Origin of the sequence: Vibrio sp. MOR3, assembly GCF_001557775.1 — a bacterium.
In the GTDB taxonomy this organism is placed as follows: domain Bacteria; phylum Pseudomonadota; class Gammaproteobacteria; order Enterobacterales; family Vibrionaceae; genus Vibrio; species Vibrio jasicida.
On the sequence record NZ_LNRD01000002.1, the window covers coordinates 288357 to 346027 of the forward strand.

Consider the following 57671-nt stretch of genomic DNA (forward strand, 5'->3'; position numbering starts at 1 on the left):
TGAACGTTCTGCCTCTGCCTTTCTTGTTTTCTCTTCCTTTCTTCTCCCTCAAAAGCACTAACACTACTGTGTGCTATCACGAAAAAGCACTGTATAAACCGGTTAAAACCACTGTGTAGCTAAGCCGAAATTACTGTATATACAGTAGTAACCACCTGTATATACAGCTCCGGAATGCAGGTGACCTCACATTTCACCATGTTTATCAAACATATCAAAAACCGAACTTTACACATTAATTTCAATAGCTTAGATAAAAACCAACTCATAAGTAAGGGAAAGTTTTTCAACTCAATTCATAAAAATCGGTTGATCAGGCATCAAAAACAAACTACTGTATAGACATACAGCATGTATAAAGGAACAGTAAGATGCAGTTACAAACTCAATCTCATACATACTCTCGCTACAACGTATTGGCACAAGCAACACAACCTATGGATGTGTCGGACCAACTTCTTTCTAAGTTGGCAGTCTTGTCTCAACAACAGCAATGGATTCTGTTTACCGCCGAGTGCCCTCGTCCTGATTTTGAGCAACTTGCTGCTTCCCACATTCGCTGTCAAAACATCATTCAGATGAAGCCGTCTCAACAGCTTTCTGAAGTGGAAATCGTGATTAAAGCTATTCAGTCTGGTAACGCTAGCGCTGTCGTCGCATCAAACAAGATTGCCCTAATGAATCAATCAATGCTTCGCGATATTGCTCAACGTTATCAGTGTGAAGTCTTTTTCGTCGAAGGCAGAGTGAACAAGTACCACTAACAAGATCGACGTTATCCATCCTGCATCTCGCCTCCTTTTAAGGAGGCTTTTTTTGTGCTTTAACAAATTAAGGCAAACGTTTGCTTTTTCTCTGGCGAGTTAAAATAGTTCTGGTATGATGCCCTCATTCGATTTATTCAGCGTGCTCTTTTCGTTGGATATCTTCTCTTTATGACGTTTGATTAAGATGATAGGAATGTCGCAATGAGCCTTGCTAATCAAGTACTTGCCGTCAATGACGACCTGCCAATTCGCACCCACAAGCCTGTTCACAGCGGAAAAGTTCGCTCTGTTTACTGGTTAACTGAAGAAGACAGCGCACGACTGATCAAAGAAAAAGGATACGATGTCGCTACTGATGCCCCATTGGCCATCATGGTGATCAGTGACCGTATCTCTGCATTCGATTGTATCTGGCACGGCGAAGGTGGACTCAAAGGCGTTCCGGGTAAAGGCGCGGCACTCAACGCGATCTCTAACCACTGGTTCAAATTGTTCAAAGACAACGGCCTTGCTGATAGTCATATCTTGGACATCCCTCACCCATTCGTTTGGATCGTACAAAAAGCGAAGCCAGTGAAGATTGAAGCAATCTGCCGTAAGTACATCACGGGTTCTATGTGGCGTGCCTACGCAAATGGCGAGCGTGAATTCTGTGGTATTGAGCTTCCTGAAGGTCTTGAGAAAGATAAAGCCCTACCTGAATTACTAATGACACCTTCAACTAAAGGTATCTTGAAAGGTATTCCAGGCGTTCCTGAAGCGGATGACGTGAACATCACTCGCCAAAACATCGTGGAGAACTATGAAGCTTTCAACTTCTCAAGTGCAGAAGACATTGCGCAATACGAAAAGCTATTGAAAGAAGGCTTTAATGTGATCAGCGATGCGCTTGAAGCCGTTGACCAAACGTTCGTAGATACTAAGTTTGAATTTGGCTATGTGCACGACGCTGCCGGTAACGAAAAGCTAATTTACATGGATGAAGTCGGTACGCCTGATTCGTCACGTATTTGGGATACAAAAGAATACCAAGCCGGAAACATCGTTGAAAACTCGAAAGAAGGTTTCCGTCAGTTCTTATTAAACCACTTCCCTGATCCTGATATTCTGCTTAACAAAGAGCGCATGCCCGAGCGTGACGCCCTTGCTCGTGATAACGATCTGCCAGTAGAGTCTTTGATGGACATCTCTCGCACGTATATCGGCATCGCAGAAAAAATTACAGGGCAGCCAATCAAGTTGAGCAATAATCCGAAAGCAGAGATCATCGAAATCTTGAGCAAAGAATACGGTTTGATTGATTAAGCTTTACTCGCTCAACGCTGAGTAAAAAACGAATACAAAAAGGAGCTAAGCTAAAACACAGCATTGGTTCTCAGGTTTACAACAGGTAATAAAAAAGCGACCGAATACTCGATCGCTTTTTTGATTGGGGGAAGGTATAGCTTTAGTGTTAGAACTTCAAATTAAGGACATCTTGCTCTGTGGTATCTACTTTTAGTTTACTTCTAGATTCAATGTACTCGATTTGTTTTAAGTCTAACGAATAAGGCATAACTACACGTAATTCATGGATTCCTTCATGTTTTGCAAGCTTTGCCAACATCACTAAATTGGATTCATCGCTCTGACGTGAAGACATCGATTTTAATGCAGCGTCCCAAAGGCGATCCTCTGGTTGGCTCAATTCCGCGATGTTCTGTTTCCACATCATGCCAAAAATGGGCGCGATGGTGGCGAACGCTTCCAGAAAGGTCCACTTCTTACTTCCCGTTGCCCCTAGGAAGCTGGTGTAGTCGAATTCAATGCATGTCTTTCCTTGTTGCTCCATCCTATGCCTCGACACTCTGAAATGAGATATACAAAATATCGTTCAATTACTTTGATATAGCAATAGGATATAAAACAATGGTCTTTTATGCCCTTATTTAACCTCAAAAGGAAATATTAAAACCAGCTTTGTAACAAATGATGTACAGCTTCGCCATATATAAGCATCCAATTGATTAATATTTTCAACGCTTAACTAAAAACGTTGCTAAGCACACCAAGCAAATAAAAGACCTTTATAAATTCACCAATCGAATACCAAGCCCCACGCGAGTTTGAGAGTGATCATAGTCGATGAGCGTTTCGCCATAACCATGGTATCCCTGAACATACAGACCAAGGATGTCGTTAAAGTACAAGGTATAACCTAACTCGATGCCACCTTTATCATCAGCAAAGTTGTAAAAGCCTCGAGTATTGAACACACCAGCGCCAGTGTAGACCTTTGCCCAAAGTTCATAAGGCGCATAGTAGTCTTCCATTTCATCATTTTCAGTGGTGATTACCCACCAAGCGTGTGCACCGTATTCCACAGGGCCTGAAAAACGTTCGGCGGCGATATATAACCTATCCCAACTGCGAGAAAGCTTACTTGATTGACCATTTGATTCATGCTTATAGCCCGCTTCTAAGTGGTTGAATAAAAACATGTTGGATTGGTGCGCGAGAAATACTTGAGGTTTGTAATTGGTCTCTCTGAACGGAGAAGATATGTCAGAGTTAGCAAGTTGCCAGAGAGATTTTTGTGTGTATGCACCCATCAGCGCAGTACCAGAGTTAAATCGATAAAATGGAATCGAAGCGGAGATTTGAAACTTCACTTCAAAATGCTGTAATGAGTCCATTTCAGAACCGAGTTCATTGTAAGCATCTTGATTAATGTCTGAGGTGTATGTACCGAGGACATAGTTATCTTCGTAAGTGGAGATGTGATTAATACTTTTTCCGTAAGCCAATACGGGGCATAACAATAGTGGAATTGCTTTATACTTCATCGTTTTCCTTCACGCCGCTCAACAAGAGCGGCAAATTCATTCCTTATCGCCTAAAAACAGGCCATAAACTTCAAGGGAAACGAGGTCAAGCAAATACTGTTCCGGATTGTGTTACTTCACATCTAATACTCTGCTGGCTTTCTTGTATTGCACTTTCCAACCAGACCAACGTGGCAACTCCCAGCGTTTAGGATCCCCTTTTCGACCTCCTTCGGCGTAGATAACCTGCACGAGCTTGCGTGATACAAAATACTCAACATCCAGTTTTAGCTCTGCAAGTACAAGTTTAAGTGGATAGCGTTCAACAAAGTCATCGTATTCCCACTCAGGGATGCCCTCGAACGGGATGTCATCGGCTGCAAACAGCTCGATATCTTCCACACTTTCTACACCAAGCGTTTCCAGTTGCTCGACTAACCAAGTAACGAAAGACAAACTGTTGAGTTCCGTTTTTTCAATAGGCTCAGGATTTAACCCAAGCGCGTTATAGATCTTCCAGTGCTGAATTTGCTGTTTTCTCAATGGAGCAAAACCGGGCAATAGCGTTTCGTCTTCAATCATCTCAACGATAGATTGGACGGCAACTTCGCCTTCAAGCGCTTGATATTCCGTACAAATGGTTCGTCCTGCATAGACCAAATGCATGGTCGCTCGTGGGGCTTCTTCCTCATAATTGGTTTCGCCCTGTTGCCACTCACCAAGCTCTAATTCGCGCAGCAGATTGAGGGACACAGGTAGCATTACGGAGGCAAGATTGAGCGTCTGTTTTACGCCTCTTCCGGGTACACTGTGGCTACCTAGCACCAAAGCTGCCTCACTTTTTTCGGGGAAACGGCTATTGCGCCCAACCATCATTTCCAACAAACCATTGCCTAGCGCGTCACGACGTCGTTCTCGGCGAACAAATACAAGTTCTGGATGCAACGTAGCAATGGCTTTGGTCAACTCTTCGCGTTTGTATCGCGATGCGACTTCAAGATCAGGCAATTCAAACACTTCTCGCATTTGCTTTGCTAACCCTTGCGCTTCTTCAAGCACGCTTGCATCAAGATTAATGCCGGGAAGTTGTTCCCCTCGCACCAAGCGAATCATCAACGAGGCATCGCAGCCAAATGGCTCTTCTTGCGCTAATGCTTCGGCTGACTCACCACCTTGCAATTGATACAACTGAGCGGGCACAGAAAGCGCTGCCGCTAAATCGATCATCGCTTCTCGTTCTGATTTAGTTTGGATACGAGTCACTAAGTCTGCAAATAAGGCATCAATTGGTAGAGGGTACACTTTTTTACCGTGCTCGGTGATGTCACCTTGCTCGTCTATCGCTGCCATCCTCTGCAGGGTTTGGAGTGCTGAGTTAAGTGACTTTTCAGGTACAGAATCGAGGAAGGAAAGTTCGGAAAGTCTGTATCCACAACAAGCCGCAGCGAGCATTGGTTCTACGAGTTCTTCACGATGCAATTCAGGCGGCGTCACCAGCTCCAACGGTGCATGCTCACCAAACAAGCGAATACACGCCCCTTCAGCAACACGGCCTGCTCGACCCATTCGCTGCGCCGCGCTGGCTTTGGAAATGTTACTTAACGTCAGAGCTGTTCGTCCATTTCGTTGTAAGGTTCTGCGTTCCAAACCACTATCGATGACCACGCGGATGTTTGGAATGGTCAGAGAGGTTTCTGCAACGTTGGTTGCCAACACCACTTTACGTTGCTTTTGTACCGTCAACGCACGATAGCGCTCTTCATCACTCACCGATGCATGCAGCTTCACGACCATCACATCATCAATACTTTGCAGCATTTGCGCACATTGAGTGATCTCTTTTCGACCCGGTAAGAAAACGAGAATATCGCCCTCTTCGTCTTCGAGTGCTTCTTTTACTGTGCGCACAACATCATTCTCACAACCTTTCTTGTTCGGCAAGTAACGACTGTCCATTGAGCGATGAGTCAAGGTGACAGGAAAACAACGACCTTCTGATCGTAGGCGCTTGGCATCCAAGTAGTTCGCTAGCTTTTCGCCTTCTAAAGTGGCTGATGTGACAATCAGACGGTGCTGTTTTTCTTGCTTTAAAATCGCGGTAAGGAGATCAATGTCCCAGCGGCGTTCATGAAATTCGTCCACCATCACGATATCGAAGCTAGCCAGTTTGTCTTCCGCGAACCAACGCAGCGCAACACCGGGCGTCACGAACACAACTTTAGTCTTTTCATCATAGTGAGCGTGAAGCTTTATCGCGTAACCAATCTGTTTACCCAAAGGTTGACCAGATTGCTCGGCAAGAAATTCAGCTAACGAGGTACAAGCGATTCGGCGTGGCTCAATCACCAATACTCGACCGTGATTGGCAGCCCAAAGTGGCAATCGCGTGGATTTACCTGAGCCAGTTTCGGCCTCAACCACCAAATGATGGTGATTCACGAGTTGGTCAAATTCCGCTTGTAAGCTATCGATAGGTAATTGAGACATAAAAGATAAGAACGTGATAATGGATTGCGAGGCATTATACCTGAGTGAGAAATTCCTGCTTTAGGAATCGTTTCTGGCCATTTAATGACAATATTAATGTTTCAGTGACGATATTTTCGTCGGGAATTGGATTTTTTTGCGACATTACGTTGATGTGCATCAACGAATGTTTACAACTAAATAGTGAACCCGTTAGAATTTTGCACGCATCCTTCAACCCTACATTTAAGGCACCCAATGAACAACGACAAGCGCCCACTCTATATCCCATATGCGGGTCCGGCTCTTTTAGCGACCCCTCTTTTGAACAAGGGCAGTGCGTTCTCCGGAGAAGAACGTAGTTCATTCAACTTGGAAGGTCTTCTACCAGAGACGACTGAAACCATCCAAGAGCAAGTAGAGCGTGCGTACCAACAGTACAAAAGCTTTGAAAGTGACATGGACAAGCACATTTACCTGCGCAACATCCAAGACACGAACGAAACGTTATTCTACCGCCTAGTTCAAAACCACATTTCTGAGATGATGCCGATCATCTACACACCAACCGTTGGTGCAGCGTGTGAGAACTTCTCAAACATCTACCGTCGTGGCCGTGGCCTGTTCATCTCTTACCCGAACCGTGACCGTATCGATGACCTGCTAAACAACGCAGCAAACCACAACGTTAAAGTAATCGTAGTAACTGATGGCGAACGTATCTTGGGCTTGGGTGACCAAGGTATCGGCGGCATGGGTATTCCAATCGGTAAGCTTTCTCTGTACACAGCGTGTGGTGGTATCAGCCCGGCTTACACACTACCAATCGTACTTGATGTGGGTACTAACAACCCGCAACGTCTTGCAGACCCAATGTACATGGGTTGGCGTCATCCTCGTATCACTGGCCCTGATTACGATGCGTTTGTTGAAGAGTTTATCCAAGCAGTACAACGCCGTTGGCCAGATGCCCTGATCCAGTTCGAAGACTTTGCACAGAAAAACGCAATGCCACTTCTAGAGCGCTACAAAGATCGCATCTGTTGTTTCAACGATGACATTCAAGGTACGGCGGCCGTTACAGTAGGTTCTCTACTGGCAGCATGTAAAGCGGCAGGCACTAAACTGTCTGATCAACGCATTACTTTCTTAGGTGCTGGTTCTGCTGGTTGTGGTATTGCTGAAGCGATCATCGCGCAAATGGTATCGGAAGGAATCTCTGATAAGAAAGCACGTTCGCAAGTTTACATGGTTGACCGTTGGGGTCTGTTGCAAGAAGGCATGCCTAACCTTCTTGATTTCCAACAGCGCTTGGTTCAGAAGTTCGACAACACGAAGAAGTGGGAAAATGAAGGAAATGGCTTCTCACTTCTTGATGTGATGCACAATGCGAAGCCAACCGTGCTAATTGGTGTATCTGGTGCCCCTGGTCTCTTCAGTGAAGAAGTGATCAAAGAGATGCACAAGCACTGCGCGCGTCCGATTGTATTCCCGCTTTCGAACCCAACAAGCCGCGTAGAAGCAACACCAAATGACATCATTCGTTGGACAAACGGTGAAGCGTTAGTTGCGACAGGTAGCCCATTTGAACCAGTGGTTCATGAAGGCAACACTTACCCTATCGCGCAATGTAACAACAGTTACATCTTCCCTGGTATTGGTTTAGGTGTACTTGCGGTAAACGCGAAGCGCGTAACAGACGAAATGTTGATGGAGTCAAGCCGCGCATTGGCGACATGCTCACCATTAGCGATCAATGGCAATGGTGCTTTGCTTCCACCACTAGAAGAAATTCATTTGGTATCGAAGAAGATTGCATTCGCTGTTGCGAAGAAGGCGATTGAGCAAGGTGTCGCGCTAGAAATCACTGATGAAGCGCTAAATGACGCAATTGACCAAGCATTCTGGCAACCGGTTTACCGTCGTTACAAACGCACAGCATTCTAAGCTTTAAGACGTTTTGTATAATTATTAGCCCTCGCACTCCGAGGGCTTTTGTTTTTTATGCTCTTTTTTCTCATCCTAACCATATTTTGGCATAAATGGGCTTCTCTCTTTTCATTTCTATCAGATATGATGAGGGATACACATTGAAATAAGGACATGAAACGTTTTGCTGTTTTCTCGCATAAAGTCAAAGTGGAAGCTCAAGTTCTCATGGAAGCGTCTGGCTTTGGTTTTGTCGATCTCTTTACTCGGTCTTTTCGTCACCATCATTGCGATTGACCGATGGGTCGTGCTTCAAGCTCAAGAAGAAATCTTTACCGACTACGAACAAGTGCCAAAGCACGAGGTCGCAGTTGTTCTCGGCACCAGTAAATACATCGGTAAGGTACTCAATACTTACTATACCCACCGCATCAATGCCGCCATCGACCTATACAAACAAGGTAAGGTGAAGCAGTTTCTACTTAGTGGGGATAACGCGCACCGTTCTTACAATGAACCTTGGACAATGAAGCGCGATCTGCTGCGCGCTGGTGTACCGGAAGAAGTCATTCATTTGGATTACGCAGGCTTTCGAACGTTAGATTCCATCGTTCGTGCTAAAAAGATATTCGCCTCTGAGCGCTTCTTGATTGTCACTCAACGATTCCATTGTGAACGAGCGCTGTTTATTGCTGACGCTTACAATATTGATGCGCAGTGTTTGGCCGTAGCTGGACCAACGGCAAGCAAGCAGAAGATCAACATGCGAACACGTGAACTTATGGCACGTGTGAAAGCGTTTTTGGACTTGTACATCATGAATACGCAACCACGCTTCCTTGGTCCTCAAGAGCCGATCGTTGCGGTGGAAGATACAGTAGAAGAAAAGCAAGAAACCTTCGAAAACGAACGTAATATTCCGGTTCAATAAGTCGACCAAAGTGTTACTGCTTTCAACATTCTCGCTCTGCATTACACACCGATAACAATTCATTAAAAGTAAATGGGTAGCTTTCTACCCATTTCCAATTCCCAACCTCACACTTTCTTATTCTGCCGTCGATTCAGGCAAAACACCCTTTCGCATCCGAAGTAACATTTAATCAATAAATAACTACAAGTCAGTTACTTTGCCATAAAAAACCAACACTAAGGCAATGCAAAAGGAGCACAACCATGACCGCACTCGCTGTGACACTGAAGAACTGGTTCTTCACTCGCAACAGCATGATATTGACGTCTAATGTCCTGCTGTTCGCTATTTTGTTCAACACCCTACCCTTTGAGCCTCAAGTCGTAACCGGCTTATGTATTTTGATTTTTGTTGCCGTACTTTGGTTAACGGAAGCCATTCACGTAAGCATCACTGCCCTGCTAATCCCGCTACTCGCGGTATTCTTGGGCGTATTCAATACCCAAGCAGCGCTAAACAACTTCTCTAACTCGATCATTTTCTTGTTCTTGGGTGGTTTCGCATTGGCTGCCGCGCTTCACAAACAAAAGCTCGATCAAGCGATAGCCGACAAAGTATTGCTGATTGCACGCGGTAAGATGTCTGTCGCGGTCTTCATGTTGTTTGGTGTGAGCGCTGGCCTATCAATGTGGATCTCGAACACCGCAACGACAGCGATGATGTTGCCATTGGTTCTAGGTGTTATGAGCAAACTAGACGCGAAGAATAGTCACAGAACTTACCTGTTCGTGCTACTTGGTATCGCCTACAGTGCGTCGATTGGCGGCATCGCAACGCTAGTAGGTAGCCCACCGAATGCTATCGCAGCTGCAGAAGTCGGTTTGAACTTTACAGAGTGGATGGAGCTGGGTTTACCAATTTCTTTGATTCTCATGCCTATCGCGATCTTGGTGCTATACACCATGACAAAGCCAGATTTAAGCCACACGTTCGAACTTGACCACCAGCCTGTTGAGTGGACAAACGGCAAGAAGATCACCTTAGCGATTTTCCTATTAACAGTGACATTCTGGATTTTCAGCAAACCGATCAACGCTATGCTTGGCGGTTTTGCGAAGTTCGATACCCTCGTTGCAATTGGTGCGATTCTATTACTTGGTGCATCTCGCGCAGTAGAGTGGAAAGACATTGAAAAGACAACTGACTGGGGTGTTTTGATCCTGTTTGGTGGCGGCATCTGTCTAAGTAACGTACTAAAAGCAACAGGCACAAGTGTCTTCTTGGCTAACGGTCTAGCTGGTTTCCTTGAGCAAGCTGGTGTCCTACTTACGATTCTATCTGTAGTTGCGTTTGTTGTTTTCCTAACAGAGTTTGCAAGTAACACCGCAAGTGCGGCGCTATTAGTGCCAGTATTTGCCACCATTGCAGAAGCGCTTGGTCTATCGCCAGTCATTCTATCAGCACTGATTGCTGTAGCAGCATCTTGTGCCTTCATGCTGCCAGTAGCAACGCCACCTAACGCGATTGTATTTGCGACGGGTCATATCAAACAGAAAGAGATGATGCGAATCGGTATGGTGTTAAACGTTGCATGTATCGGCGCGCTAACTCTATTCGCTTGGTTGTTCTGGTAAACATTGCTCAAATAAAAAAGAGCGGCGCCCAAACGCAGCTCTCTTATCAAAACTAGCGCTACAACTGCTGTCCTCGGTAATCAAATTGAATACCTAACTACTACCCCCTAGTCATGTTCAGCAGTTTCCCTTTTGGTGGTCAGTCGACCACCTTTTTCTTTTAGCCCAGCGTCTCTGTTTGTGGTTGTTTTTGCATACCGTAATTGACTTCAATTCGATTTCGGCCATTACGCTTCGCCATATATAACACTTCATCCGCACGAGCCATCGTTTCTGAAACACGCTCATTCTGCATTTGTGCAACACCGATACTGCACGTTAACGGCTCACCATGGACCCAAAGATGCTTTTCAACATTCCGACGCACAATTTCTGCTTTCTGTACGGCTTGCTCGATATTGGTGTTTGGACAGAACACAACAAACTCTTCACCACCCCAACGTACCAGTCGGTCATCAGTTTGAATGGAACTCGCAATCACCATAACAAACTCGCGTAAAATATCGTCCCCCATTTGATGTCCGTATTTATCATTCACGCGTTTAAACTTGTCTAAGTCCATATAGAGAATCGAAAACGAATCGTGACCCCAGCGAACTTGACGAGCTTGTTGCTCAAGCCAGTTTTGGACTGCATGTCGATTCATCGCTCCAGTTAAGGCATCACGATGTGCCAGTTCCGCAAACTCATAATTTTGTGTACGAAGCGTCGAATTCACCTTCTCTAAATGGCGGTGGCGTTTCCGTGCTTTGTTGTATGCGATTTTATTTTTGCGCATTTCTTGTAGTGAGAATGCTAAACCCAGCGCCATCCATGAGAACAACAAAGCGAACAACAGTGTCGACTGTTCTACATATGCGCCTTCAAACTCAATCTTGTCGATAACGATCTTATGTTTACCGAGTGCCGCCCCTGCTCCGGTTGCCAGATCAATGCGAGTAATGTTGGCAAACTCAGGCGCAGAGTGCTCAATCGCAACGTCGTTATCATTCAACCACCACGTCATCACCTGAAGGTTTTCAATCGGGATCTCAATAACTTCACTAAAGTCTGAAGGAGAAAACTGCATGCCATTGTATTTGATGGTGTATTCATCATTCGGGTCTGAGTAGGCCGAATTGAAGTTACGCAAGTACAGACGCAAGTTTTTGCTTGGGTTTTGACCCTCTCCAGCCATTTCATAACGAATTTTTAGACGAACGGTATGGTAGCTGGAAAGATCCAAACCTTTGGTCGCTTGCTTCACATCGGTGTAAACGGAGATGCCGCAGTAAGGCCACGCGTATTTGCTTTCCTTTAGGTCACAGTTCAGAACCAAACTGTGGTTTTGATAAGTAATATCAGATTCACTCAAACCACCAGCAATGGCATCACTTGTAACATGAATATTAAATTGATCCGGTGTAACTTCTAGCTTACGAGTATCACCAAGCAAACTGTATAACGCCACCAAACTGATGGTGCATATCGACAACGCAAAAATTAATTTATGTATCCATTTCATGGCGACTGGCCTATTTACTGACAACTGTTCTGTTTATATCGTGCAATGTACTGAAAGATTTTTCGTTTTTCAAACAAAGTTATTTATCAAGTTAAAAAGTGATTTAAAACTCACATTCTTAATTTCAATACATAGTACACACAAAGTAATTGTGAACCCGCTTCAAGATTGTAGGAATATTCTCACCAAGCGAGATTTGCGAAAGACTTCACACGCTGACTTTGTCTAGTGTTCAAAAAGCCATCAAACAGAAAGCGAAAACTAACACGTATTAGCTTTCTCCTGCCTCTGAACGTCGGTTCGGTATATACTGTGCAAAAACACAATAATGAGTAATGTCATGTCAATAATCGCTACAGGCACGCTAAATAAAATGCGTGCTTCTCTGGATGGTGCAGTAAGCTACCGTCTGCCTGTGGGTAACGAAGAAGTGGATTTGAGCCCATTTCTTGGTAAAACCCTCACCCTAACTCACACTGGCAACATCTACTGTTGTTCTTGCGGTAAGAAAACCAAGAAGAGCTACTCTCAAGGCCACTGCTTTGTGTGTATGAAGAAGTTGGCGAGTTGCGACATGTGCATCATGAAGCCAGAAACTTGTCACTACGAACAAGGCACCTGTCGCGAACCGCAATGGGGTGAAGAGAACTGCATGGTGGACCACTTCGTTTACCTATCTAACACGTCAAGTTTGAAAGTGGGCATCACGCGTCATACCCAAATTCCAACCCGTTGGATAGACCAAGGTGCGACACAAGGTCTTCCTATCTTCAAAGTAAAAACTCGTCATATTTCTGGCTTGATTGAAATAGAATTAGCGAAACACATTGCTGATAAGACAAACTGGCGAACGCTGCTGAAAGGCGATGGCGACCCAATTGAACTGCAAGATCGCTTTGCAGAACTACTGCCATTAGTGGAAGACAAAATCGCTGAGATTAAACAGCAGTATGGCGATGACGCAATTGAAGTGTTGAGCGAAAACATCACTTCTCTAAGCTACCCAGTTCAGCAGCATCCGACTAAAATCACCTCGCACAACTTCGATAAAAACCCAGTTGTTACAGGTACATTGCAAGGTATTAAAGGCCAATACCTGATCTTCGATACTGGCGTGATCAACGTGCGTAAGTTCACCTCTTATGAAGTTGAAGTGAGCGAATAAGCTCTCGGCTCATTGAATAAAAGAAACGAAAAAGCTCGAGCACCTGGCTCGAGCTTTTAGTTTGTGTCGTCTTCGATTCTTACGCGTCGAGGATATTTTCTAACACATCAAACAACATATCGATTTCTGCCGTCGTGTTGTAGTGCATACAACCGATACGCACCACGCCACTCGACTCTTCTAGGCCTAACTGACGAACGAGTCCTAGCGCATAGAAGTGTCCATTCCAAACGCAGATATTGTGCTCACCCAACGTCTTCGCGATGAACTCTGGAGAGTATTTATCAAAAGTCAGCGCAAAAGTTGGCGTTCTCAGTTGGTTACTTTCATTGTTAATACCAAACAAGTTCACGCCATCGAGCGCCCCTAAACGCTGCAAGAAATGCTCACTCAATTGCTGCTCATGTTGGCTGTATAACGCATAGCTTTGCTCTAGACGCTGACGAAGTGATGCTTCTTCATCACCAAACTGGGCTAGGTATTCAACCGCAGCTGTGACGCCTGCCAAGCCTTCAAAGCTCTGTGTTCCGGTTTCAAAGCGCCCCGGTCCAATGTTGGTCGCAGGTTCAAGTTTGTAGGGCTTAACACTGTGTAACCACTGGTCTGCTACGTACGCAATTCCTACATGTGGTCCGAAAAACTTGTACGCTGAACACGCCAAGAAATCACATCCTAATGCTTGCACATCGACTAAATGGTGTGGCGCATAATGCACGGCATCCACATAAACTTGAGCGCCGATACTGTGCGCCATTTTGACCACTTGTTTCATATCAACAATCGAGCCGGTAGTGTTCGATGCGTAAGTCACCGCCACTAAACGCGTTTTCTCATTCAACAAGCTCTGAAGATGCGCAAGATCCAGCGTGCAATCTTCTTCATTAATTCTGACTTGATGAACCATCACGCCTTTGTCTTCTGCTGCTTGTTGCCAACTCGACACGTTAGAGTAATGGTCTAGGGCTGAAACAATGATCTCATCGCCCTCTTTCCAATCTCGACTAATAGCGCGACTTAGCTGAAATGTCAGCGAGGTCATGTTCGCACCAAACACGATATTGCCAGAGGACGGTGCGTTTAGCAGAGCTTGTGCCGATTCGCGAGCCGATTGCATTACATCAACCGTCGCTTGGCTTGAGAAATAGTGCCCACCAAGATTCGAATTGAATCGTCCAAGGTAGCTCACCATGCTATCGAGTACCGACTGCGGCACTTGTGAACCACCGGGTCCATCAAAAAAGGTCACTGGGCGATCATTGTGGTATTGCGCCAGTGCGGGAAATTGTTCTCGGATCTGATTAAGATTGAAGTTCATTTCGCTTGTCCGTCGCTGTCAGTACAAATACATCCATATGACCTTCTTGGTCATTAATCACTGAGCGAATTGGCACCGCGTTGTGCCACAGTTTGCTGTCTGCCAGCATTGCCACTTCGCCATTTTCCAATACTTTACGGAAAAAAGGCGCTTGGTTGTGGCTGCTGTAAAGCATGATGTCGCCACCCATGATGTTGTGACGCCCTACGCCTACTAGCGCGATGTGGTCAAAACCATCTTGGTGTACCCCTTCCGGTGCAACTTGGGTTTCATCGTAAATCGCAGTAATTCGAATTTGATGGATCTCGATTTCCTGACCGTCTGGTAAGTGGTTTGCGTTAACGAACAACTCACACATTTCACGGAAACCTTCACTGGAAAGAATCCCTTTTTCAATCGGCTCAAACTGGCGAATCACATCACCTTGGAAACGGTTGATATCAGAAGATTGTACAAAGCTGTTCTTATTTAAATCGACCACCTGACCGTTTTCAAACCCAACCACAGAGTAACGACGAAGACGATATTGGCCGTCGGCATGTTCCGTACGAGGTAGGCCTTCGAAGGAAGGAGAAAGTTGCTCAATCGCTGCCATGCTGAGCTGAGTCAAATGTAAGGTGTTCTCTCGTGAATGTAACATCATTGGCTCCTTTAATGAGGCACATTTAGCTTTTTTGAATTAACATTTAATTTACATCTTAGGATACGCAAATATTCTGCAATTACCAGAATTTGACGTTGATAGCTTCAACAAAAAAGAAAAAACGACACTTAGCACTATAATTAACATAAACAGCAGTTTAAACATTCAAAATGGAGCTTGCGCAGTATTTGAAACTAGAACTCTCTACTATAAACAGAATTTTATTCTAGTCTGGAACGCCTCTCCATAAACATCAGCAAGTTCTAACCTATAACCAATAATTCGATCCGCTCCTTTCGTTTATGCTTTTAAAGCACTAAGAATTTCCATACAATCGGGAGAAATGTTCAGCCCTCTATGGAGCCATAATGAGCGACGTAAAACACTGTAAATTATTAATTCTTGGTTCTGGCCCAGCAGGTTACACCGCAGCAGTATACGCAGCGCGTGCTAACTTAAACCCTGTGCTAGTAACGGGAATGCAGCAAGGTGGTCAGCTAACGACCACAACTGAAGTAGAAAACTGGCCTGGTGATGCAGAAGGTCTTACTGGTCCAGGTTTGATGGAACGCATGAAAGAACACGCAGAACGATTCGAAACAGAAATCGTGTTCGATCACATCAACGAAGTGGATCTGTCTCAACGTCCATTCCGTCTGAAAGGTGACTCTGGTGAGTACACTTGTGATGCGTTGATCATCTCTACTGGCGCATCAGCGAAATACCTAGGTCTTGAATCTGAAGAAGCATTTAAAGGTCGCGGCGTTTCAGCTTGTGCAACTTGTGATGGTTTCTTCTACCGTAATCAGAAAGTGGCGGTTGTGGGCGGTGGTAACACTGCTGTTGAAGAAGCGCTTTACCTATCAAACATTGCATCAGAAGTGCATCTGATCCACCGTCGTGATTCATTCCGCGCTGAGAAGATCCTTGTAAAACGCCTGATGGATAAAGTTGAAAGCGGTAATATCGTTCTTCATACCGACCGTACTCTAGATGAAGTGCTAGGCGACGACATGGGTGTAACGGGTGTTCGCATTAAAGACGTGAACAGCGGTGCGACAGAAGATATCGATGTAATGGGTGCATTCATCGCAATCGGTCACCAACCAAACACGCAAATCTTCGAAGGCCAAGTCGATATGAAAGATGGTTACATCCTCGTTCAATCTGGTCTTGAAGGTAACGCAACGCAAACCAGCATCGAAGGTGTGTTTGCAGCAGGCGACGTGATGGATCATAACTACCGTCAAGCAATCACCTCTGCAGGTACTGGCTGTATGGCAGCTTTAGATGCAGAACGCTTCTTAGACGCACTTACTGACAAATAACTTTTCACATTTGTGTCATATCCTTAAAGCCCAGCGGTATTCCCGCTGGGTTTTCTTTTGTATACTACCGCCTCATTAAAACAATTATCATTAAGCCTTCACGATGGATAAGAAAAAGCAAAGCAGCTTGAATAAGTGGCTTAAGCAACAGAGTAAGTTGGCCAAGCGCTGGCTGATGGTTGCGATAGGCCTAGGCGTACTATCAAGCGTGTTTTTATTGGCTCAAGCAGCCCTGCTCGCCTCCATTCTCCACCAACTCATTATTGAACAAGTCGACAAATCCGAACTCGTTTGGTACTTCGTCGGACTTGGTGTCACTGTTATCGGTCGCGCAGCTTGTACTTGGGGACGCGAAATCGCGGGATATCGTTGCGGCGAACAGATCCGCGTTTACATCCGCCAACTGATTCTCGATAAAGTTCACCAACTTGGTCCTGCTTATATCAAAGGTAAGCCAGCAGGTAGTTGGGCAACGTTGATCCTAGAGCAAGTAGAAGACATGCAAGATTTCTTCTCTCGCTACCTTCCACAAATGTCGTTGTCTGTTTTGGTGCCTTTCATCATCCTAGTGGTGGTTTTCCCAATTAACTGGGCAGCTGGTTTAATTTTCCTGATTACTGCACCATTGGTTCCAATGTTTATGGCGTTGGTGGGTATGAAAGCCGCTGACGCAAACCGTAAGAACTTCAAAGCGCTGCAACGCTTATCTGGTCACTTTTATGACCGTTTGCAAGCAATGACAACCATCCGTTTGTTCGATCGTACTCAATCAGAAACCGAGACATTAAAAGGTGCATCTGAAGTTTTCCGTACTCGTACAATGGACGTATTGAAGATTGCATTCCTATCTTCAGCGGTTCTTGAGTTCTTCACCTCTATCTCAATTGCGATTACGGCGGTTTACTTTTGCTTTTGTTATATCGGAGAGCTCAACTTCGGTTACTACGGCACAGGTGTAACGCTGTTTGCTGGTCTATTTATTCTGATCCTTGCGCCTGAGTTCTATCAGCCACTGCGTGACCTTGGTACCTTCTACCATGCCAAGCAACAAGCAGTTGGCGCAGCAGAAAGCATTGTTGAATTTCTAGAGCTAGACGTAGACCAAGTAAAAGACGGTAACAAGGCCGTAGAACAAAACGCAGCGATTCATATCGAAGCTCAAGACCTTGTTATCTTCAGCCCTGAAGGTAAACAACTTGCTGGTCCCCTATCCTTCTCGCTAGAAGCGAACCAAAGCACCGCACTGGTTGGCCCAAGTGGTGCAGGTAAAACCAGCTTAGTAAATACCATCCTTGGTTTTATGCCATACAAAGGCAGCTTAAAGATTAACGGCTGTGAACTTTCCGAGTTGGATTTGGCGACATGGCGCGAAACCATCAGTTGGATTGGTCAAAACCCAATGCTTTTGCATGGCAGCATTCGTGACAACGTCACTCTAGGCAAGCAGGATATTCAAGACCAGCAAGTCCACTCTGTACTGAGTGACTCCCACGCTGCAGAATTTGTTGAAATGCACGGTCTGGATTACCAAATCTCAGATCGCTCTGGCGGTTTGTCTGTTGGTCAGGCACAGCGCCTTGCTCTTGCTCGTGCGATGTTACAAAACGGCCGTTTCTGGCTACTTGATGAACCAACTGCAAGTTTGGATGCTCGAAGCGAGAAATTGGTTATGGAAGGCATCGGTAAATACACTGAGTCCACCACTAACTTGATGATCACTCACCAACTCGCGCCGCTGCAGAATGTCTCCCAGATTCTGGTTATGCAAGAGGGTCAAATCGTTCAACGTGGCGATTACGCAACGCTGGCATCGCAAGATGGTTTATTTAAAGAAATGTTGACTGCCAACCTAGCTCAACGTGAATCAGACAAGGGGAACTTAGATGCGTGATTTACTCCCTTATCTAAAACTGTATAAAAAGCACTGGTTTGGTTTGTCACTCGGTATGCTTCTAGCATTTCTAACGCTGGCAGCTTCTGTTGGTCTATTAACGCTGTCCGGCTGGTTTATCTCTGCGGCCGCTGTAGCAGGTTTGACCATTGCTCGTGAAACCTTTAACTACATGCTGCCTGGCGCAGGTGTTCGTGGCGCTGCGATGGCTCGAACTGCGGGCCGTTGGGGCGAGCGTGTAGTTAGCCACAATGCAACATTCAAGCTACTGACGGATCTGCGTATCTTCTTCTTCAAGAAGCTTGCGCCTCTGATCCCTGGTCGCGTTTCGACTCTGCGTGATGCGGATCTGCTAAACCGTCTAGTGGCAGACGTAGACGCGATGGACCATGTGTACTTGCGTCTTGTCAGCCCTGTGATTGTTGGCATCTTCGGTATCTTGTCGCTAACCGCGGTACTTGCCTTCTTTGACTGGCACCTTGCGCTACTGCTTGGCGGTATCCTAACGGTAATGCTGTTGGTGTGGCCAGTATTGTTCTATAAACTGGGCAAACATAACGGCGAACACCTGACTCAAAACAAAGCACAACTGCGCGTAGCAACACTGGACTGGCTGCAAGGTTACAGCGAACTGAGCCTGTTTGGTGCAGAAGAGCGTTACCGTAACGTGATTCTAGAAAAGCAAAAACAGCTGCTCTCCAACCAATTTGTTAACGCAAACCTCACTGGCATGGCGTCTGGCTTGTTGATGCTCGCTAACGGCTTGACCCTTGTTGCAATGCTTTGGTTTGCTGCGGATGGCGTTGGCGGTCGTGCACCAGACCCTTGGATTGCACTGTTCGCGTTTGCAACCATGGCGAGCTTTGAAATTCTGATGCCAATTGCTGGTGCTTTCCAATATCTAGGTCAAACACTGACTTCAGCACGTCGATTAAACGAAATCACGCTAGCTGAGCCAGACGTTGTCTTCCCAGAAACATCGAAGCGTGAAGGTGATAAGCCGTTAAATATTGAGTTCGACAAGGTTGATTTCACCTACCCTGATGGCCAGCAAAAAGTGCTGAAAGACCTGACACTGTCACTGCCACAGGGCTCAAAAACGGCGATTGTTGGCCAAACCGGTTCAGGTAAATCGACGCTTATTCAATTGCTTTGTCGCTACTGGGATGTAAACCAAGGTCAAGTGAGCATTGGTGGCGCGCCTCTGCAAGATTGGAGCGAATCCGATTTGCGCGCTGCGATCACAGTAGTTAGCCAACGTGTTGATGTGCTTAATGGCACATTGCGTGACAACCTATTGCTTGCGGCTCCAGAAGCAACGGATGAACAGCTGGCTGATATTCTGACTAAAGTAGACTTGGCGAATCTGTTAGACGAACCAGGGCTGGATGCTTGGCTAGGTGACGGCGGTCGTCAGCTGTCTGGTGGTGAGAAGCGTCGTATCGGTATTGCTCGCGCGCTATTGCGTGACGCTCCTATCCTACTGCTTGATGAGCCAACTGAAGGTCTAGACAAGCGCACTGAACAAACAGTGATGGAATTGTTCAAGCAACACTTCACCAATAAAACGGTGGTATTCATTACTCACCGTTTGATTGAGTTGGAAAGCATGGACAACATCTGTTTGATGGAACAAGGCGAAATCATCGAACAAGGTAACCACCAAGCACTGCTTGCAGAAAAAGGTCGTTACCACCAGCTATTACAATCTCTGTAATACCGGGATTCAAATAGACAAAGGGCTCATCAATTGATGAGCCCTTTTCTTTTGCTCTCGCTGTTCCCATAACAAGTGCAAAATTTGTTAACGACCTGACTTGGCCAGATAAGCCGACATTTCCTCTTCCGGTACCATGCCGCCACCGGTCGCCCAAATTAAGTGAGTCGCGTTGTTTAATTTATCTTCAGTAAACTGCATTCGCGCCTGGTAAGCTTTATCGTTAGAAACATGCACCGCGCCAACCATGCCCGCTAGCGCCGATGGCTCTAAACGAATATCTTCCAGCTCACTTAACTCGCCTAGATGGTGATACATGCGTTCATCCGTGATGGTGTAGTAACCATCAAGCAGTCTTTCCATTGCTCGACCAACAAAACCTGACGCACGACCTACCGCTAAACCATCAGCAGCAGTAATGTTGTCGATGCCAAGATCTTGCACCGCGATGTCATCATGCAAGCCGGTGTGCACACCAAGCAGCATACACGGAGAGTGTGTCGGCTCCGCGAAGATACAATGCACATCGTCACCAAAAGCCATCTTCAAGCCGAACGCTACACCACCAGGACCACCGCCAACCCCACATGGTAGGTAAACAAACAGAGGGTGCTCCGCATCAACAATGATACCCATATCATCAAACTGCTGCTTCAAGCGTTCGCCAGCAACGGAATAACCTAGGAACAAGGTTTGAGAGTTTTCATCATCAATAAAAAAGCAAGTTGGATCTTTCTCCGCTTCTTTGCGTCCCTGCTCTACAGCAACACCGTAATCTTGCTCGTACTCCACCACGTTTACGCCATGAGAACGCAGCTTATTTTTCTTCCACTCTCGTGCATCCGCTGACATATGAACCGATACCGAGAAGCCAAGTTTTGCACTCATGATGCCGATAGACATACCTAGATTCCCTGTCGAACCTACGGCAATGCTGTACTGCTGAAAGAACTGACGAAACTCTTCACTGAACAATTTGCTGTAATCATCACTTTCACTTAGAAACCCAGCTTCAATCGCCAACTTCTCTGCATGTGTTAGCACTTCATAGATGCCACCACGCGCCTTTATTGATCCTGAAATAGGCAAATGACTGTCTTTTTTCAGCATCAAACGTCCAAGAATTTGAGTGCCGTATTGCGCTTCCAAGCATAACTTCATCTTGTCGATGTCAATAACGTTCGATTCAATAATTCCGTTAGAAGCCGCCGTTTCTGGGAAAGCTTTCACTAAGTATGGAGCAAAGCGTTTTAGTCGTTCACTCGCGTCTTTGATGTTGGCTGCACCTAAACCAACGTACGGCAGACCTTCTTCAAGTGTGGTGATATTTGGGTTGAACCAAACCACCTCTTCTAACCCAATGAGTCGCTCAACCAAAGGGAATTCTGCTACTAGTGCGTTTACGTTATGCGTAGTCATTATTGTTTACCTTTATTAGATCATGTACGACAGAAGGAATGTGCCTGCTAATGCAACAAAAGAGGCAATGAATGTCGCTGTCGTGTAGTACTTGAAGATTTCTGTCATCGTGGCTCCACAATATTGCTTCACCAACCAAAAGAGCGAATCGGTCACTATCGTACAACCAATTGCGCCAGAGCCTATAGCCAGAGTAATGATTTCTGGACTTACGTTCGGATAAAGTGGGAGTAGCGGAGCCACAATTGCCGTCGCGCCCATCATGGCAACGGTGGCAGAACCCACTGCCGCATGAAGAATAATCGCGACAAGCCATGCAAGAAGGATCGGATGCATGTCGAGATTAGAAAGTAACTGAGCCAATACATCCGCCAAGCCACTGCCCTTTAGTACGCCGTTGAATGCACCACCAGCGCCAATAATCAGCAAGATGTTGGCAATCGAAGAAAATGCACCTTCCGTTTTCTCAAGCAGCACACTCATGCCCATGTTCTGCTTAATACCTAACATGTAATAAGCAACAAAAGCGGCGATAAACATTGCTGTGATTGGGTTGCCGATAAACTCCAAAGTGGTGTACAGCGCACTGCCATGTTCCATATTGAGTTCTGCCGCCGTTTTTAACAGCATCAGCGCAATAGGTAACATCACGGTGAATAGCGTCGCCCTCAAAGAGGGTAATTGTGCTTCATCTTTCACTTCTAGTGAGGTGAACTCTTCAGGTACGGTTTTGAAAGGTAGACGTGCACCCATCACCTTCAAGAACAACGGACCGCCAACTAAAGATGCAACCAAACCTATGAGTAAGCCATAGAAAATTACAGAACCGATATCAGCACCAAGTTCATTGGTCACAAACAATGCGGCAGGGTGTGGAGGAACAATACAGTGCACTGCCATCAAGGCGGTACAGAGCGGAATGGCGAGATTTAACAGTGAGGTATTGGTTTTTTTCGCAATCGAAAAAGCCAGTGGAATTAGCAGTACCACGCCAACTTCTACGAATAGAGTAATTCCGCAAACAAGACCGATTAACACCATAATTACTTCAGGTGAGAGCCAGCGAATCTTTTGTAGGGTAAGGCCTATTCGTTCTGCCGCTCCAGACACTTCCATCATCTTGCCAAGTATGGTGCCTAAACCAATCACGACAGCAAGAAAACCAAGCGTTCCGCCAATGCCACTTTCGATAGCACTGACCATCTCTAAAGGTTGCATGCCCATCATCCCGCCAACGTAAAAACTGGCGAGTAACAATGCTAAAAAAGGATGGAGTTTAAACTTAACGATCGCAAAAACGATCATTAAGATACTCGTTATAAGGGTAGTAATGACCCAAAGGTTGGATTCCATGTTCAGACCTATGTTGTTGTTTTAATTGACTGCAATTAAACGAGGAATCCATAGCCCTGACAAACGATCAAAACTCACCTTTAGATGAAGTGAATTGAAACAAAAGCGTGATTTATACGACGTTTAGTGAATTTTTCGACCAATAGGTGAAGCTAACTATAACAACACCGTTATTATGTGTTTTATCAATTTCTACTCGTTGACGCACATGTACACCAGAGACAATATTTTCGCCAAGAACCAACGCATCAATAGCTTTCAACTTTCCAAGCTTCATACTTTTGAAGTGGCAGCACGACACTGTTCATTTTCTCTTGCGGCAGAAGAACTCTCCATGACGCCCAGCGCCATCTCTCACCGTATCAACAAGCTTGAAGAAGAGCTTGGCATTGCCTTGTTTACCCGCTCTCACCGCAAAATCACGCTCACAGAAGAAGGTGAACGTATTTATCTCGCCTTGAACAGAACACTCAACGAGTTAAATCAAGAGGTCATGGAAGTCAGAAATGGCGAAGTCTCCGGAGAGCTGACGATTTACTCTCGCCCTTCTTTTGCCCAATGTTGGCTTGTGCCTAGGTTGTACCTATTTAAGCAAAAACACCCTTCCATCGAGCTAAATATTCTTACTGGCAATGAGAACGTCAATTTCCAAGGCTATGGCATCGATGCTGCGATCTATTTCGATGAGCAAATGCCAGAAAAGTTGTGGTCGAAAGAATTGATGAGCGAAGAGATAATCCCAGTCTGCACTCAAACATATGCAGAACAATTTAATCTGTTTGAAAAACCGGCGAATTTGGTTAACGCCACCCTACTTCACGACAACCAAGCATGGGACTACAACTCTCATCACGATGAATGGGCGCTGTGGGCAAAGCAACAAGGCATAACAGGCATTGACGATATTCCAAGCATTTCATTCGACCGTTCCGATTTGGCCGTTAGTGCCGCAATGCACAATGCAGGCGTTGCTATCGGTCGACTGTCACTGGTGGACAAACGACTTAAATCCGGCGAACTGATCACCCCTTTTAAGAACCAAACTCTGCAATGCAAACAGAAATATTATGTCGTTACGGCTAACGAGAAGCACTCACCTAAATTAGCACTCTTCATTGGCTGGTTGAATCAACAAGTAAATGGGGAATAGCGAGCTACGCTCTTTTGAGTAACCGTTGGCTTTGTGCCAATGTGTCGAATGACAAATTGTCGTCAAGATCGCTGCGTAGTGTAGGTCGGTGTAAATAGTAACCTTGTGCATAATCCACACACAAACGTCGTACAAAATTCAAGTCGTCCGGAGTCTCTATTCCTTCTGCAACAAGGTCAAATTGGTACTTTTGCTTCCAAAGGCTTAAACACTGCCAAAATATCGCATACTGTTCTCCCCTCATGGTTAATAAGCTGCGATCCATTTTGACAATATCGGGCTCAACATAACGAATGATGGCTTCATCTCTGTGATTCGCACTACCAAAATCATCCAAGGCAATTTTGATACCCAAACGCTGGCAAACCTTTCTGTTCATTTGAAACATATGTTGATCAGCAACTTCCGTCGGATATTGGTTTTTCTCGGTAATCTCTAACCAGAGAGTCATTTTACCTCGGTTGCAAGACTGTAATAGAGGTAAAACATCTGCCAAAAATGAAACGCTCGCTAGATATGAAGGCGGAATATTGACCGAAATAAATCGGACAGAGCTCGGCAACATTTTCAATTGCTTGGTAAGTTTTTGAAATAAACGCTTGGTAAATTGGTTTGCGTACCCCTCCTCTTCGATACAACGAAATGAAGACTCAATACAACGAGGTGTATTCCATCGCGTTAACACTTCTGCTCCTAGAAGGAGATCTTGCCGCATACCATAGATCGGTTGAAAGATTGGATAGAATGCTCCCTTACTAATATCAGCAAAGACCTGCTTACATTTATCCTCCTTGGTTAAATTACTCATACATAACACCATTCAAAAGTATTTGTCAGCCCGAAAGAGTAAATCAACGAAACGCACAACTGTAGGCATCGAAAAATGGGATTGCTTGAGCTTTGCTATGCGCCTTCTATAATGACATAGCAATCAATAACCTAATATAAAAACAGAATGAGAGAGGTATTTGATGTTTGGCGGCTATTTAAAGCAAGTGCGGGAAGAGATTGGATTAACACAAAAAGAGCTTGCCACTAAGCTTAACCTTGCAAGCGCCGAGTTTGCCTCCATCGATCCAGTAACTATCAGTCGATGGGAAAGAGGAACGACCGCCCCCACGGTTATTAAAGCGATAAAGATTTTAAGAGTGCTGACGACAAACTTGATGCCTTTTTTGCGTCAGTTGCCAGCGAAAGTAGATAAAAACCTGCTTGCTGAAATAGCAGAGTATCGTTTTAAATCGCCATGGGCGACCTTAATGGCGTCATCTTACGACGTACCAACTCCGGCAGGAGAAGTCTTAGAATGCCCATTACTAGAAAGCGTTCAAGACGTTTACTTAGCGAATCTCAAACACTTTTTTAGCAATATTGACCTCGACAATAAGGCACTTTTTGATGTTGATTTATATCAATACCAATTAGACAAAAAATTGTTTGCCCGAAAATTCATCGACAAAAATACGAAGGAAATATTAGGACACAGAATTGCTTTTTTACTCGATGCCAACGAGCTAAGGCAATACTTTTCGTCCCCTTATTTTCCACTACCAGTTCAACAATCTCGCAGTTATTCTTCAAATAGAGTCATGGCCATGTGCACGGTATCTCGTTATTCATCCAACGAAGCCGTGTTTTGGGAAAACAATGCATCAGGGGCGAGATTTGTCGCCACTCATGCCAATATACATGACATCTACTTTTACGCGATTGACCAATGGTCGGTGAATTATATGGAAAGTTTAAATGCGGAAAAGGTTGCATTCGATACACCAGATGAAGATGGCATCGTCAAAATTGGAAATCAGTCATTCAAACGTTGTTTATATCGAGTGGACAGTGCCAATTGGCTATCTCGTCCAGAAGTCATCTCTCTGTTACAAAACGCATAGCAAGACGCTGCGATATCCTTTTAAAAACAGGAGTATGAAAAGGATATAACCAAACTCAGACATATTGTTGACATGGTTAACGGTAACACTACCTAACATTAAAATAACAACTACAATTTATGTAGACTCCGGTAAGAATTTAATAATATTCAATTTATTATGAGGTTTATATGTTTGGGGATTACCTGAAGCAACTTAGGGTCGAGGCGGGCCTTACGCAAAAGGAGCTTGCGGTAAAACTAAATTTGATCGACTCAGAATTTGTATCTATTGACTCTGTCACAGTGAGTCGCTGGGAGCGTAATAGCACAGCACCTAACCCGATTAGAGCAGTCAAAGTCTTACGCTCACTGACCAATGATCTTCGTCCGTACTTACTTTCATTGGAGGTTGAAGAAAACAGGACCCAAATCAACAACTATTTGAAAGATCGATACCGTTCTCCTTGGGATGTGTTAATGGGTTCCTCTTATCAGTCATCAAAAGAAACCGCAGAAGATGACGTAAAAGAGCTCCCCTTATTTGAATCGCGTTCAGAGAAATATGAAGAGGGATTGAAGAACTTTCTCAACAGCATCGGTATTGAAAACGAAGCACTATTCGACTTAGACCTATACCAACATCAGATAGAACACAAAATCTACGGGAAAAAATACATTAATGAAGATTCGGGTAAGCTACTTGGGCACTCTCTCTCTTTCTTCTTTCATGCAGAAGATCTCAATGATTACTTTTGCTCCCCTTTCTTGAAAATCCCGATAAAGAAAACGAAAGCTTATTCTCAAAACAAAAAAATGGCGATTTGCACACTCACCCACTTTTGCTCCGATGAGCCCACCTTCTGGATCGATCATCAAACAGGGATCGATTACCTTGCGAGACACGCAAATGTTCATGATCTTTATTACTACGCAGTCGATAAGCTAACAGCCGATTACATGATCAACATTGGGGCCGAAAAGGTCGCGTTCGACACACCCAATAAGCATGGCATCGTTAAAATCGGCCATGAAAAATACATGCGTTGCTTGCTCAAATTAGATAGTGCGGTATGGCTAACAAGGCCAGAATTATTACTGCTTCTGAAAAACCACTATGCTTAATGTTCAACGACCATAATGTAACGAGCAATTGTTAGTTGGTTCATTTCAATAATAAAAACAAGGTAAGTTTATGTTTGGAGATTATCTAAAGCAGTTGAGAATTCAACATGGATTAACGCAAAGGGAACTTGCCACAAAACTAAATCTATCTAGCCCAGAATTCACCTCGGTTGACTCTGTCACCATTAGCCGCTGGGAAAGAAACGCCACAACCCCAAACTCGGTAAAAGCAATCAAAGTGCTACGACAACTGACTTTGGATCTCAAGCCGTATTTGCTGACAATAGAAGCCCCATCAGAAGGAACGATATTAGATGATATTCTCTATGATCGTTTTCACTCGCAACGTGCGCTACTAATGTCTTCTGAATACGAAGAATTGAAATCTCAGAAAGACACTAAAATCATTGAAGAATCGATGTTCTCGAATGAAACCGCAGATCATGCCAGCCGATTGAAGAACTTCTTTATCAATGCCGATGCACACTACCCTGGTTTGATTGACTTAGACTTATTGAGCTTTCATAAAGAAGATAAAGTTATCGCCAACGTTTACCTAGATGAAGAAAGCCATAAAGTCAGAGGGCACTCCATCTCTTTTTTATTCAAAATAGAAGATCTCGAATCACTCTTTACTAGACCGGAACATACATTACCGTTTAGTTTAGCGAAACCTTATACTGAAAATAGAGAACTCGCACTTTGCTGCCTGAGTCGATACGCCGCAAACCAGCAAGTCTTTATGATGCTTCACCCAACCTTAGTGGATTATCTTGCTGCAAGATCCAACATTACCAGCCTCTACTATTACTCGTTTGATAATCAGTTCTCGGAATACCTTGTCAGCTTAGGGGCCGAAAAAGTGGCCTATGATAGCCCTGATAAATCAGGTTCAGTAACGATAGGTAAAACGGCCTATCGCAAATGCTTACTTAAAATAGATACATCGATATTGTTAGCACAATCTTCAATGATATACCTACTCCACCAACATCAACGTCATAGCAAACGTTGTTAACCAAAACATAAAGACTATCTAAATTAATGTCGGACGATTCATCGCCGCCATTAATTTAGAATAATGACTCTACTGGCAACCGAATAAGGCTAAGTTCGGCAAATAACCTTAAATAAATATCTAATATACCCATATGAAATATGTTATCTGATATGAACATTTCTCACTTTTAAGATAAGACCAAGAAATAATTTACAGCACGTATAATTGTAAATACATCATCAAGTTTTACTCTAAATTCTCAAAAATGCTGTAATTTCAGGGCTATCCATCCCAAATTAAGACAAAAAATGCGAGAACTAGGCATCTATTCATTGCTCAATAGCACAAATGCCTTCTCAATTTAATATCAAACATAATACGATTCTTATGATATTTATGAATAAATACGACATGAATATTAATGCATTTTCAACCTCCTATCAGCCGTATCAATTTTAGAAGGAAGGTCGCAAACCGAATATCGTTTATGACCTTAAAACTATTCGGTAGAGGAATGTCATGCACATAACTTAAACGAAGAATAACAATTAGCTATGGACATGTTTTAGATATATGGGAGAAAGTAAGGTGTTCGGGAGTTATCTAAAATCAATAAGAACCGCGTTAGGGTTAACTCAGGAGCAAGCATCGATTAGACTAAATCTATTAGGTGGTGATTTAGCAAATATAGATTGCGTCACCTTCAGTAGATGGGAAAGAGGCATCACTCAACCAAGCCTTAGTCGACGAGTAAGAGTGCTTCGTGCATTCGAGAATAATTTGCTACCGTACTTATGTAGCCTAGGGCTAGACTTATCGCTAAAAGAAGATGTCGAGCAATTCGAGCTGTCGCTAAAGCAACGGTATCAGGATGCGATGTCAATCATATCTGGCATTGATTACAACAGTGTACGCCAAGTCGAGCACGAGTACATCGAAGAGGAGGAGCTGAGTCAAAATAATGAGCAAGACTTTATTCATAGTTTGAACAACTTTCACGACCAATTAAAGTCGCTCAATATCAAACACAACCTCTCTTCAATCGATCTGGTCGAATATCAAAAGGATGGCCGCGCGATCGCTTATAAGTACTTATCAAGAGGTAAACTGGTTGGTCATAACATTGGTATGTTTTTTAGCTACCCAACGTTAGAAAACGAAATTGATAGGACAAAGCGAAATCGTCTTCCTATCGATACCATCGATCTGAGATTAACGAAACCATTGAAAGACAAAGGTACATATTCCTACTACGCGATTAGCCAACATTCGAAAAGCGAACGAGTATTTCGCAGGCAATTGCACACTGAGTTTACTTTCCTCGCTCAAAATGCGCATATTCATCACTACTATGCGAGCGTGACCTTAAAGAGCTCTGTTGATGTCATGTTAAAAATGGGATTTAGCGTTGCAGCCTATGAAAGTGAAAATCCTGTTGGTGCAATTAAAGTTGGTTCAAAACGCTATACACGTGCTGTCATGTACATCGAAACCAGTGAGCTATTTACTCAACCGGAGTTTCTTTACTTATTAACTTGCTGTGGTGTCTGTACGGAGCGCGAATGCGACACATGTCTAGAGCACCCACATTGCATTTGCTGATAATAAACATCGAATAACAAACAGCTCATCCATTTTTCGCCACGTTAAGGTCAATGTCGACAACATTTTGCGTCGTCGTTATTGGCCTTCCTCCGAATAGCAACGATCTTGAAAATTCACCAGCCTTTACGCTCGATAAAGTTTCTATTCTTGCCTTTTTGCTGCAACTTACTTCTTGCGCCGCGTTCGTTGATATCACTATTTGTCGTCATCATATTTGTGATTCAAATAAATTTATAGGCAAATACCATTTTAGCATTCATTAATATGCTTAAGGTTGATTAGAGAACTTACTATAACGTACCAGTTCAATCACTCTTACAAACAAGTGAAAAGCACAAATAGTATCTTTGTTTATTAAATAATTTTCACGTAAGTGCATGAAAATAAAATTACTTAGCAATTTAAGGTTTTTTCATTTCATAGATGCTATCCAAAGTCAGAATACAATCACTATGATCAACCTTTGACGCGCGAAACAGACTTGTTCACAGGTGAAAAGCATGAAAAAGATTCGCTATCCATTCGATTTGCACGGAACGCTATCAATTCGATACAGGGATAAAGTAAACCCGATTTTCCTCGATACCGATGACGATAATCAATCAGTCATCGACATTGATGACTTTGCGGTCAGATCATTTAGCTACGACTCTGAAGATCGCCTACTTAAAATATCTCTGCAAAAAGCCTTGAACTTAACTGAGATCGCCGATTGCGGTACCGTATTTACAGGAATTGAATTGGAGCAGAATAATATCAAACTAGACATTGTTTATTGCTTGTACAATGCAGGTATTATCAGCTCAAGTATCTCTTACCCATTAGATGATGCCTCCCCTATTCAGTCTATCGCAGTAGCAAAACCTTTGACACTTCACTTAAAGTGACAAGGCAGCCTCATTAATAACAGGCGAAAAAGAAAGCCCTCACTCCTATAAGGAGTGAGGGCTTTCTTATGTATTCATCGTATATCGAAACTACGTCTTTCTTGAATCGTCTTCAGTGCTCTCATAGAACGCTCTCTTACGCTCATACATGGCTTCATCTGCCATGGAGAACAAGTTATCAAGAGAGGTCCCCTCGCTTGATGCCCCACCAACTGAGAACTTAACTGGGTGACGCTTATGTTCTGAGAGTTCTATCCACTTGTCTTCTTGCGCAACTTCTAGAGAGAGGGTTAGTGCATCAAGCGCCGTGCTATCAATATTTTTCGCAATCACCGCAAATTCATCACCACCGATTCGGTAAAGCATGAATTCCTCTTTTAATACGGACTTAATCAATTGTGTTGATTTTGCGATTAACAAATCACCACGGTCGTGACCATAGTTATCGTTCAACATTTTTAATCCGTTAATGTCGATGATAATAATCGCTATTGACTTCCATCGCCCGTTTACCAACGACTGGCAAGCGAACTCATAATCTTCATCGAATGCTTTTCTATTTAGACAACGTGAAAGCTTGTCTCGACGAGCAAAATCTTCTAGTTCCAACCAAGAGTAGAGCTGCTTTTTGAATAGTTCGATCAGAATGCGTTCTTCTTCATTCATCTCATACTGACCATAATCGAAATAACCAAGTACGGTTCCTGTGGATGAGCGCATCGTTTTGATCTGCCCTCCCTTTGGATGGCTAAAACTAAACCGCATATCTGAACTTGTTATCAGACGATTCAACCCAGAGTTAATCACTCCTGGGATAGCATGATAACCAATACCTGCATGACTCGTGGTAAAGTTAATTAAAGTCATTAACTTCTCTTGGTGGGCTTCTTCTCGCGTTAAGTTGACACGCAATTCCGCTGTTTGCTCTTCAACTCGGAGCTCCAACTCTTGGTTAAAATTGGCGAGCTGAGCATTGGTGTCCTGCACTTGCTGATTAGCTTTCCGTAAATCTTGGTTACGAATCTCCAGTTCATCCATGTGGTTGGTCAATTGTAACCACAACGAATCTAACAAGTTCATCAGTTGGCGGAACTCTTTAAATTGAAAACGTTTTGGTCGTAAGTCTGGGCGAGTGTTGTTTTTAAAACTGCGTACGACGATTTCCATCTCTCGAATTGGACGCGTAAGCCAGCGACTCGCGACCACGGCGATACATAACGTCACCACTAAAGTTGCGATTATGATATTGAGTAGCTGTTGCTTAGACTGCATCAACTCCTGATTACGTGCTACGTTAGACACAGAGTGAATCATCGAAACTTCTAATGGTTCAACAAAGTTGTTGTTCAGCACTTCAATATTGGTTAGATGTCGAGAGGCATCACCCTTCGTTTGACTGACAGAGCCATAATGAAAGTTGACACTTTCTTGTGCGTAAAGGAACGGTTGCGATATCTGAATCAAGTCCTGATACGACACTAATACAACAAGATAACCTTGGGGTTCATATTCGGAATCAGGCAGCAAAGTATATGGCAGCAATGGACTCACAAAAACAAGACCACTTTGACCACCTTTGAGTACCAAGCCTTCATCAAAATAGGTGGTATGAAACATTTTCCCTTGTTTGTATACCGCATCTGCTGCGCGTATTTTTTCTAATAACTTACTGTTTTCCAGATGGTAAACTGACCCGTTGCTCTCATACATCGGCTGCCAGTTTTTGTCTATGATGTACGTAGTACTGACGTTGGTCGCCAACTCTTCAAAGGTTTCAATCATTTGCCAAATGATGCTCGAGTAAAGAACGTTATCCATCCCCTGAACTAACAGGCGATCTTTCGAGTACCAACGCGTTAAATTGGCAATGAAGGTAAGGTCTTCTTTGACGGTTTTCTGAATACCTTGATTGGTATTCTCTAGCTTGATTTCTTTTTGCACCAACAAATCTGCTTGGTGTTTATCAATCATGCTAGTACCTACCCAATAAGCAGGTAGCAACGATCCGAGCACCACGATCAACGTTAAGATATTACGCAAACTGATCATGATGAAGACTTCCTGCTTTTATGGATATGCTCGGAATGCTTTTGGATAAATTCAACCACAAACTCAGCGGCGCTTTCTGCTGGCATTCCAGCTTTAAAACGCTTGTAGCCACGAATCAATGCCTCCCATGTGACCGCCATTTCCACCGTACTCGGCATAGCATAAGCGGGCGTTAGCTCTTCATACAAGTCACTGTAATAGGTGGTGTCAGAGTCATACCACTTGCGATTGATAGAACGATTAGTAGAAATCAAGTTTTGGTTGATGATCACATCTTCAATAAACTCTGGTTTTTGTACAATCATCGCCAAGGTTCGCATGGCTTTCTGCTTGGCAGGGTTGGCCATCGCCTCCTCGTTAAACGCCAACACTTTACCACCACTTAAAGAATGCATGTGATGATTGTTGTAGGTAGGCAAACTGCTGATTTTCAGTTCTTTAGAAAAATGTTGTTTTAGCTCGCCCAGAGCCCAATCACCATCGATAAGATAGGCAACTTCCCCTTCAATAAACTGCTGGCGAGCTTGCTCTTGAGAGTAGTTATCTTTGACGACTCCTTCTTGGGGCAACTCACCATAAAATCTAAGCGCCGCCGCTAGCGCACCAACATCAATATCGGTCACCGGTTTTGAGCGATGCTCCGAAAACATAGGTACAAACGACATTAAAAAGTACATGTTTGGATATTGCATCGCGAGTGAGGATTGCCCCTTCTTAGCCTCTTCCAACAATTTTTCCCACGTAGGTTGTAGCTCTTGGGTCAATTTAGTGTTTACGTACAACACAAGATGGTTACCCAAACCTAAAGGCACACCATAAATGGCATTATCTACCGTTACCAATTCCAGAGCTTTGGGCTCAATGCTCTTTTCTTCTATCCAAGTGCTAGGAATCTTAGCCAAGTCAAAGTAGTCATGCAGCCCAAGGAAGTCTGACGGCACCCAAATGACATCCGGTATGGTAATGCCAGTTTGCTTGGCCAATAACAATTCAGAGCGGATGTTGTTTACATCAAACTCTCTGATCGCTAATGTGTTTCCTGTTTGCTCTTCAAAACGTTCGTTGATTTCAGCAACCGTTGAATATTCAATGCCGCTCCATACTTGGATCTCCTGAGCAACAGTCAGGTTAGAGAAGCAAAGCAGTAGGGTTAAGCAGAGGTTTCTCACTAGAATTCTCGAAAATAGATGGTGTTACAAAGATAGCGAACCAATGTTGGTTATTCAAAACCGTCCAATGGTTCTGTGCGAATGATTCCATTAGAAAACGATCTTGTAGAAAGTAAAAAGCGCCGCTATTGCGACGCTTTGGAGGATTATATCACAGGTCTGGATTAAGCATACTCTTGCTCAAAGTTGCGCATAAAGTCGACCAACGCTTGCACACCTTCTAACGGCATTGCGTTATAAATTGAAGCACGCATACCGCCAACCGCGCGGTGCCCTTTTAGTGCTTTTAAACCTTTAGCGTCCGCTAATTCAAGGAATGTTCCGTCTAACTCTGGCTTTGCCAGTTGGAATGGTACGTTCATTAAAGAGCGGTTCTCTGGATGCACACCGTTACGGTAAAAATCAGACTGGTCGATGTAATCATAAAGCAGCGCCGCTTTCTCACGGTTCACTTGTTCAATAGCTTTAACACCACCCTGCGCTTTTAGCCATTTGAAAACTAGACCAGATAAATACCAAGCAAACGTCGGGGGTGTGTTGAACATAGACTCTTTTTCTGCCAGCACTTTGTAGTCCAAAATGCTTGGTAGTACTTCTTTCGCTAGACCAAGCAGATCATCACGAACAATAGCAATCGCGATTCCTGATGGGCCGATGTTCTTTTGCGCGCCCGCATAAATCACAGCGTATTTCGATACGTCAATTTCTCGCGAGAGAATCGTTGAAGACATATCCGCAACAATCGGTTTGTCGGTCACTGGTAGATCATTAATTTCAATACCATCAATGGTCTCGTTTGGACAGAAATGCACATACGCTGCGTCAGGGGCAATTTTCCACTCTGTTGCAGGTAGTACGGCCGTTTTACCATCAATCACTGTCTTCGCGTTGAAAACATCTGGTTCACAGTATTTTTTGGCTTCTGCCACTGCACTTTCAGCCCAGTAGCCACCATCGATGTAAGTCGCAGTTTCTGCATCACCTAATAGATTAAGCGGAACAGCGGCAAACTGAGCACGAGCACCACCTTGGCAAAACAGTACTTTGTAGTTACTTGGGATATTAAGAAGATCACGAAGGTCTTGCTCTGCTTCTTCCGCAACCTTGATGAACTCTTTACTACGGTGACTGATTTCCATCACTGAAGTTCCAAGATCTTGCCAATTAATTAGCTCCTTTTGTGCTTGCTGCATGACTGCTTTTGGCAGACCTGCTGGCCCTGCACTGAAGTTAAATACGTTGTCCGTATTTTGTTCCATGATGCTCATTGCTCCTGCTAAGTAAGTATGACGAAATTAATATCATGTTTTCGTGGGGATAAAAACAACAAAAGAGGTCTTACGACCTCTTTTTAATCTGAAAAAGCTAAAAACTTACGTTGTAAACTTGCCTATTGCATCAATGCAGGCATAAGCAACGCGATTAAAGGAAACTCTTGTCCATTTTCGAACTTCAGTTTCCCATCAGAAATTTGTGCTTTCAATTGGTAGCCGTTGTCTTTTTTCTCGATAAGTTCCATCACCATCAGCTCATCCACGCTTTCTTGGATGAATGGGTAAAGATCCACAAGCTCATCAGAGAAATAAGTGCTTAACGAACCGCTTGTTGCCGTCATTAACTTCATTGGGTCTTGAGTGATATTATCCGTTCCTTCTGGTACAGACAGTTGCCATTCGTTACGGAATTTACCTTCACCAAACGCAAGAGAAAGCTCATTCACTGACAATTTAAAGCCCTTGCTAAACAACGTATCAATGTGAGGAAGCAACGTTTGGATTTCTTGCTCATCTAGCATTGGCGAGTTTTGATAGATAGACATAATCTGATCAAACGATTGGCTGTCAACATCGGCGATTGAAAAGTCCAACTTAAAGTTGTCGACATCTGTCCCATCCGTCAAACGCAGTTGGTTGGCTTCTAGGTTCAATTTACTGTTGAGTTTGTCGCCAGTTTCATTAAGAGAAGTGTTACCGTTGTATGTCGCGTTCTCAATCATAAACATCGGAGCAAGTTGCGCATCAACGACATCCAGCTTCTGCAATGAGAACGTTTGTTCGCCTAACCAGTACCCCTTTGCTTGCTTACCTTTCCCTTGACCAGTCAGTTCGGTTAAATGAATTTCTTCGCCGTTTTCAAAATCCACTTGTACTGAAGGCACTGAAACTTGATAGTTCAGATCACCAAGCACCGTCACGTCACCAGTGATTTGTAATGGGCTCGTCGATAATGACATTCCTTGAGCATCATTTTGATAGTTCCAGCTATCCAAATCTAAGGTAAAGGCAGTATTACCGTTTAGTTGGGTTTTACTGTGCATCGTAAGTGGTAGGAAATCAGCGTCCACCAGCTTAGAGTCCGCCGTAAGGCTGGTTAAACCGTGAGATAAGTCACTCGTAACATCGAAAGTTGTTGGCAAACCATCACGCTCAAGTTGAGTTTTGATATCTGGGTCAACCACGGTGTAACGAGTAAGGACAACCGAAGAAAGGTAACCGCGGTCGTATTCCACGATCTCGCCCTTCACCATGTCATCATTCATGTTTGCAATACCATCTTCAATGATGGTTTGACCAATCTGCCCAACCGCAAGTGGCCAACAAAGCGCAAGAGAAATGGCACCACCGATGGCACCTATTTTTTTAAGATTTTCCATAACATCACTTATTGAGTATTTGTGCTCAGTCTAACCCAAACCCTAAGCGGATAAAACATTGAGTTAAATCAGACTATTGATGGTTATTTTAGTTCATTAATCAAGAACAATACTCAGCTCTCAACCATTGCGGTGTTTAATTGATATGTTGTTTGTGCCAAGTTTTAACCGGAGCTCAAACACCTGTGAACCGTTACGCTGTATTGTGCCTCGACAATAATCCTATCAGCGCTGAGCAATTTCGATTGGAGTTGTCCGCCTTTTCAAGCAAATTTGATATTCTCTCTGTCGAATCCATAGAAGAAGCGCAGAGCGCACTCGAATACCTAGAAGAAAGAGAGCAAACCGTCGCTCTAGTCATCGCGAGTCACCACGCACACTTTAATGGTGTTGATTTTCTTATCGGTCTAGACCGAAAACCTCACACGCAAAACGCTCGGAGAATACTGATCAGTTGTTCATCCGATATCGAAGCTATTTTAACGGCGGTAAACGAAGGGCGTCTCGACCACTGCTTGACCAAACCTCTACCCGATAAAGTTCTTTTCAATACTGCCCAAAAAGAATTGACTCAATTTATCCTTCGTCACGACAAAGAAGATTTGCTCAGCTATAGCCAAATTCTCGATCAGCACAAGTTGTTACGTGCGCATATTGAAAACCAAATGAGTAACTATCAGGCGGGCTTTTTGAATGATTACCATGCCCTCTCTGATAGTGAATTGGCAGAGCAAGTGATTAGCGCGTTGCAATGTTTTTTCACCCAAGATGACGATAGCGAAGCATGCCGAACCTACTCACCCGAACACTTACTAACGGTAGAGGGAGAGCCAAACAGCTTTCTATGGTTTATCACCAGTGGCGAGGTTGCGCTTTATAAGCGAGACGAACTTGGTATGCAACGTGAGGTCGTTCGTCACGCAAAAGGCAACATCGTAGGTGGCATGTCGTTTGTTACTGGAGAAAGCTCCTTCTCGACAGCGTTAACACTGACCAAAACAGAAGTCATAAAACTGGACAGAAAAGTGTTCCGTAAGGTGATGCAGAGTGATTCTAACTTGCTACCACTGTTTACTAATTTGCTCCTTCGTCACTTTAACCGCCGATTACAACGCAGTATCAATACCAAGTTGAAGCTACAAAAAACCTTAGAATCATTAGAGTCTGCTCATCAACAATTAATTGAACGTGAGAAGATGGCCATGCTCGGCCAATTAGTCGCTGGCGTAGCGCACGAGCTCAATAATCCAATCGCTGCGATATTGCGTGGCGTCGAAAATCTAACCCATACGCTAGAAGACTTACTCACCAAACACCCAACCCACGACATTCAAGAAAAAGGCGTAGAACTGCTCACTCATGCCCAAAAAGCCAAGCCAGCCTCAACAGCAGAACTTAGGGAACGAGTGAAACAACTCAGCCATTACCTACCCGAGCGCGCTTTAGGGAAAAAAGTGGTCAATCTAGGATTAGAATCAGACTTGGCCTTCATCGATAAACTCAATCGCCAAGAACCGGCGTCACTGCACTCATTGGGAACGTTAGAACAATATCACCAAGTAGGCGCATCACTTCGCTCGATTAACGTCTGCGCCGCCCGTATTGCCGACATGGTTAAGAGCTTAAAAGGTTACGCTCGTTCAGATGATGAAACACTACACTATGCTGACCTTCATGAAGGCATAGAAGATACATTGGTCATCTTCGAGAATCGCCTCAAATTGCATCAGGTCACGACAGATTATGCGAGCTTACCCAACACGTTGTGTCAGCCTATCGCGTTACAACAAGTGTGGACAAACCTCATTTCCAACGCAATTGACGCATTCCCAGAAAAAGGGAGACTCAGCATTCAGTCGCAACTAATCGAAAAAAACCATCAACCTTATGCAGTGATTTCGTTTAAAGACAACGGATGCGGCATTCCTGAACAACAGAAGAAAGCGATTTTCGAACTTAACTTTACAACAAAGAAAGAAGGTAACTTTGGCTTAGGTATCGGGCTTTCAATTTGCCAGCAAATCGTGGCAAGCCACAATGGTTGGATTGAAGTGGATTCTGAGTTGAGCCATTTCACCTGCATGAAAGTTTGGCTACCTATCACATCAGAAGGAGATGAAACATGACGAAATATCTGATTTTGTGCGTGGATGACGAAAGAGAAGTCTTGGATAGTGTCCTTCAAGATCTCATGCCCTTTGAAGATAACTTTGTTGTCGAGGGTGCAGAGTCTGTCACAGAAGCGAAACAGGTGATAGAAGAAATGACCGACGAAGGCGTTCGTTTGGCTCTCATTCTTTGCGACCATATTATGCCAGAACAAACTGGTATCAGCTTTTTGATTGAGTTGAGTCAAAATAGCGACACTCGATCTGCACGTAAAATTCTGCTCACAGGACAAGCCGGGCTAGAAGATACCGTAGAAGCGGTGAACCACGCCAGTTTAGACTACTACATCGCAAAGCCTTGGAAAGGCGAAGCGCTTCGAGAGGCGCTTGTGTCGCAACTGACTGCTTTCATGATAGAAAACGACGATAACCTTTTATCATGGACTGCAATTCTAGATTCCGAAGCCATTTTGAACGCTATGGCAAAACGACGCAGTAGCTTTGGTGAATAACCGCTCCCGATAGAAAACGCGGACAGATAAAGAGAATCTGGCGCGTTTTTTGCTGTTAAGTTGGCACAATTGAGTCAATTGACAAAACATCGACACATTTTTGTTGGTCGTAGACCTTCGTTTTTATTATGATGTCGAACAAATCAGATTACGGTTCAAGTGGTTACTTGGATCCATGGAACTATAAGACAAGGTTTATCGTTAGTTATGCGTAAAACACTATTAGCCGCTGCCCTTTTGTTGGCATCTAGCCAAGCTCTAGCTGCGAACGATTACAACGCTCCAGCAACAATGAGCAACTTTAGCTACGACTACATGGAAGCTCGTATCGGTGCAAGCCCAGTAACATTCGGTGCTGGTTTCAGCAAATCAATTCACCCAAATGCGCACATCATTGCTCGCATCGACTCTGAATTCGATGGTGATTTCGATTCAGCAGCGGGTTTTGGTTTCCACTCGCCACTAAACAACTGGGCTGATCTAACAGGTGCAATGCTAATGCGTGTTGTACAGCCTTCAAACTCAAGCAGTACTGATGTTGGTATGGAACTTAACCTTGGTGTTCGCCAATGGCTTGGTCCTCAACTAGAAGTGGGTGGTAAAGCTGGCTACGTGTCTATCGATAACGATGACGATTGGATTGGTTCTGTTTACGCTCGTTTCCACTCTACAGAGCTATTCTCTCTGGGTGCAGAAGCGCGTATTAATGATTTCTATGGTGATCAAGTGATGTTCACCACTCGCTTCAAGTTCTAATCTCAAGTTGATTGAAATCTAATTGAAGCCGAAAAACAAAAACCGAGGTACTCACCTCGGTTTTTTTTGTTCTTAATTATTGATTCGTTGCAATGACTAACTCGAATGAAGTGGCTAAAAGCATCCAACTTCCTTTTGTCGCTTTCAACGCTCACTTTTATGACTCGCTGACTTCATCTAAGACGAGTCAATCATCGTGAAACTAAATAAGCTTACTCACACATTGCCAGTAGCTGCTTTTTACGTGGCTCTTGGATAAGTTTCCAATGAACGCCGTCAATTGCACCAGCAAATTTCCATAAAAGCTTCACGTCGACATCACTGCCGTACGCAACTCTTACTTTATTGAATACTTCCACTGGGCCAAGTTCCAAAAACGTCTCTACGTCATCGATTCCTGCTTTTTTCACCATACGTTCTAACGTCAGTTGCATGTTTGGCAGATCACGTAGGCGTCTACTGGCTGAGGACTTTTGGTATTTACGTTCCTTAATTGAACAATCTATAGATTTTTGTAACAACGTATCAAGACCAGCAAAGCCAGCATCGAATAAGTCTGTTACGTCATAGTAGTTAACTGTTGCCGTCGTTTGTTTTTTGACGTGCTTATATTTTTCACAGTTAAGTTGAGTAAATTCTGCGTCGAGTTCGTCTCCGCCGCGCAAGTAGCAACAGTCGTTACTTACAAGAGCAAACATAGCGTCATTGCTAAATAAACCAATGCCGCCGAACATTGAACGTTTCTGATACTCACTAAAATTGCTTACATAGTTAAAAAAAGCTTGGTCTGTCATGTCCATTGACCTCTTTAATCTGAATAAATTACCCCGATTAGCGATGTCACCAGATGAACAGCAGCTTAGTGCGAATTATAAAATGTCGATATGTTGGCGATATTTTTGTGAATTGCGCTCACCAACTGCCTTAATCATACTTAACGTTGAAAAATAAGTTAGGATCTATGTCACATATGCCAAAGTACAAATTCCACATACGTGATTAGTTTCACACTTACCCATCCTAAAGCGATGTTTTTTTGACACAATCACTGCCAAAAACCGAACGCCATGGTGATTAATACAGCAATTGCGAGAGTCAAACCTGTATTTAATTGATTACTAACATACTGTGAGGGTACACTGTACGAAAGCTCTCTAGCACAGCGTCGTAATGGAACATCTATCATTTTTTTGGCTACCCAATAATAAAGATAAGCTTATAAAAGCATTGGAATCTGAGTTCGCTCAACTGGTAGAACAATCCATTTCTACCGGTAAAATATCCCTTCCTCCCATCCCTGATGTCGTACTTAAAATTCAGCAGCTTTGTACTGAAGAACATACAACGATTGCCGACATTGCTAATGCCCTACTCGAAGACCCGGGTCTTGCTGCTGTAGTTGTTCGTGTCGCTAACTCTGTTATCTTTAACCGCCGCAACATCACCTGTAATGATCTCACGACCGCGGTTTCACGCTTAGGTATCCTGAGGGTAAGAGATATCGTTACCGCACAAGCTATTGAACAATTAAAGCACTCGGTGAACTTAACCAAAGAATGCAATGCCATCTTAGTAAAGAGCGCAGCGGTCTCCCGTGAGCTTGGCGCAGCAATGGTATTGGTGGTTCAAGAGTTTAAAAAACATGAGCCCGCTACCTATGGGCATCTCGAGCAAGAGAAAGCCTTACTTGTTGGCTTACTTGCAGATATCGGTTTGTTCTGCCTTATCAATGAATACCACCTGTATCTTGATAGAGGGAATTACCTCGATTCTGATATTGCTTTGCAAATATTCCAAACTCGCTGCTCTGCAACCAGTAAACTCGTGCTTGAGAAATGGGGCTTCGACAACGATTTCCGTGAAGTGTCTTCAAACGAAAAATATCAAACTTCCCGTCCAGAAGTGAGCTATCTGGATATCGCCCGCATTGCAAACCATTTATTAATGTTCCGTAATCAGGATGAGCGAATTGAAGAACACGAAGTAGAATTTAATTTAACTGGTGCAGAAGTCTTGTATGAACTCAGCAATATGAGTGATACTGACTTCCAAAGTGAAATTAAAGAAGTTCTCAGTGCCAGCGGCCTTTAATCTCCCGATACATCAAATCCAGCCACGTTAAAGCTCAAATAGTGTTTTGATTCGTTTATACGTGGCTAAGTTATTCTGCTTACCTCATAAAGGAATCATTGAGTTTTATGTTCTCAGGGATGCTATTTATCTTCGCCCCATTGGTGGTGGGCTATTTAATTCCAATTTCTCGAGCTTCGATGTTGGAGAAAATCAACAAGTCGACCTCATACCTCATTTACGTCATTCTTTCTTTGATGGGTTTGAGCCTTGCAGCATTGGACAACCTTGGTAGTAATTTACAAACTATTCTTCTTTACGCTGGCACATTTTTCGCCTGCCTGAGCGTATGCAACCTACTCGCTTTACCTTTGGTCGATAAGCTGCTTCCTTTGCAAACCGATCAGAATCAAAAGAAGCTTCCTCTTTCGTCAATGGCTTTAGAGTCAATCAAACTTGTCGTTGTTGTGGGTGGTGGCCTAGTTGCTGGCTTGTTTCTTCCTATTGGTTTGTCTTGGGTGGACACAGCGAGCGAGTGGATTTTATTCCTTTTGCTTTTCTTTATCGGCATTCAACTACGCAATAGTGGTTTGACGCTTAGACAAATCCTACTCAACAAGCAAGGTATGGCGATTGCGACAGTGATCATTGCAACGTGTATGCTTGGCGGCGTAATTGCTGCAATGATTTTGGATCTTCCTCTTTATCAAGCTTTGGCGATGTCTTCTGGTTTTGGCTGGTATTCACTGGCTGGCATTTTGATGGGTGACGCCTTTGGGCCTATCTTTGGCGGCGCTTCTTTCTTAATTGAGCTGATGCGTGAATTGGTCGCGTTGATTGCCATCCCACTACTTATTCGCAGTTATCCATCTACAGCAATTGGCTACGCCGGCGCGACGGCGATGGACTTTACCCTACCCGTCATTCAAACCACGGGCGGTGTTCGATGTGTGCCTGTTGCCATTGTAAGTGGCTTTATCTTGAGCTTATTAGTGCCAGTTATGATGCTTTTCTTTGTGTCTCTTGCTAGCTAGATCTCAGGAATATTCATTAACATCCATTACAATACGGCAAAAATTCAAATACCCAAGTAACCTCAAAATGCTCAATTCGAAGAGAATTTTCTGGTTCACCGCTTTGTTATCGAGCCCTTTAATTTTTAACTCTTGGATCGGTAATCAGTGACAGGCAAGGCATATGTCTATTGGGGTTACAAAGGGAATACAACCAAAAGGAATAATAATGAAACGCTTTGTCATTGCGGCGCTCCTCGCTACAAGCTCAACTTTTACTTTTGCTGCTGATCAGCAATGTCTTGCAACTAAATACGATGGCTACATTGATGCTTCCCTACAGTGGTATCAAGATCTCGTAGACCTAACCGTGACTCAATACCCTGACTTAAACGAAGTTAGCCAATGGTTCTTAGAAGGCCGTAAACACCACTTCGAACTCAACCGTGAAGCAGTACATTATTTTCTAGAAAACGATCCAAGCCGAGTAGCAACAGAGCAACCGGTTGAAGCATGGTTGAAGCTAGAACAACACGATGTGAAGCAACTGGCGACACGCAGTGATGCCCTAGGTGAAGCGGCGAAGAAAACCTTCAGCGATCGTCAATCTGCTAACCATCCAAAGAACTACGACCTACGCTCAGCGTTTGCTGACTTGCTAAGCCATCCAAAACAGATCGATTCTGCGCTTAACAAGTATAATCAATCAATTGCTAAGATTGAAAAGCAGAAGTGTGAGTAAGACCCCGCCTAAAGTTTCATTTCAGCAACATGGGTTTCAATAATTAAAACGGGACTTTGCGCCCGTTTTGGTTTAGATTGTGCCGCTCGCATTACCAAAATAACTACAAAGATTCTTTGCTATGGTTAAGGAACAAAAAACCGCTGACGTTAGCTTCGAGAGCTTGTTAAAGATCTTCACGATTCCTGAAGGTCCAGATTCCACGTTGACGAAAATTGATGAAAGTCTTTCCCAAAACTTAAATCAATTCCTTCGTGAACACATCGTGGCAGAAGAAAAGCCTTTACGTGAAATCGAGAAAGACTTTTCTTCTGCTCAGATTCCTGAGCAACCTGAGTTTGTATCAGACCATACCGAGCACCTTTTAGATACCTTAGTATCTCACTCGGTTCACACCTCTGCACCAAGCTTTATTGGTCACATGACTTCTGCCCTGCCGTATTTTTTAATGCCGCTGTCGAAAATCATGATTGCCTTAAACCAAAACTTGGTGAAGATTGAGACCTCAAAAGCTTTCACTCCACTAGAGCGTCAAGTGCTAGGCATGCTACACAGTCTTATCTACGGTCAGGACGAAAAGTTCTACCGTAAGTGGATGCACAGCGCCAAACATTCTCTAGGTGCATTTTGTTCTGGCGGTACCATTGCCAACATTACTGCGCTTTGGGTTGCTCGCAACAAAGCATTGAAAGCAGATGGTGCATTCAAAGGTGTAGAAAAGGAAGGCCTTTTCAAAGCGATGAAGCACTATGGCTACGAAGGTCTTGCGATCTTGGTATCAGAGCGTGGCCACTATTCACTTAAGAAAGCCGCCGATGTCCTTGGTTTAGGCCAAGATGGCTTAGTTGCCGTCAAGACAGATGCAAACAACCGTATTGTTGTCGATGACCTCAAGGCAAAAATCACGGAGCTTGAAGCACAAAACATTAAGCCGATCGCTGTTGTTGGTGTTGCAGGTACGACCGAAACGGGTAGCGTAGACCCCCTAGCCCAAATTGCCGAAGTTTGTGCACAGCATAATTGCCACTTCCACGTGGATGCAGCTTGGGGTGGTGCGACACTAATGTCGAACAATCATCGTCATCTACTCGGTGGCGTTGAGCTTGCTGATTCAGTCACGATTGACGCTCACAAACAACTGTACATTCCTATGGGTGCAGGCATGGTTCTGTTTAAAGATCCTGATGCAATGAAATCCATCGAGCATCACGCACAGTACATACTGCGTAAAGGCTCGAAAGATCTTGGCAGCCATACGCTTGAAGGCTCTCGTTCTGGAATGGCGATGCTAGTTTACGCAGCCATGCACATCATTAGCCGCCCAGGTTACGAACTGCTTATCGATCAGAGTATTGCAAAAGCGCGCTATTTCGCCGATCTCATCAAGCAACAAGAAGATTTTGAACTGGTCTCTGAGCCTGAACTTTGTTTACTGACCTATCGCTATTTACCAACTCACCTACGAGCAGCACTGGAAAAGGCACAGGGCACGCAAAAAGAAAAATTGAACGAACTGATCAACCAGCTCACTCAATTTATTCAGAAGCGACAACGCGAAACTGGTAAATCCTTTGTCTCTCGTACTAGGCTGAATCCAGACCAATGGCAACGTATGAATACCATCGTATTTCGTGTTGTGCTGGCGAACCCTCTAACTACGAACGACATATTGAATGCTGTTCTTGATGAGCAACGTGAAATTGCTCAACAAGCACCAAGCTTGATGGCTAAGATTGAAGAAACTGTCGAAGACATTCTCAATTCTTAAGCGCCAATGTGAGTTACATCAAATTGAAAATTTCTTTCTTTTTGGTGTAACTCAAACATCATTATTGTGCCACTAGAGCAACATACCTTCGATCCCACATCCAATTCTGTAGTTTTTACAACATTTTGTTTGAGGCTTGTCAAATTCTCACGAAATAGTAACCGTATTTGTTTTAGCCAGATAAAGGATCGGGTTTATACTGAATTTATGGCGCTGGTCGTTTTCGTTAACGCCCCTCTCGACCGAGAAACTTTGTGTTTCTACCCGTTAACAGAGCCAGCGAGTTGTTCTCTATACCCTCGTGAACACTATGAATACATTAGAAAAAATTCAAAAAAACCTGGAGAATTTCAGTAAGTCAGAGCGCAAAGTTGCGGAAGTAATTATGGCGTCTCCACAAACTGCAATTCATTCAAGCATTGCAACGTTAGCGAAAATGGCTGACGTGAGTGAGCCAACTGTTAACCGTTTCTGTCGACGTCTGGATACCAAAGGTTTCCCAGACTTTAAATTGCACCTTGCGCAAAGCCTTGCCAATGGTACGCCTTATGTAAACCGTAACGTTGAAGAAGACGACGGGCCTGATGCCTACACCCACAAGATTTTTGAATCGACAATGGCGTGTTTGGACGTAGCGAAGAATAGCCTTGACGCGATGCAAGTGAATCGTGCCGTGGATCTTCTTACTCAGGCAAAGCGTATCTCATTCTTTGGTCTTGGCGCTTCTTCTGCGGTTGCGCGGGATGCACAAAACAAATTTATTCGCTTTAACATCCCAATTACTTGTTTCGAAGACATTGTAATGCAACGTATGAGCTGCATTAACTGCAGTGACAACGACGTAATTGTGTTGATTTCTCATACCGGACGAACCAAGAGCCAAGTTGAGATTGCGAATCTAGCTCGTGAGAACGGCGCAACTGTTATTGCAATTACAGCCAAAGATTCGCCACTAGAGAAAGCAAGCTCACTGGCGATTACATTAGATGTACCGGAAGACACAGACGTATACATGCCTATGGCCAGTCGTGTAGTTCAAATGACCGTCATTGATGTACTTGCAACGGGCTTTACGCTTCGACGTGGTACTGGGTTTCGTGAGAACCTAAAGCGAGTAAAAGACGCGCTAAAAGATAGCCGTTACGACAAGCTAAGTCAGTACTAATAGAGATACGAAGGGGAGCTTAATTGCTCCCCTTTTTTGTACAGATAACCGCATTCACTATCTCAGTCAATCGTTGACACTTGAGAGATCTGAGTGTGATTCAAGAATTTCAACTGAACTAGCATGAAGCTTGCTTTCTTCCATGCATTCCCCGCTACAATCGCACACTTGACGTAAGATATAGACTAATCGGTCTTGATTGAGCGGAAGAGGATTTCCTTTAATAGCAACGGACATGAGGGCGTCATCGGCCACTTGTTCAAAAGAGGTTTGGCAAACCCCAAACTTACCAAGATGAGGCAACTCAAGTTTATCGAGCACCATTTTCACCCATAGCACACCGTCATGTTCATTAGCATTCGTTCTATCCGTGACAAGTTGTGCCAACCTCCTATAGCGACTGATCACATCCGCTCTGCCCGCTTGCTTTGCTGCCTTTATGTTCTCTTGCATTACGTGCGGCGCCAACCTTGCAGTAATCACACTATGGGGGGCATCTAACTTTCCACCTAATGCCGAAGCTAAACCATGCGCAGCACCTAGTTTAGCATTAGTGATCGCCATACCTCCCAACAAGGCTGCGAAAGACAAATCTGATCTCGCCTTATGATTATCTTGCTTACAACCAGCTATGACAGAGCGGCTTAGCCGTCTGAGCCCCTCTTCGCACACCATATCAGTTAAAGGGTTAGGGTCACCGCAGACATACGCTTCCATCAAATGAGTGAAAGCATCCATCGCTCCCCTTCCAGATGTGTATTGATCCGTACCATAAGTTAAGGTGGGATCCACAATAGCGACATCCGCTAACATCTCCGGACTGCGTAAACTAACCTTGACTTGGTCTTGCCCAGATTTGAGCACTGCGTTACGAGTCACTTCGGAACCTGTGCTTGCCGTGGTAGGGATAGCAATAAAATGAATCGGTTTGGTTTTTAGTGGGACGTTTCGACCAACAACTTCAACATAGTCATACACATCCCCCTGATTTGGGATAATAGCAGCCAGCGCTTTCCCCATATCAATCACGCTGCCTCCCCCAATGGCAACGACTATATCCGGCTGAAACTTTCGTCCTAGAATGGCAGTTTCTTCCACCATGGTGATATTAGGCTCACCATTTATAGCGACATGCTGATAACGCATATTCTGCGCTTTAAGATAATTAATGATCGGTGTGGCACGTTGCGTGTCTTTACCTGTCACCAGTAATACGCTGTAGCCAAATTGATTGATTACAGACAACGAAGATTGAAGCGCCCCTTCGCCGAAGATAATCCTTGTTGCAGTCATAAACTGAAACATACACTTCCTCCCCAAAACAACAAATCAGACTAGATTGCTATGCTTTGCGCAAAAAAAAGTTGACCGAGTGCACCTTGCCGCCATTAACCCTTCAAAATGTGTGTTTTTATGCGTCACTTCACAGAGTTAGCTAAGCCCAAAGATCGATTAACTTTTGTTCTAAAAGTGACTTTTCTTGGCTTTAAGCTTAGTGCGTGTTTAGTTTTTATACGATAGATTTCGCCTATCGAAACAAGAGGCATTTGCTGCTTTATTTCCGGTTCTGGATCGGGCATAGTTGTCCCAACATACGAGAGCGAATCGCAGCATTGACGTTTTCGTTCGCTTTCAATAAGAATAGATTTAGGAGAAATAAGATTATGTTCGTAGTTATCTTTGGTCGCCCTGCATGTCCTTTCTGTGTACGTGCTAAAGAGCACGCTGAAACACTTAAGGCAAAACGTGATGATTTCAACTACCGTTACGTAGACATCCACGCTGAAGGGATTTCTAAAGCTGACCTAGAGAAAACAGTTGGTAAGCCAGTAGAAACTGTTCCTCAAATCTTCATCGACCAAACGCACATCGGTGGTTGTGATGACTTTGAAGCTTACGCAAAAGAGCACCTAGGTCTATTCGACGAGTAATTCGAATAACTGAATTTTTAAAAGCCGCTAGTAGCGGCTTTTTTATTATGTATTCAAAATGTTATTCCCTTACGTCAAGTAATAGTAAAACCTAAAAAAATTCACTTATCTTTTTGCTATATTTAGTTACAATTCGCAATTCTTAATCTTTTTCTTTGGCACACACTTTACCGAGCCACACAGTGAACATAGACGTCGTACATCTTCTTGAACAAAACCCCATTCTTCTAATCTTCGTCGTATTAGCAATTGGTCTTGCCATTGGCAAAATTCGCTTTGGAAAGCTGCAGTTAGGCAACTCTATTGGCGTGCTCATTACCTCGCTTATCATGGGACACCTCGGCTTCTCATTTAACGCAGAAGCGCTAACGATTGGCTTTATGCTGTTTATCTACTGTGTAGGTATCGAAGCTGGGCCTAACTTCTTCGGTATCTTCTTCCGAGATGGTAAGCATTACTTCATTTTGAGCATGACCGTGTTGGTCTCGGCTGTCGGCTTAACTTATTTCTGTAGCCATTATATGGGCCTAGATTTTGGCTTATCTGCCGGTATGATGGCGGGTGCCCTTACCGCAACGCCTGTTCTGGTAGGTGCACAAGATGCATTAAACTCTGGTCTTGCTACCATTCCGCGGAACATGGATTTTTCTCTCGTATTAGAAAATCTATCGGTGGGTTATGCCATGGCTTATCTGGTCGGTTTGATCAGCATGATCATGTTTGCCAAACTGCTGCCTAAATTGCAAAAACAAAACCTATCCGACTCAGCTCAACAAATCGCACAAGAACGCGGCTTAGGGAGTTCTAGTCAAAGAAAGGTGTATTTACCCATTATCCGTGCGTACCGTGTTGGCCCTGAGCTGATTGACTGGACAGATGGTAAGAACCTTCGTGAGTTGGGCATTTACCGCCAGACGGGTTGTTACATAGAACGTATTCGTCGTAACGGCATTCTTGCCCACCCAGACGGTGATGCAATCCTGCAAGAAGGTGACGAAATCGCACTAGTAGGCTTCCCAGACAGCCATGCGCGTCTTGACCCTAGCTTCCGCAACGGTAAAGAAGTATTCGACCGAAACCTGCTTGACCTTCGAATAGTCGAAGAAGAGATCGTGGTTAAGAGCGATGCCATTGCAGGCAAACGCTTGTCTGATTTGAACCTATCTGAATTCGGCTGTTTCTTAAACCGCGTAGTGCGTGCTCAAATTGAAATGCCGATGGATTTAGACATTGTTCTCGCTAAAGGTGATGTCCTTCAGGTGAGTGGTGAAAAGAGCCGTGTACATGGTCTCGCTGAGAAAATCGGTTTCATCTCGATCCACAGCCAAATGGCAGATTTACTCGCGTTTTGTAGCTTCTTTATTCTGGGCATTATGTTTGGCTTGGTGACCATGACGTTTGGTCAAGTGTCATTCAGCTTAGGTAACGCAGTCGGCCTATTACTTTCAGGCATCACGCTGGGCTTCCTACGAGCAAACCACCCTACTTTCGGTTATGTTCCGCAAGGGGCGTTAAATATGGTCAAAGATTTAGGTTTGATGTTCTTTATGGTCGGAATAGGCTTAAGTGCTGGTGGCAAGATGTTCGAACACTTAACTCAAGTTGGTCCACAGATCATTGGTTTAGCATTTATTGTAAGCGTAGTGCCGGTTGTTCTTGCATATCTAGTTGGCGCTTACGTGCTTAAGATGAACCGTGCCCTACTCTTTGGTGCTATTATCGGAGCTCGTACGTGTGCTCCAGCAATGGACGTAGTAAACGAATACGCTAAGTCGACAATTCCTGCACTTGGTTACGCAGGTACGTACGCGATAGCCAATATCTTGATGACCCTAGCTGGTACCATTCTGATTATTCTGAGTTAATCACAATGAATGAGCGTTACAGATCAGTTAGCGCTCCTTATTCAAAGATTCTAGACAGAAAAAAGGCGCTCATTGAGCGCCTTTTTCAATTCCGCTAGAAACGATTAGATTTGTGTGAAATCTGTTTCTACTGCTGGGTTCACGTCTGCTTCGTAATCCACACCGTCAACACCAAAGCCGAATAGCTTCAAGAACTCTTCTTTGTACTCAACGTAGTCAGTTAGCTCTTTTAGGTTTTCAGACGTGATCTGAGGCCATAGGTCACGACAGTGTTGTTGGATGTCTTCACGCAGTTCCCAATCATCCAGACGTAGGCGGTTCACTTCATCTACTTCTGCAGCGCTGCCGTCTTCTTTGTAAAGACGTTGACTGAACATGCGGAAGATTTGTTCCATACAGCCTTCATGTACGCCTTCTTCGCGCATTTTCTTGAATACCATTGCGATATATAGAGGCATTACAGGAATTGCAGAACTTGCTTGAGTCACAACAGACTTAAGTACCGCTACGTTTGCGCTACCGCCAGTTGCAGACAGTTTCTCGTTCAGTGCTGCTGATGCACGATCTAGGTCCATTTTCGCTTTACCTAGAGCGCCATCCCAGTAGATCGGCCAAGTTAGCTCAGTACCGATGTAGCTGTATGCGACTGTTTTACAGCCATCTGCTAGCACGCCAGCGTCTGATAGTGCATTAATCCATAGTTCCCAATCTTCACCACCCATTACGGTTACTGTGTCTTGGATTTCTTGCTCAGTAGCAGGCTCTACGCTTGCTTCGATGATGACGTCTTTGTTGGTATCAACAGCGGTCGACGTGTAAGTTTCACCGATAGGCTTAAGTGCTGAACGAATCAGTTCACCCGTTTCTGGCATTTTACGTACTGGAGAAGCCAGTGAGTAAACCACCATATCTACCTGACCAAGGTCTTCTTTGATCAGATCGATTGTTTTCTGTTTTGCTTCATTTGAGAACGCGTCACCGTTTAGGCTTTTCGCGTATAGACCCTCTTCACGAGCTAGCTTTTCAAATGCAACAGAGTTGTAAAAACCTGCTGTACCTGGCTTCTTCTCCGTGCCTTCTTTTTCGAAGAAAACACCGATAGTTGAAGCACCGCCACCAAATGCCGCAGCGATACGAGAAGATAGGCCGTAGCCACTTGATGCACCCACAACGAGAACGCGTTTTGGAGCGTTTTTAATTGGGCCTTGTGCTTTAGTGTAAGCAATTTGTTCTTTTACGTTAGCTTCACAACCCACTGGGTGCGTAGTAGTACAGATAAATCCACGAATTCTAGGTTTGATGATCATATTCAACTTCCTTTAAAAAACGTTGCTAGGATAAAAGGTTCAGCCCTACTTCGCACCTAATTTCTGTAAAAATGCTGCGAAAATGCAAGTGGTTGGAGCACTCACAGCATCATTTATGACCGATAGAAACAAATAAGCACCTCGGCTGAGGTGCTTATTTCGAACATTTTAGTGTGGACGTTATGCCGCTGAATTCAAATGCGTTTTTTTCGTCGTCACATTAGTACGAACTTCTGAGAAGTCATGGCTAAAGTGGTCAACTTGAATTGCTTTGTAACGCAGCTTATCCGCCGCCATAATTTGATCTATTTCTTGCTCAGTTAACACATCCTCTTCAAACGCTTGCTGTAGGCGGTCATGTAATAGACCTTTGCGCGCAACTTTGCCATCTTTAGCCGCCTTCATCAGTTTGCGCTCTAATGGCTTAACGTCATACATCGCTAAAAATGCACGCTCCATCAAACCCACACTGTCGTCTTCGTCTTTACCGATGTAACAAAGGTGCGTCAGACGGTCACGCTGAGCGCCTGGGGTCATCATAGCCTCTGCCAGACCTACACACAGTTCATCACTCGGTGCTTTGAAGTGATTACCAAGTGGGAATAACAAGCCTTTAAGGACACCACCTACGTATTTCACAGGGAAGTTTGAGTACGCTTCATTCAGTGACTTAGACGCATTGTATAAGCAGTGCTGTACCGCGTAATGGACAAAGTTTAGATCACCCTGTTGTCGACCTTCATCTTCGTACTTCTTCAACGCGGCTGATGCCATATACAGGTAGCTTAGGCCATCACCCAAGCGAGCAGAGATCATCTCTTTACGTTTTAAATCACCGCCAAGCGTCAGCATCGCAAAGTCAGCACTTACGGCTAGCGCACGGCTTAGACGAGTAATGTCCTTGTAATATTGCTGCGTAGGGCCGCTCATGTGCGCCTTAACAAAACGAGAACCAGTTAGCGCTGCGCCAAGTGCGCCAAAGGTGTTACCCGTGGCATGTTTAATGTGCTTAAACAGCAGATCATCAAACTCTTTCGCACCTTCTTTCGAATCTGGGTTGGCCGCTGCTTCCATCTCTTTCAGTACGTATGGATGACAACGTGTCGCACCTTGACCGAAAATCATTAGGTTGCGAGTCAAAATATTTGCACCTTCGACGGTGATAGCAACAGGAATGCCTAGATAATGTTTCGCTAGGTAGTTCATTGGACCATCTTGAATCGCGCGCCCCGCATGGATATCGAAAGAATCGTTCAGGATAGTACGGGCCATTTCCGTCATGTGGTATTTAGCAATAGCTGTCACGATGCCTGGTTTCTCTTTCATATCAAGAGACGTCGTCGTCAAAGTACGTGTTGCTTCAAGTAGATAAGTTAAACCACCAATGCGTCCCATCGCCTCAGCGACACCTTCAAATTTACCGATGGACATACCAAACTGTTTACGGACATATGCGTAAGCGCCTGTGGTTCGTGTGGTAAGGTGACCGATTGCGGTGCCGAGCGCAGGAAGGGAAATACCACGGCCTGCCGACAAGCATTCCACCAACATACGCCAACCTTTACCCGCGTACTCTGATCCACCAATTAGCCAGTCCATAGGAATGAACACATCGTTACCACGTGTTGGACCGTTCATAAACGCAGAACCGAGCGGATCGTGACGCTCACCAATTTCCACACCTTCGTGATCAGCAGGAATCAATGCACAGGTAATACCCACATCTTTCTTGTCGCCAAGCAGGCCATCTGGGTCTTGAAGTTTGAATGCGAGACCAAGAACAGTCGCAACAGGTGCTAGGGTAATATAACGCTTGTTCCAACTAACACGGATACCAAGAACTTCTTCACCCTCGTGCGTGCCGTAACAAACTACGCCTTGGTCTGGAATACCGCCTGCATCTGAGCCAGCTTCAGGGCCGGTTAAAGCAAAACATGGAATATCCGTACCGTCAGCGAGACGTGGTAGCCAGTAGTCTTTTTGCTCTTGAGTACCATAGTGAGAAAGTAGCTCACCTGGGCCAAGAGAGTTTGGCACCATGACTGATACGGCTGCGCTGATGCTTCGTGTGGCAATACGAGATACGATGGTTGAGTTTGCAAGTGCAGAAAACTCTCGGCCGCCGTATTCTTTCGAAATGATCAGAGAGAAGAAACGCTCTTTACGTAAGAACTCCCAGACTTCAGGTGGTAGATCACGGTCATCTTTTACGATCTGCTGATCGTTTAGCATTTCAAGTAACGTCTCAAGTTCATTGTCCATGAAGGCTTGTTCTTCAGACGTCAGTGCTGGTTTTGGGTAGTGATGAAGCGTTGTAAAGTTAGGCTTGCCAGAAAACAACTCGGCATCCCACCATACACTACCGGCTTCCATTGCCTCTTTTTCCGTACTCGACAATGGTGGCAGTACTTTCTTAAACATTTTAAATGCTGGGTCACTAATCCATTTTCTTCGTAGAGAGCTCATAGTTCAGATCCTTTTGTTCACATTACCGCTCGCGGCTTTCACTTTTCTTTTTATTGATTTAATTAGGTTTACTTGGCGGACATTCCTGCCGACAGGTATGGAATCAGTAGGTCGACGACAGACTTCGCATCGACGTCTTTTTGGAATTTACTTTCCGCAATTTCCGTTAGCGCTTGACTAGATGCCATGGTGAAAACACAAGTTCCAAGGGTAAAGTGTAATCGCCAAAACAGCTGTTCTTCTGTTAGTTCAGGGTTTGCTTTGCCTATGGAGAACATAAACAACTTCAGCACTTCGTCATATCTGGTGCTGATAAACCAGCGCAAGTGCCCCTGCACATCGGTGTAACCTCGCCCTATCAACAACATAAACAAGGCAGTACCGTTTGGTCGCACATCATTTAACGCCCGTAAGGGTAAGCGCAACGATTCGAATACCTCATCCATGTTGTAATCGTCACGGGTGTTTAGCTCTATCAGAGATGTTTTAATGCTCGGCATTAACGCTTCTAAATAGCGGTCTAAAACGGCTCTAACGAGCGTCTTTTTATCGCCAAAATGGTAGTTTACCGAAGCAAGGTTTACGTTCGCCTTACCAGTAATGGTTCTTAGTGATGTGTCATTGAAGCCGTATTCTGCAAATAGTCCTTCTGCTACATCGAGTATTTTTTCTTTTGTTGTACTTCTCGGGGCCATTTCAATCACTCGTATTAAACAACTGTTTGAAAATATACTCCCGAAACGACAGATTAACAAACGATTAACATCACATTTTCAAGTATTGGTCTGACCAGACATAGAAAGTGCAGGCGTAAAGGAATGAATTTAAAGCGAATATTATTTTGTGAAAAAAACTTCTAAAAAAAATGGAACTGAATTGAATTAGCTCGGTCTGAATTACTGTAACAACTAGGGCATTTAAAGTTTTTCAGGCCGTCAAACTTGTTTCTTTCTGGTTGTTACATTGCTGCTTTTTTTTATTAACTCCTATGTTTGTATCCGCCCAGATAAATTTTCTTCTGGGCTTTTTTTCGTCTGTCGTTCCCCGCTATGCACTAGCAAATAGTAAATCCAAGATATAAAAAAACCTCTCAATTGAGAGGTTTTCGTATTTCAAATTGCTGCTCTAAAAGCGGTTCGCTTTAGTATTCCTCAGCAACCTCTTCTGACGCCTGCTTTGGCAACGAGAAGTGCAGTAACGCATAGCCAAGTACAGCGGCAGTGGTAGAGCCCATCAAGATGCCTAGTCGAGCATAAGTGTCAAACTCAGGACTCACGTTTGCAAACGCCAATGATGAGATAAAGATAGACATCGTAAAGCCGATACCACACAACACTGACACCGCAAAGATATGCATAAAGTTCACGCCTTTCGGCAGCTTAGCAATACCTAGTTTCACTGCCGCCCAACTGAATGTGAAGATACCCAGAGGTTTACCAACCAACAGACCCAGTGCAATACCTAATGGCAACATTGAAGTCAGACCTGACATCGATACACCCTCTAATGAGATACCTGCGTTTGCGAACGCGAATAGAGGAAGAATACCGAATGCTACATATGGGTGAAGTGCATGCTCCATGTGTTTTAGTGGAGAGTGTTCACCCTGCTTACCTTTCAGTGGAATAGCAAAACCGATCACCACACCTGCCAATGTTGCATGGACACCAGATTTCAGTACCGCGAACCAGAGAATAGCACCAACGATCATATACGGTGTTAGCTTAGTCACCCCTTTTGCATTCAGCATAAAGAGCAAGCCAGTCATCGCAAAACCAACTAACAAGGCTATTGTTGATAGGTCACCGGTGTAGAACAACGCGATGATCACTACAACACCAAGGTCGTCAATGATTGCAAGTGCAAGCAGGAACACCTTCAAAGCGATTGGCACACGTTTACCTAGTAACGCCATGATACCAAGCGCAAATGCGATATCTGTCGCCGCTGGAATTGCCCAACCAGAGATCGCTTCAGGGTCGCCAGCATTGAAAGCAACGTAAACAAGTGCAGGAGCCAACATGCCGCCAACCGCAGCAATTGCTGGGAAGATTGCGGTTTCTTTCGATTTTAGTGCGCCTTCAAGTAGCTCACGCTTTACTTCAAGACCGATTAGTAGGAAGAACACAGCCATAAGGCCATCGTTGATCCAATGGGATACTGACATACCAAATACATAAGTATGCAGCATAGCTTGATAAGTTTCGCCAAGTGGGGTGTTAGCAATGGTCATCGCAATTGCCGCAGCAATTACCAGAAGAATACCACCAGCGGATTCCATTTTGAAAAAGTCACGAATGACATCGTTCATGATTTCGCCCTTATATTTATTATCTTAATAAACGATTAACAAAGAATGATGAGAGTGTATAGCTGCTGAAAATTTTAGAATAATCGCTTGTTCAGAGTATAAACTTCGATTTTTCCGATGTATTCTTTACGACACATCGTATTTTTCAACAAGAACATATAAATTTACAAGACCTGACAATCTCCCTATAAGTCTATGTATTCACATAGATTACTATTAACTTAGTATAATATGTGACTGATTTTCGTGATTAACATGCAGTTTTACGACGAAAACTGCGTGTTTCAACGACAAAAAAGCCACCTTTGATGAGGTGGCTTTCTGTTCTTTTTAGTAACCGGTGAGTTGCATAAATCCCCACGCCTCATTGGAACCCGATGCGAGTATCGGTCCTTCCCAATAAGGGATCACAAACGGAAGCCACATGTCCGATTTTATGATTCTCGTCGTCAAATTGATGTTGTGCTCGGGGACATTAATGATCCATTGCAGCGGTAGCCTTCTTCCGTTTGATAAGCCAGTGACCTGCAAAGGTGTCATGGTTAATTCTTTCTCAGTTAAGTTGATCACCTTACCGGAACGTGTCGCTAAAGTGCCAAACAGATGGGGAACCTGTCCATGATGACGATAGCGACTCACCGTAAGTGCTCGTCCATCATCAAGATTGAAAACAAACCAGTCCCAGCCTTGTTGTCCTTCACCGATTAGGCCACTACCCCACTCTTTTTGCGTCCACGCAGCCCCTGTCACTTCAATATCCTGACCATTTAAGGTTAGGTTGCCTTTTACATTTAAGAAAGGCGCACTGAAGCTAAAGGATGCGACAGATTGGAGCGCGTGCTTAACTTGAAAGCCTTTATCGCCATTCACGACGAACGGGCCGCTAGTAGTGGTATTTAAATCCATACCAAAGGTATCCGTTGTCACCTCTAAGTTACCCGGAAAGGGCGTAGAACCTAACGCTCGCCACGTCCAATTATCTATCCACAGACGGAACGGGCGATTCGTCATTCCAGCTTGTCCAATGCCACCACGCGCCACTCTTTGTTCTTTCCATACTTTAGAGCCATTGCTAATCACAATATGCGAGATAAAAAGCTGTGGATTTTGCCAACCTCTGGTATCACGCTCATCTGTTGCAACTCTAAAGTAGCTCCATTGAACGTTGTAAACCTTGCCATGCTTATCTTGTAATTTGGCAAAGTAATTCCACCATTCATGTTGATAATCTGGATGGAAGCGAAAATCCTGAGGAAGCGAGACATGTTCATCTGGCAACACTGGTTCAAAGATCGTTTTGC

General features: G+C 44.1%; 45 protein-coding genes (1 of these 45 only partly in view). 25 read left to right on the forward strand and 20 right to left on the reverse strand.

All coding sequences use genetic code 11. The annotated features are described in order from the left end of the window. Positions 1 to 371 precede the first annotated feature (371 nt). On the forward strand, positions 372 to 764 hold the full coding sequence (locus ATB76_RS05920; protein WP_038874664.1) for a SulA-like leucine-rich domain-containing protein: 393 nt from the start codon (positions 372 to 374) through the stop codon (positions 762 to 764). Positions 765 to 968: 204 nt separating this feature from the next. After that, complete coding sequence (locus ATB76_RS05925) at positions 969 to 2072, forward strand: phosphoribosylaminoimidazolesuccinocarboxamide synthase (RefSeq protein ID WP_042604569.1); 1104 nt, start codon at positions 969 to 971, stop codon at positions 2070 to 2072. 148 nt (positions 2073 to 2220) lie between these two features. Here the strand turns inward: ATB76_RS05925 and ATB76_RS05930 are convergent, their stop codons facing one another. The 3 genes from ATB76_RS05930 to ATB76_RS05940 form a co-directional block, all read right to left on the reverse strand. Further along, a complete protein-coding gene (locus tag ATB76_RS05930; protein WP_038868678.1) occupies positions 2221 to 2598 on the reverse strand; it encodes a hypothetical protein in 378 nt (125 codons plus the stop codon). A gap of 235 nt (positions 2599 to 2833) precedes the next feature. Further along, positions 2834 to 3592 carry a phospholipase A gene (locus ATB76_RS05935; RefSeq protein ID WP_038868679.1) on the reverse strand — a complete coding sequence of 253 codons (759 nt, stop codon included), beginning with the start codon at positions 3590 to 3592 and terminating at the stop codon, positions 2834 to 2836. Positions 3593 to 3703: 111 nt separating this feature from the next. After that, entirely contained in the window at positions 3704 to 6058 is a 2355-nt protein-coding gene (locus ATB76_RS05940) for a helicase-related protein (RefSeq protein WP_061034866.1), read from the reverse strand. A gap of 237 nt (positions 6059 to 6295) precedes the next feature. Here ATB76_RS05940 and ATB76_RS05945 point away from each other — a divergent pair, with 237 nt between their 5' ends. The 3 genes from ATB76_RS05945 to ATB76_RS05955 all read left to right on the forward strand — a co-directional run bounded on the left by ATB76_RS05945 (position 6296) and on the right by ATB76_RS05955 (position 10513). Beyond that, the gene (locus ATB76_RS05945) at positions 6296 to 7984 is read left to right on the forward strand and encodes an NAD-dependent malic enzyme (RefSeq protein WP_009705856.1); all 1689 of its coding nucleotides are present in this window, start codon (positions 6296 to 6298) and stop codon (positions 7982 to 7984) included. Between the two features lie 166 nt (positions 7985 to 8150). Then, positions 8151 to 8897 carry an ElyC/SanA/YdcF family protein gene (locus ATB76_RS05950; protein ID WP_045424275.1) on the forward strand — a complete coding sequence of 249 codons (747 nt, stop codon included), beginning with the start codon at positions 8151 to 8153 and terminating at the stop codon, positions 8895 to 8897. A gap of 245 nt (positions 8898 to 9142) precedes the next feature. Beyond that, complete coding sequence (locus tag ATB76_RS05955; RefSeq protein ID WP_061034867.1) at positions 9143 to 10513, forward strand: DASS family sodium-coupled anion symporter; 1371 nt, start codon at positions 9143 to 9145, stop codon at positions 10511 to 10513. Positions 10514 to 10673: 160 nt separating this feature from the next. Here the strand turns inward: ATB76_RS05955 and ATB76_RS05960 are convergent, their stop codons facing one another. Beyond that, a complete protein-coding gene (locus tag ATB76_RS05960; RefSeq protein ID WP_038868684.1) occupies positions 10674 to 12017 on the reverse strand; it encodes a GGDEF domain-containing protein in 1344 nt (447 codons plus the stop codon). 340 nt (positions 12018 to 12357) lie between these two features. Here ATB76_RS05960 and ATB76_RS05965 point away from each other — a divergent pair, with 340 nt between their 5' ends. Beyond that, the gene (locus ATB76_RS05965) at positions 12358 to 13182 is read left to right on the forward strand and encodes a DUF2797 domain-containing protein (protein ID WP_042601776.1); all 825 of its coding nucleotides are present in this window, start codon (positions 12358 to 12360) and stop codon (positions 13180 to 13182) included. A 79-nt stretch (positions 13183 to 13261) separates the two neighbouring features. Here ATB76_RS05965 and ATB76_RS05970 read toward each other — a convergent pair whose 3' ends face one another. Together ATB76_RS05970 and ATB76_RS05975 are read right to left on the reverse strand one after the other, a co-directional pair. Further along, entirely contained in the window at positions 13262 to 14497 is a 1236-nt protein-coding gene (locus tag ATB76_RS05970) for a cysteine desulfurase-like protein (protein ID WP_061034868.1), read from the reverse strand. Then, entirely contained in the window at positions 14481 to 15137 is a 657-nt protein-coding gene (locus ATB76_RS05975) for a 2OG-Fe dioxygenase family protein (RefSeq protein ID WP_009705852.1), read from the reverse strand. Before ATB76_RS05975 ends, ATB76_RS05970 begins: the two co-directional genes overlap by 17 nt. Positions 15138 to 15508: 371 nt before the next feature. On the opposite strand from ATB76_RS05975, the gene trxB reads away from it, so the two are divergent. The 3 genes from trxB to cydC all read left to right on the forward strand — a co-directional run bounded on the left by trxB (position 15509) and on the right by cydC (position 20076). Next, on the forward strand, positions 15509 to 16468 hold the full coding sequence (gene trxB, locus ATB76_RS05980; RefSeq protein WP_009705851.1) for a thioredoxin-disulfide reductase: 960 nt from the start codon (positions 15509 to 15511) through the stop codon (positions 16466 to 16468). Positions 16469 to 16571: 103 nt separating this feature from the next. Beyond that, the gene (gene cydD, locus ATB76_RS05985; RefSeq protein WP_061034869.1) at positions 16572 to 18359 is read left to right on the forward strand and encodes a cysteine/glutathione ABC transporter permease/ATP-binding protein CydD; all 1788 of its coding nucleotides are present in this window, start codon (positions 16572 to 16574) and stop codon (positions 18357 to 18359) included. Further along, positions 18352 to 20076, forward strand: a complete 1725-nt coding sequence (gene cydC, locus ATB76_RS05990) for a cysteine/glutathione ABC transporter ATP-binding protein/permease CydC (RefSeq protein WP_061034870.1) — start codon at positions 18352 to 18354, stop codon at positions 20074 to 20076. Before cydD ends, cydC begins: the two co-directional genes overlap by 8 nt. An 87-nt stretch (positions 20077 to 20163) precedes the next feature. Here cydC and ATB76_RS05995 read toward each other — a convergent pair whose 3' ends face one another. Together ATB76_RS05995 and dsdX are read right to left on the reverse strand one after the other, a co-directional pair. After that, complete coding sequence (locus ATB76_RS05995) at positions 20164 to 21495, reverse strand: D-serine ammonia-lyase (protein ID WP_061034871.1); 1332 nt, start codon at positions 21493 to 21495, stop codon at positions 20164 to 20166. A gap of 15 nt (positions 21496 to 21510) precedes the next feature. Next, positions 21511 to 22848, reverse strand: coding sequence for a D-serine transporter DsdX (gene dsdX / locus ATB76_RS06000; protein ID WP_038868692.1), 1338 nt, complete (start codon positions 22846 to 22848; stop codon positions 21511 to 21513). 208 nt (positions 22849 to 23056) lie between these two features. Here dsdX and dsdC point away from each other — a divergent pair, with 208 nt between their 5' ends. Further along, positions 23057 to 23998: a DNA-binding transcriptional regulator DsdC gene (gene dsdC, locus ATB76_RS06005; protein WP_061034983.1), complete on the forward strand. Its 942-nt coding sequence runs from the start codon at positions 23057 to 23059 to the stop codon at positions 23996 to 23998. Between the two features lie 4 nt (positions 23999 to 24002). On the opposite strand, the gene ATB76_RS06010 is transcribed toward dsdC, so the two are convergent. After that, positions 24003 to 24806 carry an EAL domain-containing protein gene (locus ATB76_RS06010; protein ID WP_042604558.1) on the reverse strand — a complete coding sequence of 268 codons (804 nt, stop codon included), beginning with the start codon at positions 24804 to 24806 and terminating at the stop codon, positions 24003 to 24005. A gap of 163 nt (positions 24807 to 24969) precedes the next feature. Between ATB76_RS06010 and ATB76_RS06015 the strand changes: the two genes are divergently transcribed. The 5 genes from ATB76_RS06015 (at position 24970) to ATB76_RS06035 (ending at position 30485) form a co-directional block, all read left to right on the forward strand. Continuing rightward, complete coding sequence (locus ATB76_RS06015; RefSeq protein WP_042601786.1) at positions 24970 to 25890, forward strand: helix-turn-helix transcriptional regulator; 921 nt, start codon at positions 24970 to 24972, stop codon at positions 25888 to 25890. 170 nt (positions 25891 to 26060) lie between these two features. Beyond that, positions 26061 to 26993: a helix-turn-helix transcriptional regulator gene (locus ATB76_RS06020; protein ID WP_038868694.1), complete on the forward strand. Its 933-nt coding sequence runs from the start codon at positions 26061 to 26063 to the stop codon at positions 26991 to 26993. A gap of 70 nt (positions 26994 to 27063) precedes the next feature. After that, positions 27064 to 28011 carry a helix-turn-helix transcriptional regulator gene (locus tag ATB76_RS06025; RefSeq protein WP_061034872.1) on the forward strand — a complete coding sequence of 316 codons (948 nt, stop codon included), beginning with the start codon at positions 27064 to 27066 and terminating at the stop codon, positions 28009 to 28011. 570 nt (positions 28012 to 28581) lie between these two features. Next, entirely contained in the window at positions 28582 to 29595 is a 1014-nt protein-coding gene (locus tag ATB76_RS06030) for a transcriptional regulator (protein ID WP_061034984.1), read from the forward strand. 503 nt (positions 29596 to 30098) lie between these two features. Next, complete coding sequence (locus ATB76_RS06035; protein ID WP_038868696.1) at positions 30099 to 30485, forward strand: hypothetical protein; 387 nt, start codon at positions 30099 to 30101, stop codon at positions 30483 to 30485. A 90-nt stretch (positions 30486 to 30575) separates the two neighbouring features. Here ATB76_RS06035 and ATB76_RS06040 read toward each other — a convergent pair whose 3' ends face one another. From ATB76_RS06040 to ATB76_RS06055, 4 genes are all read right to left on the reverse strand, one after another. Continuing rightward, positions 30576 to 32534 (reverse strand): diguanylate cyclase, encoded by a 1959-nt coding sequence (locus ATB76_RS06040; protein ID WP_061034873.1) that lies wholly within the window; start codon positions 32532 to 32534, stop codon positions 30576 to 30578. Continuing rightward, a complete protein-coding gene (locus ATB76_RS06045; RefSeq protein WP_039974467.1) occupies positions 32531 to 33703 on the reverse strand; it encodes an extracellular solute-binding protein in 1173 nt (390 codons plus the stop codon). Before ATB76_RS06045 ends, ATB76_RS06040 begins: the two co-directional genes overlap by 4 nt. A gap of 164 nt (positions 33704 to 33867) precedes the next feature. After that, a complete protein-coding gene (serC, locus tag ATB76_RS06050; RefSeq protein WP_039974466.1) occupies positions 33868 to 34962 on the reverse strand; it encodes a 3-phosphoserine/phosphohydroxythreonine transaminase in 1095 nt (364 codons plus the stop codon). A gap of 131 nt (positions 34963 to 35093) precedes the next feature. Beyond that, positions 35094 to 36356, reverse strand: coding sequence for a DUF945 family protein (locus tag ATB76_RS06055; protein ID WP_038868701.1), 1263 nt, complete (start codon positions 36354 to 36356; stop codon positions 35094 to 35096). A 185-nt stretch (positions 36357 to 36541) separates the two neighbouring features. Here ATB76_RS06055 and ATB76_RS06060 point away from each other — a divergent pair, with 185 nt between their 5' ends. From ATB76_RS06060 to ATB76_RS06070, 3 genes are all read left to right on the forward strand, one after another. After that, positions 36542 to 38482, forward strand: coding sequence for an ATP-binding protein (locus ATB76_RS06060; RefSeq protein ID WP_061034874.1), 1941 nt, complete (start codon positions 36542 to 36544; stop codon positions 38480 to 38482). Further along, a complete protein-coding gene (locus ATB76_RS06065) occupies positions 38479 to 38976 on the forward strand; it encodes a response regulator (protein WP_038868702.1) in 498 nt (165 codons plus the stop codon). The genes ATB76_RS06060 and ATB76_RS06065 overlap by 4 nt, the downstream gene beginning before the upstream one ends. A gap of 207 nt (positions 38977 to 39183) precedes the next feature. Continuing rightward, positions 39184 to 39732, forward strand: coding sequence for a hypothetical protein (locus ATB76_RS06070; protein WP_038868703.1), 549 nt, complete (start codon positions 39184 to 39186; stop codon positions 39730 to 39732). A gap of 212 nt (positions 39733 to 39944) precedes the next feature. Here ATB76_RS06070 and ATB76_RS06075 read toward each other — a convergent pair whose 3' ends face one another. Beyond that, positions 39945 to 40532 carry a TfoX/Sxy family DNA transformation protein gene (locus ATB76_RS06075; protein WP_038868704.1) on the reverse strand — a complete coding sequence of 196 codons (588 nt, stop codon included), beginning with the start codon at positions 40530 to 40532 and terminating at the stop codon, positions 39945 to 39947. A gap of 370 nt (positions 40533 to 40902) precedes the next feature. Here ATB76_RS06075 and ATB76_RS06080 point away from each other — a divergent pair, with 370 nt between their 5' ends. The 5 genes from ATB76_RS06080 (at position 40903) to ATB76_RS06100 (ending at position 46490) form a co-directional block, all read left to right on the forward strand. Beyond that, the gene (locus ATB76_RS06080; RefSeq protein WP_038874621.1) at positions 40903 to 41823 is read left to right on the forward strand and encodes an HDOD domain-containing protein; all 921 of its coding nucleotides are present in this window, start codon (positions 40903 to 40905) and stop codon (positions 41821 to 41823) included. Positions 41824 to 41930: 107 nt separating this feature from the next. Beyond that, on the forward strand, positions 41931 to 42836 hold the full coding sequence (locus ATB76_RS06085; protein ID WP_038868707.1) for a lysine exporter LysO family protein: 906 nt from the start codon (positions 41931 to 41933) through the stop codon (positions 42834 to 42836). Between the two features lie 208 nt (positions 42837 to 43044). Continuing rightward, complete coding sequence (locus ATB76_RS06090; RefSeq protein ID WP_045424325.1) at positions 43045 to 43557, forward strand: hypothetical protein; 513 nt, start codon at positions 43045 to 43047, stop codon at positions 43555 to 43557. A gap of 121 nt (positions 43558 to 43678) precedes the next feature. Then, positions 43679 to 45325: a pyridoxal-dependent aspartate 1-decarboxylase PanP gene (gene panP, locus ATB76_RS06095; RefSeq protein ID WP_038874619.1), complete on the forward strand. Its 1647-nt coding sequence runs from the start codon at positions 43679 to 43681 to the stop codon at positions 45323 to 45325. Positions 45326 to 45635: 310 nt separating this feature from the next. Further along, complete coding sequence (locus tag ATB76_RS06100) at positions 45636 to 46490, forward strand: MurR/RpiR family transcriptional regulator (RefSeq protein ID WP_038868710.1); 855 nt, start codon at positions 45636 to 45638, stop codon at positions 46488 to 46490. 66 nt (positions 46491 to 46556) lie between these two features. Here the strand turns inward: ATB76_RS06100 and ATB76_RS06105 are convergent, their stop codons facing one another. Continuing rightward, on the reverse strand, positions 46557 to 47795 hold the full coding sequence (locus tag ATB76_RS06105; RefSeq protein WP_039974461.1) for an iron-containing alcohol dehydrogenase: 1239 nt from the start codon (positions 47793 to 47795) through the stop codon (positions 46557 to 46559). Positions 47796 to 48154: 359 nt separating this feature from the next. On the opposite strand from ATB76_RS06105, the gene ATB76_RS06110 reads away from it, so the two are divergent. Both ATB76_RS06110 and ATB76_RS06115 read left to right on the forward strand, forming a co-directional pair. Further along, positions 48155 to 48421 (forward strand): GrxA family glutaredoxin, encoded by a 267-nt coding sequence (locus ATB76_RS06110; protein WP_005428550.1) that lies wholly within the window; start codon positions 48155 to 48157, stop codon positions 48419 to 48421. Positions 48422 to 48603: 182 nt separating this feature from the next. Next, entirely contained in the window at positions 48604 to 50286 is a 1683-nt protein-coding gene (locus ATB76_RS06115) for an aspartate:alanine antiporter (protein ID WP_038868712.1), read from the forward strand. A gap of 104 nt (positions 50287 to 50390) precedes the next feature. Here ATB76_RS06115 and fabV read toward each other — a convergent pair whose 3' ends face one another. The 5 genes from fabV to ATB76_RS06140 form a co-directional block, all read right to left on the reverse strand. Beyond that, positions 50391 to 51593, reverse strand: a complete 1203-nt coding sequence (fabV, locus tag ATB76_RS06120) for an enoyl-ACP reductase FabV (RefSeq protein WP_061034875.1) — start codon at positions 51591 to 51593, stop codon at positions 50391 to 50393. Positions 51594 to 51773: 180 nt separating this feature from the next. Further along, positions 51774 to 54059, reverse strand: coding sequence for an acyl-CoA dehydrogenase (locus ATB76_RS06125; protein WP_061034876.1), 2286 nt, complete (start codon positions 54057 to 54059; stop codon positions 51774 to 51776). Between the two features lie 68 nt (positions 54060 to 54127). Continuing rightward, positions 54128 to 54754 (reverse strand): TetR/AcrR family transcriptional regulator, encoded by a 627-nt coding sequence (locus tag ATB76_RS06130; RefSeq protein WP_038868716.1) that lies wholly within the window; start codon positions 54752 to 54754, stop codon positions 54128 to 54130. A 446-nt stretch (positions 54755 to 55200) separates the two neighbouring features. Beyond that, positions 55201 to 56370 carry a Na+/H+ antiporter NhaA gene (gene nhaA, locus ATB76_RS06135; RefSeq protein ID WP_061034877.1) on the reverse strand — a complete coding sequence of 390 codons (1170 nt, stop codon included), beginning with the start codon at positions 56368 to 56370 and terminating at the stop codon, positions 55201 to 55203. A 330-nt stretch (positions 56371 to 56700) separates the two neighbouring features. Further along, a protein-coding gene (locus ATB76_RS06140; protein ID WP_061034985.1) for a lipocalin-like domain-containing protein crosses the window boundary here: on the reverse strand, positions 56701 to 57671 show its 3' portion. 145 nt of this gene lie beyond the right edge of the window; only the last 971 of its 1116 coding nucleotides appear in the window; the start codon falls outside the window, past its right edge; it ends in the stop codon at positions 56701 to 56703.

Bases quoted from the DNA above. Each gene is read 5' to 3' on its own strand.
- ATB76_RS06125 (WP_061034876.1), bottom strand. From the start codon at position 54,059: ATGAGCTCTCTACGAAGAAAATGGATTAGTGACCCAGCATTTAAAATG.
- ATB76_RS05945 (WP_009705856.1), top strand. From the start codon at position 6,296: ATGAACAACGACAAGCGCCCACTCTATATCCCATATGCGGGTCCGGCT.
- ATB76_RS06055 (WP_038868701.1), bottom strand. From the start codon at position 36,356: ATGGAAAATCTTAAAAAAATAGGTGCCATCGGTGGTGCCATTTCTCTT.
- ATB76_RS05930 (WP_038868678.1), bottom strand. From the start codon at position 2,598: ATGGAGCAACAAGGAAAGACATGCATTGAATTCGACTACACCAGCTTC.
- dsdC (WP_061034983.1), top strand. From the start codon at position 23,057: ATGTACACCAGAGACAATATTTTCGCCAAGAACCAACGCATCAATAGC.
- panP (WP_038874619.1), top strand. From the start codon at position 43,679: ATGGTTAAGGAACAAAAAACCGCTGACGTTAGCTTCGAGAGCTTGTTA.
- fabV (WP_061034875.1), bottom strand. From the start codon at position 51,593: ATGATCATCAAACCTAGAATTCGTGGATTTATCTGTACTACTACGCAC.
- ATB76_RS06010 (WP_042604558.1), bottom strand. From the start codon at position 24,806: ATGAGTAATTTAACCAAGGAGGATAAATGTAAGCAGGTCTTTGCTGAT.
- ATB76_RS06110 (WP_005428550.1), top strand. From the start codon at position 48,155: ATGTTCGTAGTTATCTTTGGTCGCCCTGCATGTCCTTTCTGTGTACGT.
- ATB76_RS06105 (WP_039974461.1), bottom strand. From the start codon at position 47,795: ATGTTTCAGTTTATGACTGCAACAAGGATTATCTTCGGCGAAGGGGCG.
- ATB76_RS06100 (WP_038868710.1), top strand. From the start codon at position 45,636: ATGAATACATTAGAAAAAATTCAAAAAAACCTGGAGAATTTCAGTAAG.
- ATB76_RS06130 (WP_038868716.1), bottom strand. From the start codon at position 54,754: ATGGCCCCGAGAAGTACAACAAAAGAAAAAATACTCGATGTAGCAGAA.
- ATB76_RS05925 (WP_042604569.1), top strand. From the start codon at position 969: ATGAGCCTTGCTAATCAAGTACTTGCCGTCAATGACGACCTGCCAATT.
- ATB76_RS06075 (WP_038868704.1), bottom strand. From the start codon at position 40,532: ATGGACATGACAGACCAAGCTTTTTTTAACTATGTAAGCAATTTTAGT.
- cydC (WP_061034870.1), top strand. From the start codon at position 18,352: ATGCGTGATTTACTCCCTTATCTAAAACTGTATAAAAAGCACTGGTTT.
- ATB76_RS06065 (WP_038868702.1), top strand. From the start codon at position 38,479: ATGACGAAATATCTGATTTTGTGCGTGGATGACGAAAGAGAAGTCTTG.
- ATB76_RS05940 (WP_061034866.1), bottom strand. From the start codon at position 6,058: ATGTCTCAATTACCTATCGATAGCTTACAAGCGGAATTTGACCAACTC.
- ATB76_RS06090 (WP_045424325.1), top strand. From the start codon at position 43,045: ATGAAACGCTTTGTCATTGCGGCGCTCCTCGCTACAAGCTCAACTTTT.
- ATB76_RS05960 (WP_038868684.1), bottom strand. From the start codon at position 12,017: ATGAAATGGATACATAAATTAATTTTTGCGTTGTCGATATGCACCATC.
- serC (WP_039974466.1), bottom strand. From the start codon at position 34,962: ATGGAACAAAATACGGACAACGTATTTAACTTCAGTGCAGGGCCAGCA.
- ATB76_RS06015 (WP_042601786.1), top strand. From the start codon at position 24,970: ATGTTTGGCGGCTATTTAAAGCAAGTGCGGGAAGAGATTGGATTAACA.
- ATB76_RS05955 (WP_061034867.1), top strand. From the start codon at position 9,143: ATGACCGCACTCGCTGTGACACTGAAGAACTGGTTCTTCACTCGCAAC.
- ATB76_RS05995 (WP_061034871.1), bottom strand. From the start codon at position 21,495: ATGACTACGCATAACGTAAACGCACTAGTAGCAGAATTCCCTTTGGTT.
- trxB (WP_009705851.1), top strand. From the start codon at position 15,509: ATGAGCGACGTAAAACACTGTAAATTATTAATTCTTGGTTCTGGCCCA.
- ATB76_RS05935 (WP_038868679.1), bottom strand. From the start codon at position 3,592: ATGAAGTATAAAGCAATTCCACTATTGTTATGCCCCGTATTGGCTTAC.
- ATB76_RS05975 (WP_009705852.1), bottom strand. From the start codon at position 15,137: ATGTTACATTCACGAGAGAACACCTTACATTTGACTCAGCTCAGCATG.
- ATB76_RS05970 (WP_061034868.1), bottom strand. From the start codon at position 14,497: ATGAACTTCAATCTTAATCAGATCCGAGAACAATTTCCCGCACTGGCG.
- ATB76_RS06020 (WP_038868694.1), top strand. From the start codon at position 26,061: ATGTTTGGGGATTACCTGAAGCAACTTAGGGTCGAGGCGGGCCTTACG.
- ATB76_RS05920 (WP_038874664.1), top strand. From the start codon at position 372: ATGCAGTTACAAACTCAATCTCATACATACTCTCGCTACAACGTATTG.
- ATB76_RS06040 (WP_061034873.1), bottom strand. From the start codon at position 32,534: ATGATCAGTTTGCGTAATATCTTAACGTTGATCGTGGTGCTCGGATCG.
- ATB76_RS06085 (WP_038868707.1), top strand. From the start codon at position 41,931: ATGTTCTCAGGGATGCTATTTATCTTCGCCCCATTGGTGGTGGGCTAT.
- cydD (WP_061034869.1), top strand. From the start codon at position 16,572: ATGGATAAGAAAAAGCAAAGCAGCTTGAATAAGTGGCTTAAGCAACAG.
- ATB76_RS06070 (WP_038868703.1), top strand. From the start codon at position 39,184: ATGCGTAAAACACTATTAGCCGCTGCCCTTTTGTTGGCATCTAGCCAA.
- dsdX (WP_038868692.1), bottom strand. From the start codon at position 22,848: ATGGAATCCAACCTTTGGGTCATTACTACCCTTATAACGAGTATCTTA.
- nhaA (WP_061034877.1), bottom strand. From the start codon at position 56,370: ATGAACGATGTCATTCGTGACTTTTTCAAAATGGAATCCGCTGGTGGT.
- ATB76_RS06025 (WP_061034872.1), top strand. From the start codon at position 27,064: ATGTTTGGAGATTATCTAAAGCAGTTGAGAATTCAACATGGATTAACG.
- ATB76_RS05965 (WP_042601776.1), top strand. From the start codon at position 12,358: ATGTCAATAATCGCTACAGGCACGCTAAATAAAATGCGTGCTTCTCTG.
- ATB76_RS06035 (WP_038868696.1), top strand. From the start codon at position 30,099: ATGAAAAAGATTCGCTATCCATTCGATTTGCACGGAACGCTATCAATT.
- ATB76_RS06080 (WP_038874621.1), top strand. From the start codon at position 40,903: ATGGAACATCTATCATTTTTTTGGCTACCCAATAATAAAGATAAGCTT.